General features: G+C 52.4%; 73 protein-coding genes and 1 tRNA gene (2 of these 74 running past the window's edge). 31 read left to right on the top strand and 43 right to left on the bottom strand.

Going from position 1 to position 51,558, the window contains the following annotated elements; translation table 11 throughout:
• From USG84_RS14700 to USG84_RS14580, 25 genes are all read right to left on the bottom strand, one after another.
• Positions 1–2,034: the 5' portion of a portal protein gene (locus tag USG84_RS14700; RefSeq protein ID WP_320738347.1), read on the bottom strand. It extends 138 nt beyond the left edge of the window; the window shows 2,034 of its 2,172 coding nt (coding positions 1–2,034); its start codon is at positions 2,032–2,034; the stop codon falls past the left edge of the window.
• Positions 2,034–3,482 (bottom strand): terminase large subunit domain-containing protein, encoded by a 1,449-nt coding sequence (locus USG84_RS14695; RefSeq protein ID WP_320738346.1) that lies wholly within the window; start codon positions 3,480–3,482, stop codon positions 2,034–2,036. The genes USG84_RS14700 and USG84_RS14695 overlap by 1 nt, the downstream gene beginning before the upstream one ends.
• Positions 3,451–3,954 (bottom strand): DNA packaging protein, encoded by a 504-nt coding sequence (locus USG84_RS14690; protein ID WP_320738345.1) that lies wholly within the window; start codon positions 3,952–3,954, stop codon positions 3,451–3,453. Before USG84_RS14690 ends, USG84_RS14695 begins: the two co-directional genes overlap by 32 nt.
• A 55-nt stretch (positions 3,955–4,009) precedes the next feature.
• On the bottom strand, positions 4,010–4,621 hold the full coding sequence (locus USG84_RS14685; RefSeq protein WP_320738344.1) for a hypothetical protein: 612 nt from the start codon (positions 4,619–4,621) through the stop codon (positions 4,010–4,012).
• Positions 4,618–4,761: a hypothetical protein gene (locus USG84_RS14680; protein ID WP_320738343.1), complete on the bottom strand. Its 144-nt coding sequence runs from the start codon at positions 4,759–4,761 to the stop codon at positions 4,618–4,620. The genes USG84_RS14685 and USG84_RS14680 overlap by 4 nt, the downstream gene beginning before the upstream one ends.
• A gap of 1 nt (position 4,762) precedes the next feature.
• A complete protein-coding gene (locus USG84_RS14675; RefSeq protein WP_063855104.1) occupies positions 4,763–5,005 on the bottom strand; it encodes a DUF2560 family protein in 243 nt (80 codons plus the stop codon).
• Positions 5,006–5,016: 11 nt separating this feature from the next.
• A complete protein-coding gene (locus USG84_RS14670; protein ID WP_320738342.1) occupies positions 5,017–5,208 on the bottom strand; it encodes a hypothetical protein in 192 nt (63 codons plus the stop codon).
• Positions 5,209–5,555: 347 nt separating this feature from the next.
• Entirely contained in the window at positions 5,556–5,843 is a 288-nt protein-coding gene (locus USG84_RS14665) for a hypothetical protein (RefSeq protein ID WP_320738341.1), read from the bottom strand.
• Between the two features lie 223 nt (positions 5,844–6,066).
• Positions 6,067–6,534 (bottom strand): glycoside hydrolase family protein, encoded by a 468-nt coding sequence (locus USG84_RS14660; protein ID WP_320738340.1) that lies wholly within the window; start codon positions 6,532–6,534, stop codon positions 6,067–6,069.
• On the bottom strand, positions 6,509–6,745 hold the full coding sequence (locus USG84_RS14655) for a holin (RefSeq protein WP_047741100.1): 237 nt from the start codon (positions 6,743–6,745) through the stop codon (positions 6,509–6,511). Before USG84_RS14655 ends, USG84_RS14660 begins: the two co-directional genes overlap by 26 nt.
• Positions 6,746–7,531: 786 nt before the next feature.
• On the bottom strand, positions 7,532–8,296 hold the full coding sequence (locus tag USG84_RS14650; protein WP_320738368.1) for an antitermination protein: 765 nt from the start codon (positions 8,294–8,296) through the stop codon (positions 7,532–7,534).
• Positions 8,297–8,641: 345 nt separating this feature from the next.
• A complete protein-coding gene (locus USG84_RS14645) occupies positions 8,642–8,908 on the bottom strand; it encodes a hypothetical protein (RefSeq protein ID WP_320738339.1) in 267 nt (88 codons plus the stop codon).
• Complete coding sequence (locus USG84_RS14640) at positions 8,905–9,501, bottom strand: recombination protein NinG (protein ID WP_320738338.1); 597 nt, start codon at positions 9,499–9,501, stop codon at positions 8,905–8,907. Before USG84_RS14640 ends, USG84_RS14645 begins: the two co-directional genes overlap by 4 nt.
• Positions 9,494–9,796, bottom strand: coding sequence for a hypothetical protein (locus tag USG84_RS14635; protein WP_320738337.1), 303 nt, complete (start codon positions 9,794–9,796; stop codon positions 9,494–9,496). The genes USG84_RS14640 and USG84_RS14635 overlap by 8 nt, the downstream gene beginning before the upstream one ends.
• On the bottom strand, positions 9,786–9,962 hold the full coding sequence (locus USG84_RS14630) for a protein NinF (RefSeq protein WP_320738336.1): 177 nt from the start codon (positions 9,960–9,962) through the stop codon (positions 9,786–9,788). Before USG84_RS14630 ends, USG84_RS14635 begins: the two co-directional genes overlap by 11 nt.
• Positions 9,955–10,314, bottom strand: coding sequence for a DUF5448 family protein (locus tag USG84_RS14625; protein ID WP_320738335.1), 360 nt, complete (start codon positions 10,312–10,314; stop codon positions 9,955–9,957). Before USG84_RS14625 ends, USG84_RS14630 begins: the two co-directional genes overlap by 8 nt.
• A gap of 1 nt (position 10,315) precedes the next feature.
• Positions 10,316–10,534: a hypothetical protein gene (locus USG84_RS14620; RefSeq protein WP_151413769.1), complete on the bottom strand. Its 219-nt coding sequence runs from the start codon at positions 10,532–10,534 to the stop codon at positions 10,316–10,318.
• Between the two features lie 199 nt (positions 10,535–10,733).
• The gene (locus USG84_RS14615) at positions 10,734–11,144 is read right to left on the bottom strand and encodes a recombination protein NinB (RefSeq protein WP_320738334.1); all 411 of its coding nucleotides are present in this window, start codon (positions 11,142–11,144) and stop codon (positions 10,734–10,736) included.
• A 139-nt stretch (positions 11,145–11,283) separates the two neighbouring features.
• Complete coding sequence (locus USG84_RS14610) at positions 11,284–11,583, bottom strand: hypothetical protein (protein WP_320738333.1); 300 nt, start codon at positions 11,581–11,583, stop codon at positions 11,284–11,286.
• Between the two features lie 435 nt (positions 11,584–12,018).
• Entirely contained in the window at positions 12,019–12,471 is a 453-nt protein-coding gene (locus USG84_RS14605) for a transcriptional regulator (RefSeq protein ID WP_320738332.1), read from the bottom strand.
• A gap of 10 nt (positions 12,472–12,481) precedes the next feature.
• On the bottom strand, positions 12,482–13,849 hold the full coding sequence (locus USG84_RS14600; protein WP_320738331.1) for a replicative DNA helicase: 1,368 nt from the start codon (positions 13,847–13,849) through the stop codon (positions 12,482–12,484).
• Positions 13,846–14,949, bottom strand: a complete 1,104-nt coding sequence (locus USG84_RS14595; protein ID WP_320738330.1) for a replication protein — start codon at positions 14,947–14,949, stop codon at positions 13,846–13,848. Before USG84_RS14595 ends, USG84_RS14600 begins: the two co-directional genes overlap by 4 nt.
• Complete coding sequence (locus USG84_RS14590) at positions 14,936–15,094, bottom strand: hypothetical protein (RefSeq protein WP_320738329.1); 159 nt, start codon at positions 15,092–15,094, stop codon at positions 14,936–14,938. The genes USG84_RS14595 and USG84_RS14590 overlap by 14 nt, the downstream gene beginning before the upstream one ends.
• A 44-nt stretch (positions 15,095–15,138) precedes the next feature.
• Positions 15,139–15,429, bottom strand: a complete 291-nt coding sequence (locus tag USG84_RS14585; RefSeq protein ID WP_023972039.1) for a CII family transcriptional regulator — start codon at positions 15,427–15,429, stop codon at positions 15,139–15,141.
• 137 nt (positions 15,430–15,566) lie between these two features.
• Positions 15,567–15,788, bottom strand: coding sequence for a Cro/Cl family transcriptional regulator (locus USG84_RS14580; RefSeq protein WP_221716920.1), 222 nt, complete (start codon positions 15,786–15,788; stop codon positions 15,567–15,569).
• A 78-nt stretch (positions 15,789–15,866) separates the two neighbouring features.
• Here USG84_RS14580 and USG84_RS14575 point away from each other — a divergent pair, with 78 nt between their 5' ends.
• The 25 genes from USG84_RS14575 (at position 15,867) to USG84_RS14460 (ending at position 26,907) form a co-directional block, all read left to right on the top strand.
• Complete coding sequence (locus tag USG84_RS14575) at positions 15,867–16,574, top strand: helix-turn-helix transcriptional regulator (RefSeq protein ID WP_221716949.1); 708 nt, start codon at positions 15,867–15,869, stop codon at positions 16,572–16,574.
• Positions 16,575–16,797: 223 nt separating this feature from the next.
• Positions 16,798–17,313, top strand: a complete 516-nt coding sequence (locus USG84_RS14570; protein WP_320738328.1) for an HNH endonuclease — start codon at positions 16,798–16,800, stop codon at positions 17,311–17,313.
• A complete protein-coding gene (locus USG84_RS14565) occupies positions 17,313–17,504 on the top strand; it encodes a hypothetical protein (RefSeq protein ID WP_320738370.1) in 192 nt (63 codons plus the stop codon). Before USG84_RS14570 ends, USG84_RS14565 begins: the two co-directional genes overlap by 1 nt.
• Positions 17,505–17,507: 3 nt before the next feature.
• Complete coding sequence (locus tag USG84_RS14560) at positions 17,508–17,819, top strand: hypothetical protein (protein WP_320738327.1); 312 nt, start codon at positions 17,508–17,510, stop codon at positions 17,817–17,819.
• 36 nt (positions 17,820–17,855) lie between these two features.
• On the top strand, positions 17,856–18,155 hold the full coding sequence (locus USG84_RS14555; RefSeq protein WP_320738326.1) for a hypothetical protein: 300 nt from the start codon (positions 17,856–17,858) through the stop codon (positions 18,153–18,155).
• A gap of 342 nt (positions 18,156–18,497) precedes the next feature.
• Entirely contained in the window at positions 18,498–18,770 is a 273-nt protein-coding gene (locus USG84_RS14550) for a hypothetical protein (RefSeq protein ID WP_320738325.1), read from the top strand.
• Positions 18,771–18,856: 86 nt separating this feature from the next.
• Complete coding sequence (locus tag USG84_RS24065; protein WP_062676590.1) at positions 18,857–18,988, top strand: hypothetical protein; 132 nt, start codon at positions 18,857–18,859, stop codon at positions 18,986–18,988.
• Positions 18,973–19,119 carry a host cell division inhibitory peptide Kil gene (locus USG84_RS14545; RefSeq protein WP_013098077.1) on the top strand — a complete coding sequence of 49 codons (147 nt, stop codon included), beginning with the start codon at positions 18,973–18,975 and terminating at the stop codon, positions 19,117–19,119. The genes USG84_RS24065 and USG84_RS14545 overlap by 16 nt, the downstream gene beginning before the upstream one ends.
• 96 nt (positions 19,120–19,215) lie before the next feature.
• Positions 19,216–19,524, top strand: coding sequence for a hypothetical protein (locus USG84_RS14540; protein ID WP_151413621.1), 309 nt, complete (start codon positions 19,216–19,218; stop codon positions 19,522–19,524).
• On the top strand, positions 19,521–20,423 hold the full coding sequence (locus USG84_RS14535) for a RecT family recombinase (protein WP_320738324.1): 903 nt from the start codon (positions 19,521–19,523) through the stop codon (positions 20,421–20,423). The genes USG84_RS14540 and USG84_RS14535 overlap by 4 nt, the downstream gene beginning before the upstream one ends.
• On the top strand, positions 20,407–20,889 hold the full coding sequence (locus tag USG84_RS14530) for a siphovirus Gp157 family protein (RefSeq protein WP_320738323.1): 483 nt from the start codon (positions 20,407–20,409) through the stop codon (positions 20,887–20,889). The genes USG84_RS14535 and USG84_RS14530 overlap by 17 nt, the downstream gene beginning before the upstream one ends.
• Positions 20,890–21,198: 309 nt before the next feature.
• Complete coding sequence (locus tag USG84_RS14525) at positions 21,199–21,489, top strand: DUF5405 family protein (RefSeq protein WP_151413619.1); 291 nt, start codon at positions 21,199–21,201, stop codon at positions 21,487–21,489.
• Positions 21,486–21,659 carry a DUF2737 family protein gene (locus USG84_RS14520; RefSeq protein ID WP_320738322.1) on the top strand — a complete coding sequence of 58 codons (174 nt, stop codon included), beginning with the start codon at positions 21,486–21,488 and terminating at the stop codon, positions 21,657–21,659. Before USG84_RS14525 ends, USG84_RS14520 begins: the two co-directional genes overlap by 4 nt.
• Positions 21,656–22,102 carry a hypothetical protein gene (locus tag USG84_RS14515; RefSeq protein ID WP_151413617.1) on the top strand — a complete coding sequence of 149 codons (447 nt, stop codon included), beginning with the start codon at positions 21,656–21,658 and terminating at the stop codon, positions 22,100–22,102. Before USG84_RS14520 ends, USG84_RS14515 begins: the two co-directional genes overlap by 4 nt.
• Positions 22,099–22,290 carry a hypothetical protein gene (locus USG84_RS14510; protein WP_151413616.1) on the top strand — a complete coding sequence of 64 codons (192 nt, stop codon included), beginning with the start codon at positions 22,099–22,101 and terminating at the stop codon, positions 22,288–22,290. The genes USG84_RS14515 and USG84_RS14510 overlap by 4 nt, the downstream gene beginning before the upstream one ends.
• Positions 22,287–22,685 carry a hypothetical protein gene (locus USG84_RS14505; protein WP_151413615.1) on the top strand — a complete coding sequence of 133 codons (399 nt, stop codon included), beginning with the start codon at positions 22,287–22,289 and terminating at the stop codon, positions 22,683–22,685. Before USG84_RS14510 ends, USG84_RS14505 begins: the two co-directional genes overlap by 4 nt.
• 2 nt (positions 22,686–22,687) lie before the next feature.
• Positions 22,688–22,960 (top strand): hypothetical protein, encoded by a 273-nt coding sequence (locus tag USG84_RS14500; RefSeq protein ID WP_151413614.1) that lies wholly within the window; start codon positions 22,688–22,690, stop codon positions 22,958–22,960.
• Positions 22,957–23,550 (top strand): hypothetical protein, encoded by a 594-nt coding sequence (locus USG84_RS14495; RefSeq protein WP_320738321.1) that lies wholly within the window; start codon positions 22,957–22,959, stop codon positions 23,548–23,550. The genes USG84_RS14500 and USG84_RS14495 overlap by 4 nt, the downstream gene beginning before the upstream one ends.
• Entirely contained in the window at positions 23,547–23,717 is a 171-nt protein-coding gene (locus USG84_RS14490) for a hypothetical protein (protein WP_320738320.1), read from the top strand. The genes USG84_RS14495 and USG84_RS14490 overlap by 4 nt, the downstream gene beginning before the upstream one ends.
• Positions 23,717–24,232: a hypothetical protein gene (locus USG84_RS14485; RefSeq protein WP_320738319.1), complete on the top strand. Its 516-nt coding sequence runs from the start codon at positions 23,717–23,719 to the stop codon at positions 24,230–24,232. The genes USG84_RS14490 and USG84_RS14485 overlap by 1 nt, the downstream gene beginning before the upstream one ends.
• A gap of 146 nt (positions 24,233–24,378) precedes the next feature.
• Positions 24,379–24,579, top strand: a complete 201-nt coding sequence (locus tag USG84_RS14480; RefSeq protein WP_151413611.1) for a hypothetical protein — start codon at positions 24,379–24,381, stop codon at positions 24,577–24,579.
• 8 nt (positions 24,580–24,587) lie between these two features.
• Positions 24,588–25,127 carry a hypothetical protein gene (locus USG84_RS14475; RefSeq protein ID WP_151413610.1) on the top strand — a complete coding sequence of 180 codons (540 nt, stop codon included), beginning with the start codon at positions 24,588–24,590 and terminating at the stop codon, positions 25,125–25,127.
• A 36-nt stretch (positions 25,128–25,163) separates the two neighbouring features.
• Positions 25,164–25,517, top strand: coding sequence for a hypothetical protein (locus USG84_RS14470; RefSeq protein ID WP_151413609.1), 354 nt, complete (start codon positions 25,164–25,166; stop codon positions 25,515–25,517).
• Positions 25,517–25,867, top strand: a complete 351-nt coding sequence (locus tag USG84_RS14465; protein WP_320738367.1) for a helix-turn-helix domain-containing protein — start codon at positions 25,517–25,519, stop codon at positions 25,865–25,867. The genes USG84_RS14470 and USG84_RS14465 overlap by 1 nt, the downstream gene beginning before the upstream one ends.
• The gene (locus tag USG84_RS14460; protein ID WP_320738366.1) at positions 25,789–26,907 is read left to right on the top strand and encodes a site-specific integrase; all 1,119 of its coding nucleotides are present in this window, start codon (positions 25,789–25,791) and stop codon (positions 26,905–26,907) included. The genes USG84_RS14465 and USG84_RS14460 overlap by 79 nt, the downstream gene beginning before the upstream one ends.
• A gap of 14 nt (positions 26,908–26,921) precedes the next feature.
• Here the strand turns inward: USG84_RS14460 and USG84_RS14455 are convergent.
• The 3 genes from USG84_RS14455 to proB form a co-directional block, all read right to left on the bottom strand.
• Positions 26,922–26,997, bottom strand: a tRNA-Thr gene (locus USG84_RS14455).
• A gap of 111 nt (positions 26,998–27,108) precedes the next feature.
• Positions 27,109–28,362: a glutamate-5-semialdehyde dehydrogenase gene (proA, locus tag USG84_RS14450; RefSeq protein WP_151413065.1), complete on the bottom strand. Its 1,254-nt coding sequence runs from the start codon at positions 28,360–28,362 to the stop codon at positions 27,109–27,111.
• A gap of 11 nt (positions 28,363–28,373) precedes the next feature.
• Positions 28,374–29,477, bottom strand: coding sequence for a glutamate 5-kinase (gene proB, locus USG84_RS14445; RefSeq protein ID WP_320738318.1), 1,104 nt, complete (start codon positions 29,475–29,477; stop codon positions 28,374–28,376).
• A 305-nt stretch (positions 29,478–29,782) separates the two neighbouring features.
• On the opposite strand from proB, the gene phoE reads away from it, so the two are divergent.
• A complete protein-coding gene (gene phoE / locus USG84_RS14440) occupies positions 29,783–30,835 on the top strand; it encodes a phosphoporin PhoE (RefSeq protein WP_151413064.1) in 1,053 nt (350 codons plus the stop codon).
• A gap of 112 nt (positions 30,836–30,947) precedes the next feature.
• Here phoE and crl read toward each other — a convergent pair whose 3' ends face one another.
• The 3 genes from crl to gpt all read right to left on the bottom strand — a co-directional run bounded on the left by crl (position 30,948) and on the right by gpt (position 33,214).
• The gene (gene crl / locus USG84_RS14435) at positions 30,948–31,349 is read right to left on the bottom strand and encodes a sigma factor-binding protein Crl (protein WP_008500249.1); all 402 of its coding nucleotides are present in this window, start codon (positions 31,347–31,349) and stop codon (positions 30,948–30,950) included.
• Positions 31,350–31,406: 57 nt separating this feature from the next.
• Entirely contained in the window at positions 31,407–32,651 is a 1,245-nt protein-coding gene (gene frsA, locus USG84_RS14430) for an esterase FrsA (RefSeq protein ID WP_028012084.1), read from the bottom strand.
• Between the two features lie 104 nt (positions 32,652–32,755).
• Positions 32,756–33,214 (bottom strand): xanthine phosphoribosyltransferase, encoded by a 459-nt coding sequence (gene gpt / locus USG84_RS14425; protein ID WP_003863205.1) that lies wholly within the window; start codon positions 33,212–33,214, stop codon positions 32,756–32,758.
• Positions 33,215–33,474: 260 nt separating this feature from the next.
• Between gpt and pepD the strand changes: the two genes are divergently transcribed.
• Positions 33,475–34,932: a cytosol nonspecific dipeptidase gene (gene pepD / locus USG84_RS14420; protein ID WP_045630671.1), complete on the top strand. Its 1,458-nt coding sequence runs from the start codon at positions 33,475–33,477 to the stop codon at positions 34,930–34,932.
• A gap of 61 nt (positions 34,933–34,993) precedes the next feature.
• On the opposite strand, the gene dinB is transcribed toward pepD, so the two are convergent.
• Entirely contained in the window at positions 34,994–36,052 is a 1,059-nt protein-coding gene (gene dinB / locus USG84_RS14415) for a DNA polymerase IV (RefSeq protein WP_061099099.1), read from the bottom strand.
• A gap of 158 nt (positions 36,053–36,210) precedes the next feature.
• Here dinB and USG84_RS14410 point away from each other — a divergent pair, with 158 nt between their 5' ends.
• Entirely contained in the window at positions 36,211–37,071 is an 861-nt protein-coding gene (locus USG84_RS14410) for a glycerophosphodiester phosphodiesterase family protein (RefSeq protein ID WP_151413063.1), read from the top strand.
• Positions 37,072–37,101: 30 nt separating this feature from the next.
• Here the strand turns inward: USG84_RS14410 and nqrM are convergent, their stop codons facing one another.
• From nqrM to USG84_RS14375, 7 genes are read right to left on the bottom strand one after another with little or no spacing between them, the layout of a single operon-like run.
• The gene (gene nqrM, locus USG84_RS14405; protein WP_192845943.1) at positions 37,102–37,251 is read right to left on the bottom strand and encodes a (Na+)-NQR maturation NqrM; all 150 of its coding nucleotides are present in this window, start codon (positions 37,249–37,251) and stop codon (positions 37,102–37,104) included.
• A gap of 53 nt (positions 37,252–37,304) precedes the next feature.
• On the bottom strand, positions 37,305–38,528 hold the full coding sequence (gene nqrF / locus USG84_RS14400) for an NADH:ubiquinone reductase (Na(+)-transporting) subunit F (protein WP_045630674.1): 1,224 nt from the start codon (positions 38,526–38,528) through the stop codon (positions 37,305–37,307).
• A 10-nt stretch (positions 38,529–38,538) separates the two neighbouring features.
• Positions 38,539–39,135 (bottom strand): NADH:ubiquinone reductase (Na(+)-transporting) subunit E, encoded by a 597-nt coding sequence (gene nqrE / locus USG84_RS14395; RefSeq protein ID WP_061099102.1) that lies wholly within the window; start codon positions 39,133–39,135, stop codon positions 38,539–38,541.
• A 6-nt stretch (positions 39,136–39,141) separates the two neighbouring features.
• A complete protein-coding gene (locus USG84_RS14390) occupies positions 39,142–39,780 on the bottom strand; it encodes an NADH:ubiquinone reductase (Na(+)-transporting) subunit D (RefSeq protein ID WP_061099103.1) in 639 nt (212 codons plus the stop codon).
• The gene (locus USG84_RS14385; RefSeq protein WP_151413061.1) at positions 39,773–40,567 is read right to left on the bottom strand and encodes a Na(+)-translocating NADH-quinone reductase subunit C; all 795 of its coding nucleotides are present in this window, start codon (positions 40,565–40,567) and stop codon (positions 39,773–39,775) included. Before USG84_RS14385 ends, USG84_RS14390 begins: the two co-directional genes overlap by 8 nt.
• The gene (locus USG84_RS14380; protein WP_151413060.1) at positions 40,560–41,795 is read right to left on the bottom strand and encodes an NADH:ubiquinone reductase (Na(+)-transporting) subunit B; all 1,236 of its coding nucleotides are present in this window, start codon (positions 41,793–41,795) and stop codon (positions 40,560–40,562) included. The genes USG84_RS14385 and USG84_RS14380 overlap by 8 nt, the downstream gene beginning before the upstream one ends.
• A gap of 2 nt (positions 41,796–41,797) precedes the next feature.
• On the bottom strand, positions 41,798–43,141 hold the full coding sequence (locus tag USG84_RS14375) for a Na(+)-translocating NADH-quinone reductase subunit A (protein ID WP_320738317.1): 1,344 nt from the start codon (positions 43,139–43,141) through the stop codon (positions 41,798–41,800).
• A 299-nt stretch (positions 43,142–43,440) separates the two neighbouring features.
• On the opposite strand from USG84_RS14375, the gene dpaA reads away from it, so the two are divergent.
• The gene (gene dpaA / locus USG84_RS14370; RefSeq protein WP_061099107.1) at positions 43,441–44,181 is read left to right on the top strand and encodes a peptidoglycan meso-diaminopimelic acid protein amidase; all 741 of its coding nucleotides are present in this window, start codon (positions 43,441–43,443) and stop codon (positions 44,179–44,181) included.
• On the opposite strand, the gene USG84_RS14365 is transcribed toward dpaA, so the two are convergent.
• Entirely contained in the window at positions 44,152–44,919 is a 768-nt protein-coding gene (locus USG84_RS14365) for a class II glutamine amidotransferase (RefSeq protein WP_061099108.1), read from the bottom strand. The two genes, dpaA and USG84_RS14365, sit on opposite strands and share 30 nt — an antisense overlap.
• Before the next feature lie 48 nt (positions 44,920–44,967).
• Positions 44,968–45,546: a D-sedoheptulose 7-phosphate isomerase gene (gene lpcA, locus USG84_RS14360; RefSeq protein WP_003863232.1), complete on the bottom strand. Its 579-nt coding sequence runs from the start codon at positions 45,544–45,546 to the stop codon at positions 44,968–44,970.
• 239 nt (positions 45,547–45,785) lie between these two features.
• On the opposite strand from lpcA, the gene fadE reads away from it, so the two are divergent.
• Both fadE and USG84_RS14350 read left to right on the top strand, forming a co-directional pair.
• Positions 45,786–48,230 (top strand): acyl-CoA dehydrogenase FadE, encoded by a 2,445-nt coding sequence (fadE, locus tag USG84_RS14355; protein ID WP_048957586.1) that lies wholly within the window; start codon positions 45,786–45,788, stop codon positions 48,228–48,230.
• A 108-nt stretch (positions 48,231–48,338) separates the two neighbouring features.
• Positions 48,339–49,109 (top strand): amidohydrolase, encoded by a 771-nt coding sequence (locus USG84_RS14350; RefSeq protein ID WP_041911141.1) that lies wholly within the window; start codon positions 48,339–48,341, stop codon positions 49,107–49,109.
• 76 nt (positions 49,110–49,185) lie between these two features.
• Here the strand turns inward: USG84_RS14350 and USG84_RS14345 are convergent, their stop codons facing one another.
• Together USG84_RS14345 and USG84_RS14340 are read right to left on the bottom strand one after the other, a co-directional pair.
• Positions 49,186–50,787 (bottom strand): gamma-glutamyltransferase family protein, encoded by a 1,602-nt coding sequence (locus USG84_RS14345; RefSeq protein ID WP_320727894.1) that lies wholly within the window; start codon positions 50,785–50,787, stop codon positions 49,186–49,188.
• 9 nt (positions 50,788–50,796) lie between these two features.
• Positions 50,797–51,558, bottom strand: partial view of an ABC transporter permease gene (locus USG84_RS14340; RefSeq protein WP_048957588.1) — the 3' portion only. The gene runs 114 nt beyond the window's last position; only the last 762 of its 876 coding nucleotides appear in the window; the start codon falls outside the window, past its right edge; the stop codon is at positions 50,797–50,799.

Below are 51,558 nucleotides of genomic sequence, written 5' to 3'. Positions count from 1 at the left end.
ACTGTTTTGCTGCTGGTAACTTTGCATGAGTTTGAGGAATTCCCGGAAAGCAGACTGCTTATCCAGGTCCATATTGTTGAATATCTCCGCGACCTTAGCCGCATAGAGCTGGTTCTGTCCTTCCGCTTTTGCTGCATCAACCTGAATCTGCATTTGCTGGTTCTGAGCTTTGAGAAGCTCCGCCTGACCCTGCAACAGAACACCCTGAGCCTGAGTTTGTTCAGGTGAAGGTTCTTTAGGCTGCTGCTGAGCCTGTGCAACCATCTGCATCTCTTCAGGTGTCTCAGGTTTCTTCAGGCCCATCATGACAAGCTGCTTATTCGCGTACTCACGCATCATCTCAACGCCTTTGCCGTCGAGTAATGTGAAATACTGGAGCAACAACATCTGCCACTCAGGAGTGCCAGGAGGAACCTTAGCGAGCAATTCCTGAATCTCCGCCCGGTTCTGCTCCTTCATGCTCTGGAATGATGGCCCAGTGTCCGTGTAACACTCGTAGCGACCGCGGATGTCGTTAAGTGTCACCACCGTGCCGGTCTGGTAGTCGACAGCCTGAGTAAGCAACTGGACCTGCTTCTCAGTACCATCCTCAAGAGTCATCATCACCTGACGAGGAACGTCATAGATGTCATTCACCATTGACTGGTAAATCTCTCCATCACGACGCATAGCGGTAGCGAGGTTGTCCTGAAACACGTATGTCTCAAGGTCTGCCCGCATGTTCAGTTGATTGACGGTATCGAAAGCCACCTGCCCATTTGCAGCTTCTGCATCAACGCCCATTGTTGCGACCTGGCTAACTGAGTTAGTCGCCGCTTCGAGCATGTATGCGTTGGCCTGAGGAACTTCTGGGTTTTCCATGTACGAAATAGGCTGTACAGGAAGGTCTCCATTGTTCTCATCGGTACGGTTGAGCAGATAGTACGGATAGTCATCATTGCCACCGTACATGTACTCGTAGCCTTCAATCTGCTCAGGCCAGAAGATAGGTTTCTTCTTCGGTGTGCGAGCAACGATATCGGCATTGAAAGACATGATCATGTTGCGCAGACGCTGACCGTCTTTCGTCAGGCGAACGACACCCTCATAAACCTCTTTGTCGCCAGCAAACGACCACTCACCGTACACAGGTACGATTGGGATATGCTCTCCGGCGATAGGCTCACGGTTTTTCAGGATGGTTGTGCAGGTGATGATTGATTTGTATACGCGACGGCGCTTAACTTTTTTCTCGGCTACCTTGACCATGCCTTTATCGGCAAGCTCATCAATAACGTCTTTAATGTCGCGCTGGAAGTAGCTTACCGGCTCACCTGTCAGAGGGTCCTGATAGATGAATACGGTCTCTTTCTTCTCTTCTACCTCGTAATATTCACCAACATAAACAACGTCGCTGGTCAGCCACGGGAACAACCAGTTCATGTCCGGATTCTGAAATGACGGAATTTCGTCTTCATCGAATCCATTCTTCTCTGCAAACGCTTTCCACCCGTCACGGCTCATAGCATTGATGACCGTGCAATGCATCGCATCGCTCTTGTCCATTTGCTTGCTATTGCTATCCCAGACTACGTGGGTGCATGCCTCATGAATCGGAACTCGGCGGATAACCTGATTATTGCTGGTAGGGTCCTGGTCTTCGTACTCGGTGATTAAACGCCACGCCCCCACGCCTGCTTCAATCTGTTCACGAACAGCAATGTTCACAGATATCTTCGCGGTGTTGTGACGCATGTCTGTCCGGTACATCCCCATCAGTACATCAGCACTGTTAGGGTCTGCACCATCCTTTGGCCTGAATAGTACGTCGATAGGGTTGCGGCGCATCTCTGCGACGAGCTTACGCACAACTGGGCGAACTACATCGAACTGGCCACGGTATTGCAGGGTTGTGTAATCTGATAACCAGTCATCCCACTGCGACACCCGGCTAAAGTACAGGTCGTTTGTCGCTTCGGTTCTGGCTTCGTCGCTCGCCATCCAGTCTGCGTCGAACTTACACAGGATGGAATTGAGTCGTTCATTGTCGGCCATTATCTTCTCCGTGCGACTGGTTTAATTGGGGCCGGTACTTTTTTCTCTTTATGCACGCCAATGTCGCCATAGCGTTTTGCAAATCGGCGCATCATGTAGGCGTATCGTGTTGCATCAAGAAGGTCGTCACGTGTCTTTACGATTCGACCGCGATCGTCTCGGTGATAGAAGTTAAACTCTTCGAACCAATCTCTCAGTCCGGCAAAGACCTTGAACCTTCCGGTGCTCATGAGGTCGTGTAGTTCGAATAGTCCGGGCTCAACTGAGCGTGAACCATCAGGCCACTGAGCAGGCTCAGGAAGCATCAGAAAGCCAGCGTCTTTGTAATATTCACGCTGCTGTAGACCGCTTCCCTTCTCTGTTTGCAGCCCGTCCTGAGGCCATGCAGTAGGAACTTTGTTTGCCCATGCTTTAGTTGCACCCCAAGCTTCTGCCGGAGATGTTTTGCTGGCCTTCCACGCCTTAGTTACGTAGAAGGTTTCGCTGTCCATATCGATTGCCAGTTGCACCCGGCTTTGCGGGTGGTCCCATCCGAAGTCCATTCCATCGATGACCATGTAATGCTTAGGTATCGGGAATGGTTCGCAGGTGATCATGTCTTCGCTGAAATCGAAGATGCGACCGTGACCAAGCATAGGTATACCTTTTGTACGCATATCTCTCTGGTGCGGAGGGAATGACTCAAGCAGGCTTTTCTTTGTTTCTTCTGTAAGATGAGGCGCATCATCCCAGCCGACATTCATGCAGAACTGAGAATCAGCAGGCGTATCAAGCAACTGGATTACCAGCTCCGTGCGTCCGTTTTCTGGAGTGAAAGTAAGAATTCCACGACCACCATTTCCTCGGTCACCTGTGGCTGTACGTGTTAATACCTGCGGGTAGATAGTCGGGTCTTCTGGCTCTTCATCGATATGGAACCAGTCGATGTCATCACCCATCAATGCATGTTGCCCCTGAGTGTATGACCAGAACTGTATTTTGCTCAGGTCACCGCTACTGTGGCGGATATATGCCGAGCGGACGGCATTTGGCGTGCCAGTCATTGGCTCAGTTGAGACAATCCTGTCCGGAGGAATTAGCCCGCCAGTAAACTCTCCGTTTACCTTCTTGCCAATGATTGCAGCCTGAAGCAGATCTCGGCACTTCTCACCCGAATAACCAAGACACCACATTAACGGCGCATGGTCGAATCGGTGCCCTGTCCAACCTTCTGGATATTCACCGAGAAGGTGGACCGCATCGATGTATGTCGCAGTGTCGGTCTTGCCAACTCGGTTAGCAGCGATGAGAGCGCACTGACGATATTCTGCTGTTGCCGCAATGAACTTGCGCTGCCATTCGTATCGGGTGTCATAGTAACCACGGTAGCGATAAACGAACTCTCTGCGCTTCTTTTCTTCCAGTAGCTTTACCAACTCAATCTTCTGCTCCCGACTGAGATTGTGCATTGGTGAGCTCCATTAACTTGCGGTCTAACTCTTCATCTGACAGGTCGGTGATAGTGATTTTCTGCTCGTGCTGAATGCGATCGCCGTATTTCTTTGGCATGATTTTCGACAGGTACCACTTACGCGTATCAATGCGCAGTTTAGAACGCTGAACATGCTCGCCGTTGAGTTGGTAACCTACTGCTTCGCCATCTTTATCGAGCTTCTCCATCCAGTCGTTACTGCCATCATCAGCAATATCGAATAGCTCTTCTGCAATTGCCTCTGCACCTTCTTCCTTCGCTCGCACGTATTGGGCACGAAATGCTTCATTGCGCGCCAGCCAGCGCAGTACAGCTTGTTTTGATGGCATGTCTTCATCACGACACACGGAGCGCAGAGACTCACCCTCCGCCAATCTGAGACAGATGATTTCTGCTAATTCTTCCGTGTAATCTGATGGTCGACCGCACTTCACTTCTTCAGTCGCCATATCTGTTTCCTCGTTAATCATTATCAAGCCCACCCGCAGATGAGCTTTGTAATGGTTACGCCGTATTACCTGCGGCTTTGATTGCAGCGTTAATTGCATTCAGTTTTGCTGCGAGAGTTGCCACGTCATTTTTCAGTGCGGTGATGGCCGCATTGGTAGACTTCAGTGATGCAGCAGAGGTGTCAGTGGTTGCTGCAGTGGCTGCAGGAACAACCGGAACGGTGTTACCGCCTGAAGTACCGCCGGATGAATCAGTGAGTGCAGTAATTGCCGCCTGCTGAAGCACGCCACCACGTTCTGTTGAGGTCGGCACTTTGTTACCTGCCATAGCAGTAGTTGCTGTTGTACCGATAGTTGGTGCGAATGTTGATGGCTTGCCTGTTACTGAGCCCCAGGCAATAGGAGTGCTGGTTGCGGTGTATTGAGCTTCGAAAGCTGTTTTACTCATGTACAGTAGTTCACCGTACTGACTCTGGAATACGTAGCCTGTAACTACCGGCTTGAAGGTGGACATGAATAGCGCAGACAAATACTGGTCTGGATATGGTCCGTCAAAGGTTGCTACTGCTGAGCCATCCACAGCCTGTGTCAGGGTTTCGATTGGTAAGCCGCGAACAAATGCGCCACTGGCATCTGAGTATGTAGGCCATGGTTGGGTGATCATCATTTAGCTCCTTTCTTAGGTTTCTTTTTGCCAGCCTTGTTCATGGCAATTGCGATAGCCTGGTCTTTGGGTTTGCCGGCTTTCATCTCGGTAGCGATGCTCTGCCCGATAACCTTCTTCGACTTACCTTTCTTCAGTGGCATGTCAGACTCCAGTGGTGAACAGGTCGAGTACTTCTTTGGCTTCACGAATCGCCTTTTCAGTTTTAGCTAGCGCAGTCGGCTCATTGGCTGTCTTGGCATATGCATCTTTGAACAGCTCAAAGTTCAGCTCGTTGCCGGCGATAAACTCAATGGCCTTTTCGGTAGCAGCTGAGTCATTCATCACCAGGCGGTAGACTTCGAGCTTCAGTTTCTGTGCATCTGTCATTTGGGTAATGTCTGCCATTGTTGGCTCCGTTATAGGTATTGATAAATCCACACGATAAATGCGAACCAGGCTGGCGGCGCTAATAATGGAAACCACCAATCGGCAATTAATTTTTCAATCTTAAGTGCAACAGGTACCGTCACCTCAACCATCTCCATAGAAATGGAATGTTCAGGCCGCATGATTGCGTAGCCTGGAAGGTTATTTATTTTGATTTCCACTGAAACACCTTTTGTTTTTATCCCGTAGTGGGGATGAACGAGATAATCAGGATGATTGATGAGGCTGCCAGTGTGATGACAGATGCGAATGCAAACGTGTAATGCACGAAGGTGATTAATCTGTCTTTGGCTGAATGCTTTGGTAGCGGATGGTTGAGAACGTCATCACGTATGAGTGACATTCCATAGAGCAGCGTTATTTCACGCTCTCGTTTTCGCATAATGAATCCCACTTGTCGTTGTGGGCGTTGATCGCCTTCACTGTCCTTGCATCCATCAATTCAGGGTCTTTGCCGTGCGTGATAATCGGTCCGAATGCTGTGCAGGCTGAATCAACGTTGATGTACTTAATCGTCGGAGTGGTACTTTGATCTGCGCATGCGGTCACGAGCAGCGTCATCAGAAAGAGACTGATTCGTTTGGTCTGCATCTTTTGCAACCTTAATGATTGAGGCCTGCTTATCAGTGGCAGCTTGCGACTGCTTCACGGTTTGGTTAGCAGCTTCAACATCAGCCTTTGCTTTCGCTTCTGTTGTGCCTTTGCTCTTTCCGCTGAACCATGCAGCCAGTACAGCAACGATAATCCCGATAATGCCTAAGATATATTGCCAGCCTGATGCGATAAGGTTGGTCATTTCCCATCTCCCTTATCCTTTGGAGGCTTCTGTAAAGTCATCCTCGACAGAACCCCAACAACCATCAGGACTATCGCACCAACTCGCATCCAGCTTGATGGGATTTCGGCTTTCCATTCCGGGGGAAGCTCAAACCAGATAGTTGGCAGAGCACCAAGAGCCAGAATCACCTTTGTTGAATTCCATCTCCACCAGTGCCGCCAGTCATCAACGAGTCGAAGTTTCATAGCAGCCCCGCATATGCAGTCATCTCACCAGTGCGCATCACCTCGGCATGACGTTTGGCGCGATTAGGAGTTTGCTTAGCCCACAGGCTTGATAGCATTCCGTTGGCTGCGCCTGCATAGTTACCTGCCGCTACCATTGCGAGCGTGTTCTTGAATCCTGCCAGGCCGTTAACACCCATCTGGTAAGCCATGCTTATCAGGATGTCTCGACGAGCCTGGTTACAGGATTTCATTGCAGCAACAATGGAAGGATTAGCGTTCATCTTGCTGATTGTGGTTTTGACGAATGACTCAAGCCAAACATCACCAACATCTCGCGGAACGGTGAAAGTGTAATTGCTTGACGAAGCGCCCTTAGGGCCAATCTTGATACCGCAAGCCACTGTCGGATAGCCTTCGGTATCAATGTAAGGTTTCTCACGATAACCCTCTTCGTAATTAAGCAGGGGGATTATTTGACTCATTGCGCCGGTCTCCGTACTGCATCCGTAGAGCGTTTTCTTCTCGGCGATCTCGTTTTCGTTGGTAATGCAGATTTATGGCGAACGTAAAGACTGCCAGAACGAAACCGCCGAGAGCCAGCCATTCATTTAATGACATACTCCCCGCCAGAAAGGTTGCCCCAGATGTGGTGTAAGCAGCGGCAGTGGTTACTTTGTCTGCCATATTTTTCATTCCAACCTCCAGAACATCAGGAGGATTTGTTCAAATTAGGATTAGGGATGATGGTGATCAGAACAAATCCAGGATACATTTTCGGTGTCGTGGTTTGTTCGTGAGTAAACGCACGGGCAAATCAGGCAAGAGGCTGTTGACGCAGTCTCTTGCCACCCATCTTCACGAAGCCCGCCATTGAGCGGGTTTTCTTTTTTGGGAGCGCATACACCACCGTAACCACAGCGGATAAGGTGAGGGTATTGTCTGTCTGGCATTTGGTGGGATGCGCTTTCAGAAAGGTCGTGCTGAATGCGTATTTCGACGCAATCGTACTCAGCATGTACGCATGGTACATCCGCATTAAAGCATGCCGGTTACGTTTATCCGGCGTCTTTCGACCGATTGCCTGAGGTAGCAGGTTAGGTGTGGTGCTAGCGTGCTTATGTCGCCGTACAACGCATTTGCTTTGTGATGCCAGCATTGGGTATCTCACCACAGGAAAGAGCACTCTGACGGCGCTAGCAGATTAGGTCATGAACCTGTTACTAACAAATGCTCTTACCTGTTGCGGGCTCCGTTTCGTGGAGCTGACGGGAAGGAGCGCCACTCTTCCACCTCATGCAAGATACCACCGCCACGATGACGATGTGTTTTGCTATCGGTATGAACGCAAAAAGCCCCGAGCTATTAACTCAGGGCTATTGAATGACTGCACTACTCCATCATTGGTTTCAGATTAAACAAATATCGCCACTTTGTAAAGTGTGATTTTCTAGATAATTCCTATTTAGTAGAAAATATTTACTAACGAGTGACTTTGCTCAACATCTGGTTTGCATATTCCTCCTGCTTAATGCACTCACCTACCAGGCTTTCGAAGAAGTCCTTATATGACCTTCTCCATGTGGTTTCTGGCACATCAATCAAGGTGGCGCAGATATACTGCCGAACGCTATCAGGCAGCAGCCGAGCATAACCTCGTCCATTGCAGCGTCCGCATGTTTTATATGCAGGAACGCCGCCATGTAGAATAGTTTTCTCTTTATCGACCACAACGCCTTTGCCGTTGCACTGGCATGCATTGGTCAGTACGCCCTTCCCTTTGCACTTATGGCACAGCACCTTCACAGTTTCCTTACGCTCAGTCAGGTACGGCTGCCCGATGCTTTTCATCGTCATTACTTCAGCATCGATAAACTTTTTGCCTTCACAACAGTCACAGGTTCTGGTGCTGGCAGCGCTGCGGGAATAGTCAGCAAATGCGAATGTTGCGAGCACTTGCATTACCTTTGGCTTAATATCATTTTCGAGCTTACGTAAGGCGGCAACCTTATCGCAGTGCTCAAGTGCATATTGGGTCAGCAGTTCAATAGCTTTCTCACGGTCATTGCTGCTGATTTCCATTTTCCCTAAAAACGCGCTGTAACCCAACGAGGCGCGACTTTGTGTCATACCCATGGCTGCCATCACGTCAGTGCCAGTTAACGTCTCTGAGGAGGTTGCACGCGGTGTATCGTTTATCTGCGTAGACTTCGCGAAGTGAAACTTGACTGCGTTTTCCAGGTTCATTTCTTTCCCCTCTTTTGTCGCAGGAATATCTTCATTTCGATTTTCACAATCTGGTAGGCGACCTTGGCGTTGGCGTACTTCCTGAGTAGGTAGTATGTATCTCTCATATCCCACATGCGCCATGATCGCCATTTCCATGAGTCAGGAATGACAGTTGAAAGAAGACTTAGCATCAGGCCGCCTCCGGGTCATGGTCTGGCTTATTCGTACCAAGCCGATTACGCACTTCCCGCAATTGCTCCCGGACAAAATCAAGACTGCGCTCAAGTTCTGATTCTTTCTCAATAAGAGCCATTTCTGTTTGCTGATCATGTTTACGCTGGAACTTTGCTTTCTCGATGCTTGTCACTGAGCACATACGGGTTCTCCTACTAAGCTGTCTAACTGGCGACGCATCATCTTCAGTGCTCCATCAGGAAAAGGCAGACGGGCTAAACCTGCGAAGATGGCGCGAATTTTTTTGTCGCGGATGCGCTTGAGTAACTCGGTTACTGTTGCGCGGATGGTTGCGTTAATCTTTCGGTCTTCGAGCTGGGCGAATCGGACGGATAACTCCACTGTCACCAGAGCGTCCAGATACTCTTCACAGACCTCTCTGCTTATGTCTGTCATGCTGCCTCCTTTCTCGCCCTGACCAGTTCGCGCAGCAAAGCCCTGTAACGCTTTCTGATGGCGTCCAGTTCTTCTCTGGTGTATCGGTGAGGGATGTTGTTGCTTTCTAGCGCCTCAACGCGTTCAGCGCCGATTTTGGCTATGAGATTTATGCGGTACTGCTGTTGGTTTCCTGACAGATGCACATTGCAGTGATGACATTGCGCATGGATATTGTCTTCGTGATACCTCAGGTGTGATGCCTTGCCTCTTGACCTAAAATGCCCCGCTTCCCACTGTACCGTTGTCCACGTTCCGCAGCTGATGCATGGCAAATACCTGTCTCTCTCGCGAATGTAGTCATTCACTACTCGCTGCGTCAGGTCTTCCCAGTGCTTTAGCGGCTTAACTTCTGCCTTACGCTCTCGCCACTTTGCACGAGCTTCCTTGTCACGCTTGCGTTGTTCACGCGCAGCAACTTCCGCATCGCGTTGCTTATTGAACGCAATGGCGCATTTGTAGTTGTGGCAGACTTTCTGGAGTGAACTTCGAGGGATGTATTCGGTAGAGCAGATTGGGCAGGTCTTAGGCTTCGGCGTTTTGCCTTTAGCCATTGGTCAACTCCTTCTGCCGCTCATCTTCGTGATAGAAGTCTTCTCCATCGATTGGCATCAACCAGTCAGATGGAACTGAGCAAGTCATGGTATTTACTATTTGCTTTCCTGGGAGGATACCTTTCAACATCTCTTCCGTTGCTGATTCAACAACCCAGGATGGCCTTTCGGCATTCTGTACAAATCCTCTAATCAACCCTAGATACTCTTTGAGGATTACTGTTCTCCCTATGTTTTCCTTAAGCAGACTATTAACAATAATCGCCATACCACCTACGCGTAAATCACTCATCATCTTCCTCCGTCATAAATCCGTTAGGGTCGCGATACGCTATTGCCAGTGATGCGCATTTTTCACAGCAATGAACCTCGCCATCTGATAGCTCCTTCGTGCAGCCTGCGCACAACGTTCGGCGTATGCTATGCTGCTCGTAGGATTGGGCTTCTGATTGGCTAATCATTTAAGCTACTCACTCTTTCAGCAAAGCAAATGTCGTCGTAACGCTTTTCCTCTTCCCACGCATCGAAATCAGACTGAGAAACTTCCTCTACGCGAAACACGACGCCAACTATTCCAGTGCATTTGTTAACGTACTCTCCCCCATCCTCCAGAGAGCTTTCGATTACCAGATCAACCGTTTCTTTCAGGCATACCAGCGCACACTTAAGGTCTTTGAAGTATCGATGGTCTGTCATGCAGGATGTAACGCGATATGTGATTACTTTCGGCTCACCCTCTCTGCGCTTTTGCTCTCTCTCAATAGCATTTCGCAAGTCTGCTAATTCATGTTTAGTTAGTTTCGAATAATCCATATCAATGCAACCTCGCTGTTTGTTCTGCTGGCTCAATGGAAATGACCAGGTCTTTGTCGCCTAACTGCCAGATAATTCCCTGCTCTTCTTCGTCCTCTGTCATAGCCTCCACATAAGCCATCAGGTAATTCATCATGATGTTTATGCCGTCGACTCCTTCGCTTTCTGCATCTTCCATGAGGTCAGAGAAACGCTCGATGTAGTCTTCTTCTGCGCTCATAGCTAACTCCAGATTCGTTGCTGATATTGACTCCTACCCTTTGGCTCGCTGGCGTACTCTGGCAATAAGGCTCCGACTATCCACAGGCGTGGGTCCGCGCTAAGGTGCTTGGTTGTTTGTACGTTTCGGGAGTGGTAGAGAGTGATTAGTTGGTTGGCTTCGTCGGTAGTCATTGGCGGGTGGTAGAAATACGTTCGCTTCAATCGTACCTCCTGTCAGTAAACTTGACGCTCTGACCTGTTGCCCATGCCATCGTATACTCAATGAGGCTCGCCATTCGTCCTACACTCATCTCTGCGCTGCTCTCGCGGATATTGACGTACTCACCCTCTAACCCGGGTACGACTTCAGCCTCCTGCTTCGTAGCGACCGCGTGACCGCTAATCAGCAATACCTTCCACTGCTCTGGCTTGAGTTGCTTTCCGCACCATGTGACCTGACGAGCGATATCTCCCAACATCGCGTGAAAACGTGCATTCTGGTCGAGGTTGCGCTTGTATTCAGAGATTCGAATGGTGATGGGTCGTTCGTTGTCGAGAGGTGATGCGAGGATGGCGTTTATAGCTGACTGCTGTTGCTGCTTACTTCGAAGGAAGATTGTTTGTTTCATCGCCACCACCACTCTATTGCGATGTGGCCTATCCAGAATGCTCTCATGGGGCCATCATGCCAGAACGAGAAATAGCCCCACTTGGCTTTCGGCTGCCACGATATCGAGATGTTCCAGCCAGGTAGCTTTAGCCTCATACTCACTCCTTCACTTTGATTCCAGCGGCGCGGACAAGTGGCGTCCATCCTTCTTGATGTGCTGTCTCGTGCATTTCATGCTCTCCGCCATCGAAGTCTCCTGCGCTAACCGCGTTACCGTATGCGTCCTGATATGCTGCAATTGGCTGTTGTTGTAGTATGTGCAAACCCACCTGGTATCCAGCCCACGCACCCTGAACAAATTCATCAACAAACTGTTCATCGCCATCATCATCAATGAACGTGTCTCGGCTCCAAAACGGTGGGAGCCATTCCAGAAAATGCTTTCTTGATTCGTCCATATTCCTCTCCATTACCTTTGTTTTCGCGGGAAGCAATTAATCCCTTCCAGAAACACGTAATACATAACCGAATGAAAGAGCGCGGAAATCGCTCCAACCATCCATAAACGCTCTGCCCTGTAGTGCCAGCTATAGTCGAATGCATACGACTCGTACTGGTAAAAAGCCAGAAGCATTCCGTACATAGCCAGTTGCCAGAGAGCATTCAGAAACCAATACTTTTTCGTACTCATCATTCCTCTCCATCAGCGTGCTGTGGTGTTAGGTTTTGGTTGGTAGTTGTTACCAACAACTCTAAAGCGGTCATATTCAACAAACATTGTTGGTAACGGCCATCGTTTTTTCGTTAGCGGCTTGGCCTTCGCATAGTTTGGTCCTGCGCTAATAACCAAGTAATGGTCTCCATACTTAATCGACTGTACTAACTGACCTGGCTTAAACACTTCGCACCTCTCTCAATCTCTGGTTGATAAATGCAGTCAGTGGGTTAGCTGCTCCGAAGTTAAACACCGGCTTCTTGCTGTATACCCATGCGTTCTTATGGCACCAGTCACGATGAAGCTCGCCGTTTTCATGAAGGTGTTTGAGCATCTTCGTTACGAGGCGCTTGTCGATTCCTGTTGCCGTGGATATCTCAACTGCCATTCCGGTTTCGTGCTCGTCCAGATAGCGCATGACAGCTTCTGTGCGCTCATGATGAAGCGATGCTAACCGGTAGTACTTAACGCTCTTACTGATGCGCTCAATCTCAATCTGACCGTCTGCGATAAGGTCACGCAGTAGCAGGTTGATGTGTGATTTCTGGCATCCCAGGAGTTTTGCGAATTGCGGTGCTGAGGTGGGAATGTTTGTTTCAAGGTGGTTGAGTATTTTGTCTCTTGTGTTCATGGATTATCTCCTAACACTCGTATTCATCCTGATAACTGCGTAATTCGTTTTGCACGAATGCGTATGGGTCAAGACCTGAGTGTTTGTTGCTGAAGTAATAGGTTTTCTCTGCGCCCGGGGCGTGGCGTGATTTAGTGCAGATGATTTCAGTGACGCCTTTAAGCTCTGTTTGCGGGTTGTATTTCTCATCGCGGTAGACCATGAAAATAACGTCTGCTTCCTGCTCAATAACGCCAGACTCACGCAGGTCAGAGTTAAGAGGCCGCTTATTCGCGCGCTCCTCGCACTTACGGCTCAGCTGAGACAATGCGATAACCGGGCAGCGCAATTCCTTTGCAAGGTTCTTCAGACCGGTAGCAATCTCACCAACTGACTGGTTCATGTTTTCCGGATTGGTCATCTTCATCTTCTGAAGATAGTCGACGACGATAACGCCAAGACCTCCGAGCTTCTTGTGCATCCTGCGAGCTTCAGCACGTAACTGGTGAATGCTTAGGGATGTTTTGTCGTTGATGTGGATAGGAGCTGTACCGAATTCTTCCATGCACTTTCCAACCTTTGCCCATTCGGCATCCTGATTCTTCCCATTCGTGCCAAGCAATCCCTCTTTGCTGACCCCGGCGCGGTGAAACGCGATGCGCTGAGAAATCTGCTCGATAGGCATTTCAAGGCTGAAGAACATCACAGGCTTCTTGCTTTTCAGTGCCACCGTCTCAGTAACCGTGGTGCTGAACATTGTTTTGCCAGTGCCAGGTCGACCGCCTACAACGATGAAATCTGTATTGTTGAATCCTCCAAACGCCTTGTCGATGTCTGTCAGTCCAAGCTCTGTCCGATGCTTCCAGATGTCTCCATTGATTATTGACTCAACCTCGTCAATTGCGATCTCAATTCCGTCGAGTATGTGTCGCGTGCCAGTATCGCTTGATGTTTCAATGCTGCTGAATGACGATTGTATCTCGCCAATGATGTCGGCCAATCCCTGTGTGGTAGGCTCTGTGAGCTTCTGTAGGCCATCGTTAAGCATCTGCATCATCACACGACCTGTAGTGAACTCCTTGAGCTTCTGGACGTATGCAGGGAGGTTACGGACCGATGGAACATCCTTCGTGCTTTCTGCCAGGTATGCAAATCCACCAACCTTATCGAGATCTCCTCTCGCCTCGATATCAGATGTCACTGTGAGTAAATCCACGGGAGAACCAATTGAGTTAAGGTTCTTAAGGGTTCTAAGCACAACCTTATGAGCAAACACCGTAAAATCATCTTCACTCAGGCACTCAATGGCATCGACAGCTGCGTCTGCAAACTCCTCCCGGGAAATCATGATTGAGCCGAGAACTGTTTTCTCAACGTATAAATCTACAAAGCGACTCATGCAGTGACTCCTTTACGCTGCTTGTGCTCGTTGATGGCCTGTTCGTACACAGAGCCCCAATTCTTCGGGTTAAGTATCCAGTCCAGAGTTAACCATGGCTGATCTCCTTTAGTCGTGAACAGCGATGATTTGCCTATCAGGTCGAATGCCATTCCCATGTGCTTAAGCTCACGCCAGTTTCCTTGTGAAGTTTTGCCGTTCCATACTGCTTCCAGATCGCGATGAGCAGGACGGCGACGATTCCATTCGTGAGGTGATACTGCTTTAACCGGGAATTTCTCGTTCCACAGAGCAATGATTTCTGCGTGAGGGCAAGCTGCAGGATTGCTTCCCTGTCCATCAGCCCAACCAAGAGCGTCTGAAAGGTATCCATCGAATCGAGTCATTCGGCAGATGTTATTCGGCTTCGGCGGGGTCTTTCTCGCATCCCAACAGGTAACAGCCCATTTGATTACCAGCTTAAGCTCATCAACGGAGTAACAAACACCTTTGGCTTTCACAGTGCTAAGGGCTTTCACAAACGCCTCAGGTGATGAGCATCTTGCCCCTGCAAGACCGTTGTAATAATCAAGACAATCCAGAGCGAGCGCTTCAATCCCCTCAGGGGGATTAAGGGGGGTTTTATTGTCTTTGGTAAGACTGTCTTTGGTGTCGGGTGATTTCGCCCAACTTGAAACCTTTTTTCGCCCAACTTTTTGGGTGATTTCGCCCAACTTTTTGGGTGGTTTTTTCGGGGTCTTTTTGAGAACCCATTTATCAATGCTGACATTCACACTGACCAGCTTGAATCCACCCACTTTCCTGAGGTTTATAATCTTGCGTTCTGCCAGAACATTCAGGGCTGCCGCTACATCTGAATCATCCAGATCTGTCACTTCAGCCAGGTATGTATTCGTTACCTTGTCCTCCGACTTATTCCAGCCAAAGGTGCAGTAGATAACGGCGTCCAGAACCTGATGTTCACGACCTGCAAGTTTCAGTTTTGGCTTAAGCTTCCCGATGTTGGTAGCTACACGCATGTAACCATCATCAAGACTCGCCACTTTGCGCTCCACTACCTCGCGTTGAGGTTGGTAGTCTGAAAACTTAACGACGCCCATTCTTCACTCCTGCTTTGGCTAGTCTGTAAACGCCAATAAGACGCTCTGCGAACGCCCGGTTATTGGCTGCTGTATTCACTAATCCTTCAGGTGAATCAGGGTGTCGAATCTCTTCTTTTTCCTGGTACTTTTTACGATTTCGCATTAAAATATCTCCTGTAGTTAGTGTTGTTGACGTAACACAGTGACTCAAAAATCCAATGTGATTTGCTCTAAACGCTCAGTTACCGCTGGGCGTTTTTTGCTTTCTGGCATCACAGCTGCAATAGCCTGTCTTGCCACTTCACGAATCAGGCTTGTCTCCCAGACTTTCTCCAGAAGAACGAACGTCACAGCCATATCGTGGATGTTTAATCGACTTACCTTTGAATCAGCCCATCCCGCCATCTTTGCGAAATTTGTCTGACCCATTGAAACGAGTCGGGCACGAAGCTCTGTCTCCACTTCGCGTACCTTTTTGCTGTGATTTGCTAGTTCCATTGATTAAGATTTCCTTAGTTAGATAATTGATATTTAGTACTTTTTATCGTGCACCATTGACAGTCATCCTTGACCACGCCGGGCACCCGACCATATACCGGGCCGTTCGGAACTAAAAGTACATTTTAAAAACGTGCTTATGCTGCTTTTCCGACTCGCTTAATCAGTGCGGTTGAGAATTTGCCGCCAGATGCACGAGAGATTTTTTTCGCGTAGTCAGTTTCATCAGTGAATTCTGTACGCGGCAATCCCCCTTTCTCCAGCCACTTGTAAACGGCTTTTGGAGTCAGGCCACAAACCTCAGCCACAACTGAAACACGAACGGTTTTGATAACGTCACCAAACGTAATGTCGCTCATGTTGTCTCCTGTGGTGAACTTGTAGTTCATATTATGACGGAACTGAAAGTACAGTCAATAAATAATATAGTTGAACTTATGGTTCAACAAAAAGAGCGTGATACTTTCTCGCAGAGGCTTGCGCTGGCCTGTGACAAAGCGGGATTGCCAGTACATGGGCGGCAGGCTGATTTAGCTGTCAGACTTAAAGTGACTCCAAAAGCAATCAGCAAATGGTTTAATGGTGAGTCAGTTCCCAGAAAGGAGAAAATGGAAGCCCTCGCAAGCGTGCTGGGGACCACAGCTGCATACCTACATGGTTATACTTCGGATGATGGAATCACGATTAACCATATGTCCAGGCTGTCAGATACCTACAGGGTGGATGTGCTGGACGTACAAGCCAGCGCGGGGCCTGGAACAATGGTGTCTAATGAATTCGTAGAGAAAATCAGAGCCATAGAGTACACGTCAGAGCAAGCCAGAAATCTTTTCAATGGACGACCTCAGGATTCCGTAAAGGTGATCACCGTTAGAGGTGACAGCATGGAGGGGACAATAAATCCTGGCGATGAAATTTTTGTTGATGTCTCCATTACGTTCTTCGATGGCGATGGTGTGTATGTGTTCGTGTTTGGAAAAACAATGCATGTTAAGCGCCTACAGATGCAGAAAAACAGGCTTGCCGTAATCTCCGATAATCCCGCATACGATCGTTGGCACATTGATGAAGGCGAAGAAGACCAGCTTCACATAATGGCTAAGGTCCTGATACGCCAGTCAATTGATTACAGACGCTTCGGATAAAAATAAATTCCTTTAAAGTTCATAAACTTGTGCGTTTGTGAACTTTTTTTACATTCAAATTGTACTTTTGGTACTTTACATGAGTGAACTTTGGGTACATTATTAGGCCATGTCGAACGGCGCGACATTAAACCATGCGTCGGGAGCGCGGCGGGTTCAGGAAGAACGGCAATGCTGCTCAACACAAACATTCTAAATATCCCTTACTTGAGAGGTATTCAGAATGTACTACAGCGATAAGTATCACAAAGATAAGCTTCACAACCTGATCACTTACAACCAAGAAACTGGTGAGTTTTTCACTCCTAGCGGAAAGCTGAAATCCATATATTTTGACTCGAAGGGATACGCATTCGTAAGCGTTCAAGGAAAAAAGCTACTTGCTCACAGATTGGCTTGGGCTCTGACACATGGAGAGTGCCCAAAGATGCATATCGATCATATTGATGGAAATAAAGCAAATAATCGCATCTCCAATCTTCGTATCTGCACGCATAACCAAAATCAACACAACCAAGGGATAAGGAAAACAAATAAAAGCGGATTCAAAGGAGTTTCATGGATGAAATCTGTCAATAAATGGCAGGCTCAAATCTGCTCTAACAGCAAAGTAAAACATCTTGGATTCTATAGCTCACCTGAAGATGCAGCCAAAGCTTACGATCTAGCTGCCATTGAGATACACGGTGAGTTTGCATGGACGAACTTTCCTAAAGAAAGCTATCAGGATGCAGCGTAATGAAAGCCTACTGTAAAAAGATTGACCGTGCATTTTCACGGCTGTCGGAAGGCTGTAGTGAGCGCGTCACCAAAGCCATTTCGCTTGCCGGAACGCGTCAGAAGGAAGTTGAAGGTGGCGCGGTGTGTCTGCCAGAAGTTGCGCTTTTCGCAGCTGGTCATCGTAAGTCTAATAACGTTACAGCGAGGTGATGTATGGCTTTGGACCACGGAGTGTTGAATTTACCTCTATCAAAGAGAGGTAATTTTCACAAGGAGTTAGATGAGCGCCTCGCTTCACAGAAGAAAGAAAGGAAATCTGCTTTTGATGCTGCTAAAGCCTCTAACGAAGAGGCCAGAAAAGAGGCGTTGAGACAATATAAGCTAATAGATGAAGTTCTGTTGTCGGCAGAGGCTCTGCGAAGAGGGATGAAAGTGCGTGAATTACGTGAAGTAGTCCGTTCCCTTTGCAATGACAGGCCTCGGGCAGCGCTAAAGGTTTTGGAGCTATTTTTACCGGCCGCATAATCGGCCTTATTTTGGCAGCAAGCCACAGAGGTGAATATGAAAGAGTTTAAGGGTACGCCGGGTGAGTGGTTCGTAAACAAGGTGAGTGACAAATTTATAGACGCAAGGCTGGAAAACGGGAAGCTGCAATCTGTCGCATGGTGCGGAGATGTGGACGTTGGGGACAGGATGGCAAACGTAAACCTGATAGCGGCAGCCCCTAATTTGCTGAAGGAACTGCAAAAGCTTCGGGAATACGTCATTAACATCTGCGACGTTGATGAGGAAGATTGCCATATCGAGCATCCGTTGATGTCGTCACGGGCAGCTATCAGCAAGGCTCTGGGGGAGGAGTGATGAAGGTAAAAATAACGAAGTCGAATACAAGTTTTGTCCGTCCGGGAGAGATAACAGATATCGAGACTCGCCCACATGGAAGTCAGTTTATGTGGTCTGAATTTTTTCAGCGGTACGAAAAGCTTTCCTGGGTAACAAACATGTGGGGTGTTGAGTACGAAGAGATACCTGAACCACCAAGCGAATAGCAGCTGATAGCTAATTCTCTGAGTTAGCTATTGGGTGTAATACCGCACCGTACTATCGGAGACGATTCGGTAGTGCTCTGTTAGATGGAATAATCCCTTGTTGTCTGATTTGCCGCCAGCAGTCAGGGCGGCATTCTTTTGCCTGGAGGAAAGTATGGGTGATATGGGTGAGTTCTGGCGTGACTGGAAACCAGAACTTAAAGAGCGCCGCAGGGTTGCGCGGAACTCAGCGCATGAAGGAATGAAGGCATTCTTTCAGCGTAATGGTGTTGAGTTTGAGGAAGGCGAAAACACTCTCATATTTCGCACACCGCAAGGGACAGTTGCTTATTACCCGCCAAGCAAGCGTATGCAGCATAAAAACACATGGCGAACGTGCAGCCCTACAGCATGCATGAATTACGTCAACAAACTAAGGGCCGCGTAACCAGCGGCTTTTTCATATCTGCATATCAACAGAGATTCACGAGTCTCTATCGCTATGCAATCACACACAACATAAGGAATCCCACGATGACATTTGCTATCGCGGGCGGTGCCGTCGTGTCCGCCTATTACCCAACCGAATCCGAATTATCCAAACGTGTTCGCCGTCTTATTCGTGCTGCAAGAAAGCACCTGGAGGGTTTATGTCACCAGTTATAAATCACAGCCTGCTCAAAGCAGCGCAGAGCAAAGCGGTTATCGCTCGATATCTAGGTGATGGTCGCATGTGGCAAGAGGCTCATGAAGCCATGAAGACTGCAATCAATCACCCGTGGTACCGCAAATCATGAGTGCACTGGCTTTCAGAGACATGACAGATGAGCAGTTCGCAAATCTATTTAGAGACATTGTGAACGCACCAGTTAACGACGAGCAGGAGACGCCAAATGCGCCTGACGATGACAGACAAAACAGAGATTAAGCAAATCATCGCGAGCTTTAGCGATGTTGACCACGCGAAGATTGATAAGCAGGTTGAGATGCTGTGCGCGAACATGCGACCGGTGCTCAACATGCTCGAATCACACAGACCTGATGACTACACGAAAGCAGCTGTGGAATGGCTTGGCGAAGACGACTGCAACTATCAGGAATTCGCTGGTGAGGTTATGTGGGACATATTCAGACCGCGCGTAGAAGTTGAGTATGCGATTGGCATATTCCTTCGTCGGCATATGTTTGAGGATGCAGCATGAGTAATATCGTTGAGTTTGTTAAGCAGCAGGAGCCGCTATTCTGCGGCGCGTTAACTGAGCAGACAGTAACATGGGCTAAGGAAAGCCAGTTCGCAATTCAGTACTTCCAGAAGAATGACTTCCTCGCCAAAGTCGCCCTTTCCAACCCTACCAGTGCGCAGAACGCGATTATCAACGTAGCAGCCATTGGTATCACGCTGAACCCGGCGAGCAAGCTGGCTTATCTGGTGCCCCGCGACGGAATGGTGTGCCTTGATATCAGCTATATGGGATTGCTGCACCTTGCGCAGTCTACAGGCTCCATTAAGTGGGGTCAGTGCAAACTGGTGTACTCAGCTGACACCTATGAGTCAAACGGCCTTGATAGCGCTCCTACGCACAAATACAACGCGTTTGGTGAGCGTGGCGAGGTTGTCGGTGGTTACTGCACTGTTAAGACCGCTGACGGTGACTACCTGACGGAGGAAATGAGCCTGGCAGAAATCAAGACGGTGGAAGGTACCAGCAAGGCAAAGATTGGGCCATGGAAGACGTTCTGGGAAGAAATGGCGCGTAAGACCATCGTCAAGCGAGCTTCGAAATACTGGCCTAAAGCACAGCGTCTCGATAACGCCATTCATCTGCTCAATGAAGATGAAGGGATGCATCAGGAGCCTGTAATGCCGCATAAGACAGAGGAAGATATTCGCGAAGATGAGCGCAAGCGCCAGCAGGAAATCATCGAGCACGTACAGGTGCTTTGTGACGATATGGCGAAGGCTGAAACTATGGATGACCTTAAGCGCATCTTCGCAGATGCATACAAGCGCACAGCCGGCATGAAGCTACAGCAGAATGTTCAGGCGATTTACTCAGAGTGCAAGTCAAAGCTGGAGGCGGCCAGTGAGCAAACTGTATGAGATTGCCAACGGTTACGCCAGGCTGATGGATTCAGACTTTGACGCAGACGAGATAGCCGACACGCTGGAAGGAATGGAGGGTGAGCTTACAGATAAGATAGAGCAGTTATTGGCTATCTGTAAGAACGAAACCGGATATGCAGAGCGCCTCAAGGAAGAGGCTAAGGCACTCAATGAACGCGCCGCAGTTATCAATAATAAAGTCGATAACATCATGGCCTACATCGCCAATTCTCTTGAGATGATAGGAAAGAAAAAGATTCGTGCTGGCATTCATCAGGTAACGGTCCGCGCTCCTGTAGAGTCTGTTGAAATCACAGATGAAGGCTCATTACCTCCTGAGTATGTTGAATACGTAACAACAGTTAAGGCCGACAAGCTAGCTATCAAGCATCAACTCAAAGCCGGAAATTCTATCCCGGGTGCGACACTCAAAATCGGTAAGCCATCCCTTCTCATCAAGTAACACAATGCAAAAACTAAACATCACTCCTGAAGAAATGAAGGCGGTGTGCGGCCATATGGTAGCTCCCCGCGCAGCTGACCATCTCGGACTTACGCTAGCCCAATTCTATTACCTAGCTCAGAAGTATTCGTTATCTACAGCCTGCACTCAAAGCCCGTGGAGCCCGCAAGACGAAGAGACGCTAGCTCGACTCTACCGTGATGGCTACCTGCAAAAGGACATCGCCGAAATGATGGGCAGAGGTTACACAGCTGTCAGGTCAAGAGTTACAAGGCTTCGCAAGCGAGACATGAACATGAGGAAAGCAGCATGAAACTTAATATCGAAGTTGGCAGTAAATACGTAATTACCGGAACTAAGTTTGACCTTGTTCTAAGCGAGAAGAAAACAGTAACAGACGAGAAGAGCAAGAACTTTGGCAACGAAATAGTCTCCCGCCTCGGATACTTCAGCACATTCGACAAACTGGTTAAAGAACTTTGCCACAAAGAGATTCTGGAATCAGAAGCGCAGTCACTGGAAGAACTGAAAACTCATATCGATGACCTGTCTATCGAGCTGGCAGAAGGCGTTAACGACTTTCTGGAGCGTGCACAATGATCGGAAATTACTACGACCCATTCATCACGCCCAATGAATTAATAGCCGGACACCGCTTCAAGCCCATCAACGATATCCCACGCGAAGAAATGCTGAAGCGGAATAGTTTTCCGCCAGTGAACGAGAACAAATTCCTGACAGCGTGGTTAAACCAGAGGGCGAAGAAATGAGCGTTACACGTTACGAATTGAAAACTAAATATCGCGGCAACGAATCATGGGATGATTTGGAAGAAAGTCCTGATGGAATGTACGTAAGCTATCAGGACTACGAGAAGCTGGCTGCGGAGAATGCGGGGATGAAGTCAGCTATCTCAAATACACAAGGAGCAATTGAATTAGCATGTGCAGGGATTAACGATGATCGTCGAGGGTGCGTATTCAAAGACATCCTAAACGCTGTCTACATGAAGACGCACAGCGAAACCCAGAATACAGACGCTTTCCTGGCTGAAGTGCGGGCGCAGGGCGTGGAGATGTTTGCACAGTGGTGTAGAGGTGAGCGCGATTTTACTCTCATTGATGAGGATATGTCTGATGCAGCGGCTTATGAAGAATGCGTAAAAAGAGCCGAATATTTTGCCGCCCAAATTCGCAAAGGAGTGCAGTCATGAGCGCTAAAAAAGCAGGATGGGCCAGACCTATCAACGCCAATAAGCATCACTACTTCTCTGAAGATGAAGTCACAAGCATCTGTGGTCGCTGGATGTACTTCGGCCATGACAGAGAGCCCGATACGTTCGAAAGCCCTGATGATTGTGCAGCATGCCGCCGCAAGCTTAAGAAGGAGGCCGCCCAATGAGCAACATCGACAAACGCGCATACGAAAAGCTGAAGGCGGCAGCAGCGAAAGCGGTCGATAACTTCGACCCGAATATGTTCGTGGAAACTCGCGACGTGCTGGCGCTGCTGGATGAGCTGGAAGCCAAAGACAAGCGCATCACCAAATTATCCACTGAGCGTGCAAAAGGCGTCGAAACATTACAGAGCGAACTGATACAGGCAAGAATCCGCGCTGAAGCCGCAGAGAAGCGGATTGCTGAGCTGTCAGCCAGCCACGGAAAACTACGTGAGGCAATGGCTGGCATTCACAACACAATCACGGCCGGAGGTGCTTACACGCCGCTGGCGGCAATTCTGAATGCATCCAAGCGCGCCTACGAAGAATCGGCCGCCGCAGCCGGTAAAGGAGAGTGAACGTGAAAAATTATCTCAGTAATTTAGCGAGCATGCTTCAGGGCATTGCAGGTGTCATTTCTGACGGCGAGAAGGTGCAGAGAGAGTGCCCTGCGCACTTAAAGTCAGCGTTGCTTGAAGCTTCTCACGCGCTGGATGGTCAATCAGTCAGGGTTAATTATCCGCCGAATGGAAAGCCTGAAATTGTTAATGCGCGCGGACACCATCGACCGCTTACCTTCCGGGAACGAGTGGCAATCCGCTTACTTGGTGGCAGGACGGAGATTCGCCCATGAGCACTATTACCAAAGAACGAGTAGCTGGCATCGCAAGCGGAGAAAAATGCTATACGCACGATGATGTAGTTGAGCTGGCGCGTCTCGCGCTGGCATCGCTCGAAGCGGAGCCGGTGGCGTGGAAAATCACCAGTGCTCAGGGCAAATTTATCGGAATTAGCAGCGAACCGCTTGATTACGATGCAGTTAAATACTACGAGCAGAAAGTAGAACCGTTGTACTCCGCCCCGCCAGTGCCGGTTTCGGTGCCTGATGAAGTTAGTTGGGAAGATGTGCCAGAGGAAATCACCGAAGACGATATGGCTCTTGCATCAGCATGGGCACATGGATTCAATCAGTGCCGTGCCGCCATGCTTCAGGGTGCCGAAAACGCCGAGACGCCCACCACCATGCAGACCGCGCCAGCTCTGGATTCTTCGCCAAAAATTGCCGGGTCGCCCAGCGGTAACTATCCGGTGATTCCGGATGGTTACGTTCTGATGCCAGTTGAGCCTACAGATGAGATGTGGCGCGCGGCTCTTGATGCTACTGGCATAATTGATTCGTATAAGGCAATGATCGCAGCAGCACCGCAGCAGGAGGCTGAATGAACGAACTCCAGAAGATGTGGGCTGTTGCATATCAGCAGTTCATCGATGGGTGTAAGGACCCTGAAAACCCAGGACAAAATCCCCCTCCATTGGTTCTTAGGCAAGCTAGAGAGCATGCAGATAAAGTTTTGGAATCATTGATTAAGCTTGGCAAAGAGGTGAAGTGATGGCCTTAACTCACAGCGAACTCTGCGTGCTGGCATGTAAGTTCCTTCAGAACAACGGCTTCAAAGTTGCGTTTCATGATCGATTTGTTGCCGCCGTGTCTACTGGTGAGCAGCCTGATGCGCTGGGGTTCAGAAATCTGGCCTCATGCCTGATCGAAGTGAAGTGTTCGCGCGCTGACTTCCTAGCTGACCGTAAGAAACCATTTCGCAGAATGCCAAGCGAAGGTATGGGAGACTGGCGATTTTTTATGGCCGAGCCTGGTTTTATTGAGGTGCATGAGCTTCCTCCAGGATGGGGCTTGCTTCATGTAAAAAATGGCCGTGTCTATAAAATTCACGGATGGCCAGGCAATGCCATGTGGTGCAATAAATCATCAAAGCCATTCGTCGCCAATAAGCAGGCAGAATGCGATTACATGTACAGTGCTCTTCGCCGCATGCAGGTGCGTGGCCATCTTGATCAGGTATATGACGGAATTCCAAGCTTCCCTCCTCCGGAGGTGGCCAATGCCTAACCCATTCGACGCATAACAAACCCGCACCCAGCGGGCTTTTCTTTATCCGGAGTCACCATGCACGCCAATCCAATTATCTGGCTCATAGTCGGAATCATGGCTATGAGCGCTATATCTTCACTCATTCACATGTCAGAGGGTCAACTATGGCTAAATTTGCTGTGGGCGCGTTAGTGCAGCTTAAGTCTGGAGGCGTCAGAGGGATGGTTGAGAGCCAGATTGAGCCGGATAGCGACCATCCGAAAGTGTGGGTGCGTTGGGATGACGGCAACTACTCGGTGCATCACGAACACGAACTTCGCTCGGCTACTGTTGATGAGCCTCGCGTGTATAAGAAATTAGCGTAAGGAGATGGATGATGGGTTCGAAGGAATATATCCACATAATCGCAGAAAAATTAGGCACAGCTATTTTGAAGTTCGAAGGCCCAATTTATGACGATCATTGCAGATTGGTTCATGAAGGACGCACATACAGAATTACATCCAGCTTGAGTGTTGAAAAAGCTTGTAATGGGCTTCTCTATTCAGATGAAGACTCTATGAGGCTTGAAATGAAGCTCAAGTCTAACGGATGGGATGGGAGAGGATTGCCGCCAGCCGGTGTAGAATTCGAGTACCTAAGAGGTGGCTTTGGCGCAGATGAAGGAAGATGGGTTAAGTGCACAATGAAATACGCTGGAGAGAAATTCTGCATAGTTCATCTTGATGGTGAAGGGGAAAGCTGGCTTAAGCATGAAGGAACGCAAATCCGCCCTATCCGCTCAGAAGCAGTTAAGAAGAAAGAGGCAGCCGTTTTTGCGATTGCTGAACTATGCCGACAGTCAGCCAGTAACGGACACTCAGCAGAGCTTATCTACGACGCTATCAAGTCAGGGAAAATCGTAATCGACTAGACCGCCGCAATGGCGGTTTTTTATTGGAGATAGATAATGAGCTATTGCCGATTCAGTTGCGACAACTGGCGCAGTGATGTTTATTGCTATGAATCTGAGCAGGGTTATGTCACTCACGTCGCTTGCTCTCGCGTTGTAGGCGATGTCCCGCCAATCCCCTTCTTCTTTGATGTGCCACAGAAAGAATTCTTTGATGCGGTCAGAGCACAAAATGAATTTATCAACTCAGCAGAACGAGAGCCAATTGGTCTGAAGCATGATGGCGCAATGTTCATAGACCGCACTCCAGACGAAATGATAGACCGGTTGCTGTCTTTATCCAGGGAAGGATATTTCGTACCGGTGAGCGCCATTGAGGCATTATCAGAAGAGATAAGAGAAAACGCATGATGGAATCACACAGCCTCACACTCGATGAGGCCTGTGCATTTCTCAAGATATCCAGACCTACCGCTACCAACTGGATTCGCACAGGCCGCCTTCAGGCAACACGCAAAGACCCTTCCAAACCTAAATCACCATACCTCACTACACGACAAGCCTGCATTGCGGCGCTTCAGTCTCCGCTGCATACTGTCGACGTGAGCGCGGGTGATGGCATAGCAGAGGAACTGAAATGTCACTATTCCGCAGAGGTGAAACCTGGTACGCCAGTTTCACATTGCCGGACGGCAAAAGATTTAAGCAGTCTCTTGGGACAAAGGACAAAAGGCAGGCCACGGAGCTTCATGACAAACTAAAGGCCGAAGCATGGAGGGTGAGTAAATTAGGTGAGACCCCTGACATGACCTTTGAGGAGGCTTGTGTCAGGTGGCTGGAGGAGAAGTCGCACAAGAAGTCACTGGACGACGACAAAAGCAGGATCGGATTCTGGCTACAGCATTTTGCAGGGATGCAGTTGAAGGACATTACAGAAACGAAGATTTACTCTGCCATTCAGAAGATGACAAATCGTCGGCATGAGGAAAACTGGAAGCTTATGGATGAGGCTTGCAGAAAAAAAGGGAAACCTTCTCCGGAATACAAACCAAAGCCTGCAGCGGTTGCCACAAAAGCAACTCACCTCTCATTCATTAAGGCGCTTCTCAGGGCGGCAGAGCGTGAATGGAAGATGTTGGATAAGGCCCCGATCGTCAAAGTTCCTCAGCCGAAGAACAAACGGATCAGATGGCTTGAGCCTCACGAGGCGAGAAGGTTGATTGATGAATGCCCGGAGCCGCTTAAGTCAGTCGTAGAGTTTGCGCTTTCTACTGGCTTAAGACGTTCGAACATCATCAATCTGGAGTGGCAGCAGATAGACATGCAGAGAAAGGTTGCATGGATTCACCCTGAGCAGAGCAAGTCGAATCAGGCCATTGGCGTGGCGCTGAATGATACTGCTTGCCGAGTACTGAAAAAGCAAATCGGCAATCACCACAAGTGGGTGTTCGTTTATAAGGAGAGCAGCACTAAACCTGATGGAACTAAATCACCAGTAGTCAGGAAGATGCGCTACGACGCTAACACTGCATGGAGGGCTGCATTAAAACGAGCGGGGATTGAGGAATTCCGTTTTCATGACCTGAGGCATACATGGGCGAGCTGGCTTGTTCAGGCTGGAGTTCCTATTTCTGTCTTGCAGGAAATGGGTGGATGGGAGTCAATAGAAATGGTACGTCGATATGCTCACCTTGCACCTAATCACCTGACCGAACATGCCCGGCAAATAGACTCTATTTTTGGATGTTCTGTCTCAAATCTGTCCCAAAGTGAAAATAAGGAAGGTACAAATGATGTGTAACTACTTGATATGACTGGTGCCGATAATAGGAGTCGAACCTACGACCTTCGCATTACGAATGCGCTGCTCTACCAACTGAGCTATATCGGCCCTGAGAGGCCGGTTACGAATGTAACCACGGGGCAAAAGGTTAGATCTATCCGGGTGATGCGTCAATGCCCTTTTGAATCAAACGGCTATTTTTGCATCACCCGTGATTATTTACGCACGAATCGTATCGTCACCGAAGCCGATCCACTTGTAGGTGGTCAGCGCTTCAAGGCCCATCGGACCGCGCGCGTGCAGTTTCTGCGTGCTGACCGCCACTTCTGCACCAAGTCCGAACTGGGCGCCGTCGGTGAAGCGGGTAGAGGCGTTCACATATACCGCCGAGGAATCCACTTCGTTCACGAAGCGATCGGCATTGCGCAGCGTGCGCGTCAGGATGGCGTCAGAATGCTGCGTGCCGTGTTCACGAATGTGCGCAATGGCGTCGTCAAGATCCGCAACAATCTTCACGTTCAGATCCAGCGACAGGAACTCGTCGTCATACTGCTCCGCTTTTACGGGAACCACGTTAGCCGGGCCACCCTGGAGCAGCGCGAGGGCGCTGGCATCAGCGTGCAGCGTCACCCCGCTCTCCGCCATCTGCTTGCTCAGAGCAGGCAGGAAGGCGCTCGCAATCCCCTGGTGCACCAGCAGCGTTTCTACGGTGTTACAGGTGCTTGGACGCTGGGTTTTCGCGTTAACGATAATCTTCAGCGCTGGCTCAATTTCGGCGCTGTCGTCGACCACGATATGGCATACGCCGATGCCTCCCGTGATGACCGGAATGGTCGACTGCTCGCGGCACAGCTTGTGCAGGCCCGCGCCACCGCGTGGGATCAGCATATCGATGTATCTGTCCATGCGCAGCATCTCGTTGACCAGCGCACGGTCAGGACTCTCAATCGCCTGCACGGCACCCGCCGGCAAGCCGCACTCTTCCAGCGCCTGCTGGATGACTTTCACCGTCGCGGCGTTGGTGCGCCAGGTCTCTTTCCCGCCGCGCAGAATGGCGGCGTTACCGGTTTTCAGGCACAGGGAAGCGACGTCAACCGTCACGTTTGGTCGGGCTTCGTAAATCACGCCGATGACGCCGAGCGGCACGCGGCGACGCTCCAGACGCAAACCGCTGTCGAGCAGCCCACCGTCGATCACCTGCCCTACCGGGTCGGCCAGATTACAAACCTGACGGACATCGTCGGCGATGCCCTTCAGGCGTGCCGGGGTCAGGGCCAGGCGGTCTAGCATCGCTTCGCTCAGGCCGTTTCGACGCGCCTCCAGCAGATCCTGCTCGTTGGCAAGCAAAATCTCCTGGGACTGTGCTTCCAGATAATCAGCGATTTTTTCCAGCACGCGGTTTTTCTCGCGGCTGGAAAGGAGCGCCAGTTTGTAAGAGGCGGCCTTCGCGGCTGCGCCCATTTGTTCCAGCATGTTCTGGCTCCTTAACGAATAATCATGTCATCGCGATGCACGGCAACCGGGCCGTATTCATAGCCCAGAATGGCGTCGATCTGCTGCGAGTGGTGGCCCGCAATGCGGCGCAGGGCATCGCTGTTATAGCGGCTTACGCCGTGGGCGATGTCGCGACCTTGAAGGTTACGGATGCGGATCACTTCACCACGGGAGAAGTTGCCTGTCACGCTTTTAATTCCTTTAGGAAGCAATGAACTCCCGCGTTCCAGAATCGCCGCCGTCGCGCCTTCATCAACGGTGAGTTCACCGGCAGGCGGTGCACCAAAGATCCAGCGCTTGCGGTTTTCCAGCGGGGATTCCTGGGCGTGGAAGCGGGTGCCGACGGAGACGCCTTCCATCACGTCGCCAATCACGCCAGGGCGGCTGCCCGCCGCGATAATGGTGTCGATCCCGGCACGGCAGGCCACGTCAGCGGCCTGAAGCTTAGTGCCCATGCCACCCGTCCCCAGGCCTGAAACGCTGTCACCGGCGATGGCGCGCAGGGCATCGTCGATGCCGTGAACATCGGCAATCAGTTCGGCTTCCGGGTTGGAGCGCGGGTCGGCGGTAAAGAGTCCCTGCTGATCGGTCAGCAGCAGCAATTTATCGGCACCGGCCAGAATCGCGGCCAGCGCAGAAAGGTTATCGTTATCGCCCACTTTGATTTCAGCGGTGGCAACGGCATCGTTTTCGTTAATAACGGGAACAATATTGTTGTCCAGCAGCGCGCGAAGGGTATCGCGCGCGTTCAGGAAGCGCTCCCGGTCTTCAATATCCGCACGCGTCAGCAGCATCTGCCCAACGTGAATACCGTAGATGGAGAACAGCTGTTCCCAGAGTTGAATGAGTCGGCTTTGTCCCACGGCGGCCAGCAGCTGTTTAGAGGCGATCGTCGCGGGGAGTTCGGGGTAGCCCAGGTGTTCACGCCCGGCGGCAATTGCCCCGGAGGTCACAATCACAATACGGTGCCCTGCGGCATGCAGCTGAGCGCACTGACGTACAAGCTCAACAATGTGGGCGCGATTTAGGCGGCGCGATCCGCCTGTTAACACACTGGTACCGAGTTTTACCACCAGCGTCTGGCTGTCACTCATGATTCTCTGCCGTTCAACGATAAGGGAAAGTAATGTCGAACGAACGTTTTAACAGGAGTCAGCCCGGTTGCCAACTGCCTTAGTGCATCACCAGGCACTTTGTTGCGCGGGATCAGGAAGCGTAGCGGCAGAATTTGACAAATTTATTACCGTAATAATAAATCACAGTTTTTTAAAATTATTCTTAGTTTGTCATAAAAGTTTCATTCCAGAACGATAAAACCCTTCCTGTTTTTTCACGGGACTTAAGCATCAGCTTATCGTCCAGCGAATTTTTAAAGCGCGTTTATAAGACAGGATCGAAAATGAAAAAGAGCACTCTGGCATTAGTGGTTATGGGCGTGGTGGCTTCCGCATCTGTTCACGCAGCAGAAGTTTATAATAAAAACGGTAATAAACTGGACGTGTACGGCAAAGTGAAAGCTATGCACTATATCAGTGATGATGACACCAAAGATGGTGACCAGACTTACGTTCGTTTCGGTTTTAAAGGCGAAACCCAGATTAACGATCAGCTGACGGGCTACGGCCGTTGGGAAGCAGAATTTGCGGGTAACAAAGCGGAGAGCGACTCCTCGCAGAAAACACGTCTGGCATTTGCTGGTCTGAAGCTGAAAGACTTTGGCTCTCTGGATTACGGTCGTAACCTGGGTGCGCTTTATGACGTCGCGGCATACACCGATATGTTCCCTGAGTTCGGCGGTGACGGCCTGGCACAGACCGACAACTTCATGACGAAACGTGCCTCCGGACTGGCCACCTACCGCAATACCGACTTCTTCGGCATGGTAGACGGTCTTGATATGACCCTGCAATATCAGGGCAAAAACGAAAACCGCGACGTGAAAAAGCAGAACGGTGACGGCTTTGGTACGTCTCTGGCCTATGACTTTGGCGGCAGCGATTTCTCCGTCATTGGTGCTTATGCTAGCTCCGATCGCACCAACGAGCAGAACCTACTGGCGCGCGGTGAAGGTAAAAAAGCCGAGGGCTGGGCAACCGGTCTGAAATATGACGGCAACGATATTTACCTGGCCACTATTTATTCTGAAACCCGCAATATGGCCCCTATCTCCGGTGGTTTTGCAAATAAAGCGCAAAACTTCGAAGTGGTTGCACAATATCAGTTTGACTTTGGTCTGCGCCCATCCGTGGGTTATGTACAGTCCAAAGGTAAAGATATCGAAGGCATTGGCGACGAAGATATCGTGAAATACATTGATGTGGGCGCCACGTATTACTTCAACAAAAACATGTCCGCGTTTGTTGATTATAAAATCAACCAGATTAACGACGATAATAAACTGGGCGTGAGCAGCGATGATATCGTTGCGCTGGGTGTGACGTATCAGTTCTAAGATTATCCAAATAAGAAAATCCCGGCAGATAAGCCGGGATTTTTTTTGCCCAGGATAAATGCAGTCTGCTGCCCTCACCCCGGCCCTCTCCCACAGGAGAGGGAGAAGACCATTACGCGGTCAGCTTCACCGCTTCACTGGAAAAGTCATCCGCTGGCTCGAACTTAAGGTCCAGAGTGGCCAGCAGCGCGCTCGCTTTGTCGTGGAACTCTTTCAGGGTATATTCCAGGCGATCGATCACTTCCTGATCTTTGATGGTAGTGGCCTGCCAGTTGCCGTCTTTGTTAAACAGGCCAAACTGGTAGCTATACGTAAAACGTTTCTCCTCTGCTTCCATTTCCATCCACCAGCCCCAGAATTCACGTTTTTCGGGTGCAGGCTTCACGTTGACGCAAACAGCCAGGCAGTCGAAAAAAAAGCGATTCTCTTCACACTGCTCTTCTCGAATATACGGGCCAAGAGCCATAAATTTCTTAATCAGCCTACTTTTCGGGTGTCCACTCGGTAACGTCATTGCGATCTCCTTTTGTGAAGCCACTGTTTTACCAAACCAGCGAAATTTAGCAATCTATTAACACACTCTCTGGGCGATCCAGCGCGTGATCTCTTTCAAGGCTTTGTCAAAATTCTGATACACCGGGCTGAACGGCACCTCAAGCAATTTGCCATCCGCAGATGACGAAGTGATTAAGCGCGACTCTTCCTCCGGGCTGAACGGATCGTTTTTCCAGAAACCGGACAGCATCGGCGTCGGGCAGCGGCGTCCAAGCAACCCTTGCGTTTTTAACGAGTAACGATTGAGTTCGACGCGCAGCGCTTCGTCTGAGGCATCATGCATGCCAAGGCGGCTGGCAAGGACGTCCAGATACATCTCCGGCACGCTCCCCTGACGGGCAGGATCGCTGAGCAGGGCATGAACCACCGGCCCCAGACAGGCGACAGCTTTCAGACGTGAAGATTCAAGGTAAGCCAGACGCACCGCGACGTTCGCCCCAAAACGGAAGCCAAACGCGGCGACGCGGGTGTGGTCAACCCACGGAACATTTTCCAGCGCTTTAAGCGCATGCTGGTGCAGCAGGCTCGAATCCTGCGTTAACTTCCACTTCGACGAGAACCCAATAGAAGGCATATCGAGCGTCAGCATCGCGATCCCTTTTGGTGCGAAGTAGCGCTCATAAAGGCTGTAATAGTCAATTTGCAGGGAATCCAGCCCGCCGCACATGAGCACGGTCGGGAACGGGCCGTCGCCTTCAGGCATGTGCAGGAACCCGGTGACGGGCGCACCGCCCGGAACGGCGAACTCAAGCTCGCGCATCTGACCCGGCAGGCGTTGAGCCGCCTCCTCATAGGCACGATTCGCCAGCGCCTGAGCCTGCTCGGCCAGCTCATCCCCTTTCAAATGCGGATAGGCGGCGATGGCGTAGAGGTTGGCCGCATGCAGCCAGTGCTTGCCGCTTCGCGTAGCGTCCTCCTCCTGGCTGGCTTTTTGCTGCCAGAGCATCGCCTGTTTAGACCATTCGTAGATCCAGTTCCCGCCCCGGTAGCCCACCACCGTGTCGTAGAGCTCGCTGTCGGTACGTTCCGACTCGCTCATCACGATACGCGCCTGCACGTCGAGGATCTCACGGGGGTCAATACCGCGCCAGATCCACATCAGGCGGTTAATCATGCGATACCAGTGGGGCACGTTTTTACCGTCTAACGCAGACTGGACGGCAGGCATGGTACCCGGATTAAACCGACGGACCAGCGTCGACGTTTCAGGGTGTTTGAAACGGGGTTTGAAGAGAGTCTCGGTGAGATTCGCCTGCGTCATTGCGTTGCCTCCATGGATACGTCATATAGTGCCCATTGTAACGCGTGGCGGGATAAAAAGAACAACGCCCGGCATAGCCGGGCGTGTAAAGTTACGTACTGAAATTAACGGCCTGAAATAGGCGGTACGAAGACCACGCCCATATCCCACGGCTGTTCAATCCAGGTATCCTGCGGGATATCAATGACGTAATCGTCAACCAGTGGGCGACCCGCTGGCTTAGCGAAGATCGTCACGAAGTGCGCTTTTGGATACATTTCGCGAATAGCGACCGCAGTACCGCCGGTGTCCACCAGATCGTCGATAACGATGAAGCCTTCACCGTCGCCTTCAGCGCGTTTCAGCACTTTCAGCTCACGCTGGTTGTCATGGTCATAGCTGGAGATGCAGACGGTATCGACATGACGAATACCCAGCTCACGTGCCAGCAGCGCCCCCGGTACCAGACCGCCACGGCTGACGGCAATAATGCCTTTCCACTGTTCGGAAGGCATCAGACGCGCAGCCAGTTTGCGTGCGTGAATCTGCAACATGTCCCAGGTGACGACGTATTTTTCGCTCATGTGAAGTGTCCCAGCCTGTTTTTATACGGCTTAAAAAGTGTTCGAGGGGGAAATAGGTTGCGCGAGATTATAGAGATCTGGCGCACTAAAAACCAGTGTTTAGCGCTCCCTGCCTGAGTTTTTACATGCTTTATGCTACCAGCCAGCAGAGAAAGTGGTATTCTCAGTTGCATCTCGCAAGCCTGTCTTGTGGTAACTATTAACCTGCTAACCCTGTGGCCTGCAACCCTGTTTGCAGCGCCTCGACAAGGAGACTTATCGTGTCTGAACTGTCTCAATTATCTCCGCAGCCGCTGTGGGATATTTTTGCCAAAATTTGCTCCATTCCACACCCTTCCTACCATGAAGAACAGCTTGCCGAACATATTATGGGTTGGGCGAAGGAAAAAGGTCTGCACGCTGAGCGCGACCAGGTTGGCAACATTCTGATCCGCAAACCGGCTACCGCAGGCATGGAAAACCGTAAACCGGTTGTGCTGCAGGCGCACCTGGACATGGTGCCACAGAAAAACAACGACACCGTTCATGACTTCACTAAAGACCCAATCCAGCCTTACATCGACGGCGACTGGGTAAAAGCGCGCGGCACCACCCTGGGCGCGGACAACGGCATCGGTATGGCCTCTGCGCTGGCCGTGCTGGCAGACGACAGCGTTGAGCATGGCCCGCTGGAAGTGCTGCTGACCATGACCGAAGAAGCGGGCATGGACGGCGCGTTCGGTCTGCAGGCGAACTGGCTGCAGGCAGATATCCTGATTAACACCGATTCCGAAGAAGAAGGTGAGATCTACATGGGCTGCGCGGGCGGGATTGATTTTATCTCCACCCTGCCGCTGTCCCGCGAAGCGATTCCTGCGGGCTTCCAGACCTTCAAGCTGACGCTGAAAGGGCTGAAAGGCGGTCACTCCGGCGGTGATATTCATCTGGGCCTGGGTAACGCCAACAAACTACTGGCGCGCTTCCTGGCGGGCCACGCGGCCGAGCTGGACCTGCGTCTGGTGGACTTCAACGGCGGCACCCTGCGCAACGCGATCCCACGCGAAGCCTTTGCCACCGTGGCGGTGCCAGCGGCGAAAGCGGACGAGCTGAAAAAACTCTCCAGCGTCTACCTGGATATCCTGAAAAACGAACTGTCGGCGAAAGAGAAAAACCTGACCGTGGTGCTGGAATCTGTGTCTACGGATAAAGCCGCGCTGACCGCGCAGTCTCGCGACAGCTTCGTTCAACTGCTGAACGCGACGCCAAACGGCGTTATTCGTAACTCTGACGTGGCGAAAGGCGTGGTGGAAACCTCTCTGAACGTGGGCGTGGTGACCATGAGCGACGACAGCGCGGAAATTATCTGCCTGATCCGCTCCCTGATCGACAGCGGTAAAGAGTATGTAGTAAGCATGCTGGAATCTCTGGGTGCGCTGGCGGGCGCGAAAACGTCTGCAAAAGGCAGCTACCCGGGCTGGCAGCCGGATGCAAGTTCTCCGGTAATGGCGCTGGTGCGTGAAACCTATCAGCGTCTGTTCAACAGCACCCCGAACATCCAGGTGATCCACGCGGGTCTGGAATGTGGCTTGTTCAAGAAGCCGTATCCGGACATGGACATGGTTTCCATCGGGCCAACCATTACCGGTCCACACTCGCCGGATGAGCAGGTTCATATCGAAAGCGTCGGCCATTACTGGACGCTGCTGACGGAACTGCTGAAGGCGATTCCTGCGAAGTAATACCCTCACCCCAGCCCTCTCCCTCAAGGGAGAGGGTGAACAACCTGGTGCCACCGGGCTATTACAATCCCAAAACCAACTGACGTTCTAACTGCGGGTCCAGTAATGTGACGTGCAGTCCCACAAGCCGAACTCCCCTTCCGCCCCGCCTCTCTTCCCACGCCTTTTTCGCCGTCGCGATAAGATCGTCTTTATTCAGGCGCGGCCAGACGTGCTCCTGCGTTGTCTGTTGAAAGTCGTTAAATTTCAGTTTTATGCCCTGTCGGGCAATCAGTAAATCAGGCTTTACTTTGATCAGGCGTCGTTCCAGCTCCGGATAGAGCTGTTCCGTAATAATGGTTTCACATTCCGACCAGTCATGGATGTCTTCGCTCAGCGTGCGCTCAACCCCGACCGATTTACGTAACCGTTCGCTGCTTACGCTGCGCTCATCGATGCCCTGGCTGCGCTCCCACAGCACGCGGCCAAACTTCCCAAAGCGCTTGAGCAGCATCGCCAGGTCGCTTCGCTGCACGTCTTCGCAGGTACGTAACCCCATACTTTCCAGCTTCGCGGCGGAGACTTTGCCTACGCCGGGAATTTTGCCAAGCGGCAGCGTTTTTAAAAACGCCGGGACCTCTTCAGGGGTGATGACGTACTGGCCGTTGGGTTTATTTAAATCGGAAGCGATTTTGGCGAGAAATTTTACCGGCGCGACGCCTGCCGACGCGGTGAGATTCAGCTCGTTGAAAATGGTCTGGCGGATCTCCTGCGCCATCAGGGTAGCGGAGCCATGACAGTGCAGGCTATCAGTGACGTCCAGATAGGCTTCGTCCAGCGAAAGCGGTTCAATCAGTGAGGTGTAGCGGGAGAAAATTTCCCGAATATGGTTTGAGGCTTCTTTATAGGCGTCAAAGCGCCCGGGCAAAAGAGTGAGGTGCGGACACAGTTTCAGCGCCATCGCCGTCGGCATGGCGCTACGCACGCCAAATTTGCGTGCAGGATAATTGGCGGTGCTGATCACACCGCGCTGAACGCGGCTGCCGCCAATGGCGATGGGAATATCCCGCAGCGCCGGGTTGTCACGCATCTCCACTGCGGCAAAAAAGCAGTCCATATCGACATGGATTATTTTGCGCATCGGTCATACCACACATGTATTTATATACAGTATAACAAAAGGCAAAAAATGCGTCAGCTATTTTCCTTACTCACGGCTGTCATATAAATGTGTTACAAACATTCGTAATAAAGCCTTTATATACATATATTTAGGGAATTAATGGAGGGTAATCATTCATGAAGAAAATTCTATCGGTTTCGCTACTGTTTTTGGCGAGTGCTGCATCAGCAAATCCAGAAATCATCGCTCATCGGGGTGGCACTGCGGATGCACCTGAAAACACTCTGCCAGCCATTAAGCTCGCGCTTGAAAACAAAGCAGATATCGTCTGGATAACCGTGCAGCTAAGTCGGGATGGCGTACCGGTTCTCTATCGACCAGCCGATCTGAAAGCGTTAACCAATCTGCAGGGAAAGGTGTCACAGTATACCGCTGAAGAACTGGCAAAGGCGGATGCCAGCGTGAAGTGGAAAGATAAGGGCCTGCCGGAAAACCTGCTTAATTCCCCGATACCGACGCTGAAGTCGGTACTGAGCGCCTGGCCAGACACGCGATTTTTCATTGACATCAAATCGCCGGATGCCAATCCGGCGACCATGAGCAACGCGCTGCTTAGCGTATTGAAAGAGACCAACAGCCTGAATCGGGTTCGCATCTATTCAACCGAAGATCGCTATATGGAAGCATTGCCTGCCGAAATCCCCCGCTTTGTCACACGCAGCGAGACTCGCACGCGTCTGGCCACGATTTCGCTGAGCCACGAATGTCTGCCTCCTTCACAAAAAATGGACGATTACTGGTATGGGCTTGAGTTAAATCGAAAAGTAGAGGTGGTTGAGAAATTCACCTTAGGCGAAGGTGTCTCTCCTGCAACATTAACGTGGGACAAAGAGGCCGTTGACTGCTTCCGTTCTCAGGGCAATGCCCATCTGATTTTTATCGGCGTGAACTCTGAAGGGGATTATCAGAAGGCGAAAACACTGGGTGCCGAAGGGGTTCTTGTAGACTCACCAGCCAAAGCCAAAAGCTGGAAATAAATGAAAAAGGCCGCACGAAGCGGCCTTTTTCTAGATGATCCTCTGCTGGTCCCGAGCCATCCGCTTTTTACGCGCATCGCACGGTTCCGGGCAGTCGCACACCTTTTCCATTCCGATGGAAGAGATACCTCCACAGCTGCCCTGAATGCTTTTACGCTTGATGATCCAGCCTAATGACATGCCGAAGATCACCAGCAAAAATACCGCAAAGGTTGCCAGAAAGGTCAGCACGATCAGCCTCCGAAATCATCAAGAAGGATGTTCTCATCTTCCACGCCAAGATCTTTCAGCATCTTGATCACGGCGGCGTTCATCATTGGCGGACCACACATATAGAACTCGCAGTCTTCCGGTGCCGGGTGCTGTTTGAGGTAGTTTTCATACAGCACGTTGTGAATGAACCCCGTATAGCCCGTCCAGTTATCTTCCGGTTGCGGATCGGAGAGCGCCACGTGGAAAGTGAAGTTAGGGTTCTCACGCGCCAGCTGTTCAAACTCATCGTCGTAGAACATTTCGCGCAGCGAGCGCGCACCGTACCAGAAGCTGATTTTACGCTTGCTGCCGAGCCGCTTGAGCTGGTCAAAGATGTGTGAGCGCATAGGGGCCATACCCGCACCGCCGCCGATAAAGACCATTTCCGCGTCGGTATCTTTAGCAAAGAACTCACCGAACGGACCGGAGATCGTCACCTTGTCCCCTGGCTTAAGGGACCAGATATACGACGACATCACGCCCGGCGGCGCGTCAGGCACGTTTGGCGGCGGCGTGGCGATACGCACGTTGAGCATGATAATGCCCTTCTCTTCCGGGTAGTTAGCCATGGAATAGGCGCGAAGCGCGGGCTCTTTTACCTCGGAAACAAAGCGGAAGAGATTAAATTTATCCCAGTCGGCCCGGTACTCATCGGGCACGTCGAAGTCCGCATACGCCACGGTGTGCGCCGGACAATCAATCTGGATATACCCGCCTGCACGGAACGGGACGCTCTCCCCTTCAGGGACACGCAGCTTAAGCTCTTTAATGAACGTAGCTTTGTTATCGTTCGAGATAACCTCGCACTCCCATTTTTTCACGCCGAAAATCTCTTCCGGCAGCTCAATCTTCATGTTCTGACGCACCGCGACCTGGCACGCCAGGCGGCAACCCTCTTTCGCTTCACGCTTCGTGATATGCGACAGTTCAGTTGGCAGAATATCTCCGCCCCCCTCTTTCACCGTCACACGGCACTGCCCGCATGAGCCGCCTCCACCGCAGGCTGACGAGACAAAAATCCCGTTGCCCGAGAGCGTATTAAGCAGCTTGTCCCCTGCCGGGGTGCGGATCTGGTTCTGCGGATCGTCATTGATATCAATGATCACATCCCCGGAATTAACCAGCTTTGCGCGCGCCGCCAGGATCAGCCCTGACAGCACCAGTACTATCAGCGTGAACATCACCACGCCAAGAATAATTTCCATCTGTTAGCCCTTATAGCTGCACACCGGAGAAGGACATAAAGCCCAACGCCATCAGGCCGGTGGTGATAAAGGTGATCCCTAAGCCACGCAGCCCAGCGGGCACGTTGGCATATTTCATTTTTTCACGGATCCCCGCCATGGTGACAATCGCCAGCATCCAGCCGATACCGGAACCGAAGCCGTACACCACCGATTCACTGAAGTTGTAATCACGCTGCACCATAAACGAGACGCCACCAAAGATGGCGCAGTTCACCGCAATCAGCGGCAGGAAAATCCCCAGCGCGTTGTACAGCGACGGGAAATACTTATCGAGGATCATCTCCAGGATTTGTACCAGCGCCGCAATCACCCCGATGAAGGTGATGAAGTTAAGGAAGCTGAGATCAACGCCCTCCACCAGCGCGCTGTCCCGCAGCACAAAGTTGAACACCAGGTTGTTAATCGGAACCGAAAGCCCCAGCACAACGGTAACCGCTACGCCCAGGCCAAATGCCGTCGAGACCTTTTTAGAAACGGCAAGGAACGTACACATGCCCAGGAAGAAGGCGAGCGCCATGTTTTCAACAAACACCGCGCGCACAAATAAACTCAGGTAATGAGCCATTGTCGGTTACTCCTTTTCCTGCTGTTCAGGCTTCAACGTACGAATCAGCCAGATCAGCAAACCGATAATGAAAAACGCGCTTGGGGCCAGCAGGAACAGGCCGTTCGGCAGATACCAGCCGCCGTTCTGCACCGTATCCAGCACCTGAACACCAAACAGCTTGCCGCTGCCAATCAGCTCGCGCAGGAAACCGACCGTCAGCAGGATCACGCCGTAGCCCAGGCCGTTGCCGATACCGTCCATGAAGCTCGCCAGCGGCGGCATTTTCATGGCGTAGGCTTCAGCGCGCCCCATCACGATGCAGTTGGTGATAATCAGGCCGACAAACACCGAAAGCTGCTTCGAGGTTTCGTAGGCGAAAGCGCGCAGCAGCTGATCGACCACGATCACCAGCGAGGCGATGATCGCCATCTGCACGATGATCCTCACGCTGTTAGGGATGTGGTGGCGGATCATGGAGATAAACATGCTGGAAAACGCCGTCACCAGCGTTACCGCCATCGTCATCACCACCGCCGTTTCCAGCTTGGTGGTCACCGCCAGGGCTGAACAAACGCCCAGCACCTGCAGGGTTATCGGGTTATTGGCTAAAAGTGGGCCAATCAGCACTTTTTTAACTTCTTTCAGTTCACCCGTATCAGCCATTGTTCAGCGCTCCTTCACGTACATTTTTCAGGAAGGGACCAAAGCCCAGTTCACCCATCCAGAAATCAAAACTGTGCTGTACCCCGTTAGAGGTGAGCGTGGCGCCGGAAAGGCCGTCAACGGCAAATTCATCTCCGGGACGCGCGCCTCCTTTCACCACCTTCAGCGCGGGCTGGCCGTTTTCGTCGAGCACTTTTTTACCGACAAACTGCGCACGCCAGTTAGGGTTTTCCACTTCACCACCCAGCCCCGGCGTTTCGCCCTGGTCGTAATAAGTAATGCCTTTGACCGTGCGGCCATCGGTATCCAGTGCCACAAAGGCGTACATCATTGACCACAGCCCGTTACCGTAGATCGGCAAAACCACTTCCTGCACGCGCTTTTGCTCGTCACGCACCAGGTAAATCTCCGCGATGTTGCTGCGGCGCTTAATGCCTGCCGGATCCTGCGAGGCGTCAAGCACGGTGCTCATCTGTGGATCTTTCAGCGCCAGCGCCTGGTTGTATTTCGCCGGGTCTTTATCCATCAGCTCGCCGGTTTTTAAATCCACCAGCCGCGCGGTAATGCGCTCAGCAAACACGGCCGCGACGTCGTCCTTCGTCATGCCTTCCTGCATCAGCCCGGCTACGGCCAGGATGTTGCGCTGTTTATCCAGCGCGCGTTGCTCCTGCTGGAGCGGTTTTAACCCTACGGCAGAGCCGGCAACCACGATGGAGCAGACCAGACACAGCACCAAAACCACCAGCAGCGTTTTGCTGATGCTGTCGTTATTTTTAATCTCAGCCACGCGCCTTCCTCCGCTTAATGTTGGCGCGCACGACCAGGTAGTCGAACAGCGGCGCAAACAGGTTGGCAAACAGAATGGCCAACATCATCCCTTCCGGATAGGCCGGGTTGACCACGCGAATCAGTACACACATCACGCCAATGAGCGCGCCGTAACACCATTTCCCCCTGTCGGTAAAGGAGGCCGAGACGGGATCGGTGGCCATGAACATCATGCCAAACGCAAAGCCTCCCAGCACCAGGTGCCAGTACCACGGCATGGAGAACATCGGGTTCGTGTTTGAACCAATAAGATTGAACAGCGTGGCGGTAAGCACCATGCCGAGCATAACGCCCGCAACGATGCGCCAGGACGCCACGCGGCCAAAGAGGATGATGGCCCCACCGATCAAAATCATCAGGGTAGACACTTCACCAATGGAGCCCGGGATGTTGCCAAGAAACGCGTCGAACCAGGTCACCGGCTGGCCGGTAGCATTGTTGACCAGCGTTTCGCCGCCGCCTGCCGCCCACTGAGAAAGCGGCGTCGCGCCGGAGAAACCGTCCGCTGCCGTCCACACCAGGTCGCCCGAAATCTGCGCCGGGTAAGCAAAGAACAGGAACGCACGCCCCGCCAGCGCCGGGTTGAGGAAGTTACGTCCGGTTCCGCCGAAGATCTCTTTAGCAATCACCACGCCAAAGCTGATCCCCATCGCCGCCTGCCAGAGCGGCAGCGTAGGCGGAACAATCAGCGCAAACAGAATGGAGGTGACGAAGAAGCCTTCGTTGATCTCGTGTTTGCGGATGATGGCGAACAGCACTTCCCAGAAGCCGCCCACGATAAAGACGGTCATGTAGATCGGCAGGAAGAAGACGGCCCCCAGCGTCATCATGCTGACCCAGCCTGCATCAGCCGCAAAGCTGACGCCCAGCGACTGCGCCAGACGATAGTGCCAGTCAGACTGAATCACCTGCGCCAGCTGCTGAGCGTCGTACATATGATGCAGCGCCGGAATGGTTTGCAGACCGACGTTGTACATGCCCCAGAACATGGCAGGGAAGACCGCAAACCACACCAGGATCATCATGCGTTTCAGATCGATGGCATCGCGAACGTGCGCTGCCCCTTTCGTCACCAGACCCGGAGTGTAGAAAATAGTCGTCGTCGCTTCATACAGCGGGTAGTACTTTTTGAGCTTCCCTTCGGTAAAGTGCGGCTCAATTTTTTCAAAGAGGTGTTTTAATCCCATGGTTATCCTTCCTGCTCAATGCGGGTTAACACCTCGCGCAATACGGGTCCATATTCGTATTTACCTGGACACACATAGGTACAGAGCGCCAGATCTTCTTCATCCAGCTCAAGACAACCGAGCGCCTGCGCGCCGTCGGTGTCGCCGGCCAGAAGATCGCGCAGCAGCACGGTCGGCAGAATATCCAGCGGCATTACACGTTCGTAGTTGCCAATCGGAACCATCGCGCGCTCGCCGCCGTTCGTGCTGGTGGAGAAGTTAAAGAGCTTATGACGCAGGAAATGGCCAAGCGTGGTGCGGGTGACGGAGTATTTTTCTGCGCCTGGCAGAACCCAGCCGAACAGCTCTTTCTCACGCCCTTCCAGAACGACGCTCACCTGAAGATGGAAACGTCCCAGGTACGCGTGCGCATTGACAGCGCGGCGGCCGCTGAGTACCGAACCGGAAATCAGGCGGTTTTCACCCTCTTTCGTTTCCCCTGCCAGCAGTTCATTAATGTCTGCTCCCAGAAGCGTTTTAACCAGACGCGGGTTTACGGCCTGTGGCCCGCCGATAGCAATGATCCGTTCAGCGCAGAGTTCACCCGTAGTAAAGAGCTTACCGATGGCAATGACATCCTGATAATTAAGGTGCCAGACCTGTTTTTTTAGGCTCACCGGCTCAAGGAAGTGGATATGGGTCCCGACCAGACCCGCCGGATGCGGGCCGGAAAATTCATTAAACGTGACCTGTCCCAGCGGATGGCCGCCAAGCTTGCCGCCGCCGGCCTGGCAAACGTGCACTTTTCCGGGCGTCAGGCGAGTCAGAACGGTCAGCCCGGCATCAAAGGCTTTACGCTGCGCCAGGATAATGGGCTGCGGATCTGCGCTGAGCGGGTTGGTGTCGATGGCCGTAACGAAAATGGCAGCCGGGGCGGTATCAGGAACAGGTGATTTGCTGAATGGGCGCGTACGAAGCGCCGTCCACAACCCGGATGCCAGCAGCTGAGCCTGCACATCTTCGCGGCTAAGCGTCGCGAGGTCTCCCGCATCATAACGAGCAAACTCACGCTGTTCATCGCCTTCGATGCGGATAACTACCGACTGCAGCACGCGACGCTCGCCGCGGTTGATCGCCACAACGGTACCGCTGGCGGGGGCCGTGAACAAGACGCCGGGATTTTTTTTGTCTTCAAAGAGCGCCTGCCCTTTGATCACGCGATCGCCCTCCTGCACGAGCATTGAAGGACGCATTCCCAGATAATCGTCACCCAAAATTGCGACATGACGGACGCTTGCGCCAGACGAGACGTGCTGCTCAGGCACGCCTGCAATCGGCAGATTAAGTCCTTTTTTTATTTTAAACATGTGGTTAGCAGGTTTCCATAAACAACAATCCAGTGGGCGCGAAGTGTACCATTTTCTCCTCTCTCTCGGGCAGGGAATCCGCCTTTGAGCGCGCCAAATTGCGAGCTATTACGCAAAGTTCCTGGAGCCAGCGCGTTTTTGATGGTTTATAAAGTAAAACTAATTTGTAAACTCACCGCCCGGCTCTTGCGAAAATCTATAGCGGTGCTAATGTGAGCGCACCTAACAGAATAATCTGATTTCGGGTCTCTTTTGCCGTCCTGGCAAGTTAGTCCAGGTTTTATCAAGGAATTTGTAGTATGCGTAAAATCGCATTGTTCATTGCGATGCTTCTGATTCCGTGCGTATCGTTTGCCGGGCTGCTCAGCAGCAACAGCTCCACCACGCCGATCAGCAAAGAATATAAACAGCAGTTAATGGGATCCCCGGTTTATATTCAGATCTTCAAGGAAGAGCGCACGCTCGATCTGTATGTCAAAATGGGCGAGACGTATCAGCTGCTTGATAGCTACAAAATTTGTAACTATTCCGGCGGACTGGGTCCAAAACAGCGCCAGGGCGATTTCAAGAGTCCGGAAGGATTTTACAACGTTCAGCGTAACCAGTTAAAGCCGGATAGCCGCTTCTATAAAGCAATCAACATCGGTTTCCCGAACGCCTATGACCGTGCTCACGGTTATGAAGGGAAGTACCTGATGATCCACGGTGCCTGCGTGTCTGTCGGCTGCTACGCGATGACCGACTCCGGCATTGATGAGATTTTCCAGTTCGTGACCGGCGCGCTGGTCTTTGGGCAGCCTAACGTTCAGGTCAGCATCTATCCGTTCCGCATGACGGATGCCAACATGGCGCGCCATAAGTACTCTTACTACGCCGATTTCTGGAAACAGCTGAAGCCGGGTTATGACTACTTTGAGCAGACCCACAAACCACCAGTGGTCTCTATCGTCGATGGCCGTTACGTGGTCAGCAAACCGCTGAGCCACGAAGTCGTCCACCCGCAGCTGGCGTCAAATTACACGGTCCCCGAGACAAAATAGCACCCACTCGCCTGGCATAATCTTTTGCCAGGTTTCGTTGCCCGTCAGCGGCTGCGTTGCAATGACTGTGACCACATCGTTCGGTGTGGTCTCTTTCTGAAAATCTATCTCCACATCCTGATCGAGCAGCGTAGCGACGCCAAACGGCGCGCGGCGCGTGATCCAAAAGAGATTCGTCGAGCAGAACGCCATCACGTAGCGCCCGTCAGACAACAGCATGTTAAACACGCCTTTTTCACGCAATTCCGTTGCCAGCGTCGCGATGTATTTGAATACGGCGGCCATGTTGCCGGGCGTGCGCGGATAACGTTGCGTCAGCTTATGCAGCAGCCAGCAGAAGGCCTTCTCGCTGTCCGTTTCGCCAACCGGACGGAAGTTGCCCGTTTCCAGCGATTTATAGCCCGTAAGCTGCCCGTTATGCGCGTAGGTCCAGTTACGGCCCCACAGCTCGCGGGTAAAGGGATGGGTATTTTCCAACGCCACTTCGCCGCGATTTGCCTGACGAATATGCGCGATCACTGAACAGGATTTAATGGGGTAATCCTGCACCAGTTTGGCAATTGGTGAGTTAAAGCTGGGCTGTGGATCTTTGAACGTGCGACACCCTTTGCCCTCGTAGAAGGTGATGCCCCAGCCGTCTTTATGCGGCCCGGTTCCTCCACCGCGCTGCACCAGCCCGGTGAAACTAAAGCAGATATCGGTTGGCACATTGGCGCTCATCCCGAGCAGTTCGCACATATATCACCTCCACAACAGCGGGGGACACAGGTGCCCCCCAGCGAAGTCTTACTTAACCATCTCTTTTTCGATCAGTTGAATCAGGATGTGGATCACTTTGATGTGAATTTCCTGAACCCGGTCTGCATAGCCGAAGTGCGGAACGCGAATTTCGATATCCGCCGTACCGTCCATCTTACCGCCATCTTTCCCGGTCAGGGTGATGACCTTCATCCCTTTTTCACGCGCGGCGGCGATCGCTTTGATCACGTTCGCGGAGTTACCGGAGGTAGAGATACCCAGCAGCACGTCGCCTTCACGGCCTACTGCCTCAACGTAGCGGGAAAAGATGTGGTCGTAACCGAAGTCGTTGCCTACGCAGGAGATGTGGCTCACGTCGGAAATCGCAATCGCCGGGTAGCCCGGACGGTTTTCACGATAGCGTCCGGTCAGCTCTTCAGCGAAGTGCATGGCGTCACAGTGGGAACCGCCGTTACCGCAGGAGAGCACTTTGCCACCGGCCTTAAAACTGTCGGCCAGCAGGACCGCCGCGCGCTGAATAGCGTGAATATTGGCATCATCTTTTAGAAAGTTCGCCAGCGTTTCCGCCGCTTCGTTCAGTTCGTTACGAATAAGATCCTGGTACATGAGGATAATCCTTCAGTATTGATGAAATAACACAGTGGAGTGTACCGGATAGCGGGAAAAGCGAGAAGCTAAAGCCATGCGAATCGTCCGGCGTTTTGATTTTTTGTGCCGGCGAAAACGCGAACAATGTGAACCAGGTTGTAATTATTTTGTAAACACATTGCTAAAGGAATTTACATCAACTACAACCATATCATCACAAGTGGTCAGACCTCCTACAAGCAAGGGAGCTTTTCTTTATGATGATTTTGAGCATTCTCGCAACCGTTGTACTGCTCGGTGTGTTGTTCTATCACCGCGTCAGTTTATTCCTGAGCAGCCTGATTCTTCTGGCCTGGACGGCTGCGCTTGGCGTCGCAGGTCTCTGGAATATCTGGATTTTGGTTCCTCTTGCCATCATTCTGCTGCCGTTTAACCTGGCTCCGATGCGTAAGTCGATGATCTCCGCACCGGTGTTTAAAGGCTTCCGCAAAGTGATGCCGCCGATGTCGCGCACCGAGAAAGAAGCGATTGATGCGGGCACCACCTGGTGGGAAGGCGACCTGTTCCAGGGCAACCCGGACTGGAAAAAGCTGCACAACTATCCGCAGCCGCGCCTGACCGCCGAAGAACAGGCCTTTATTGACGGCCCGGTGGAAGAAGCGTGCCGCATGGCGAACGACTTTGCTATCACCCACGAAATGGCCGACCTGCCGCCGGAGCTGTGGGCGTACCTGAAAGAGCATCGCTTCTTCGCGATGATCATTAAGAAAGAGTACGGCGGTCTTGAGTTCTCCGCTTACGCTCAGGCTCGCGTGCTGCAAAAGCTGGCGGGCGTCTCCGGGATCCTGGCGATTACCGTCGGCGTGCCGAACTCCTTAGGCCCGGGCGAACTGCTCCAACATTACGGTACGGAAGAGCAGAAAGATCACTATCTGCCGCGCCTGGCGCGCGGTCAGGAAATCCCGTGCTTCGCGCTGACCAGCCCGGAAGCGGGCTCCGATGCAGGCGCAATCCCGGATACCGGCGTGGTCTGCATGGGCGAGTGGCAGGGCCAGCAGGTGCTGGGCATGCGCCTGACCTGGAACAAACGCTATATCACCCTGGCGCCTATTGCCACCGTGCTGGGTCTGGCCTTTAAGCTCTCTGACCCGGAAAAACTGCTGGGCGGCGAAGAAGACCTCGGCATTACCTGCGCGCTGATCCCAACCTCTACCCCGGGCGTTGAAATTGGCCGTCGTCACTTCCCGCTGAACGTGCCGTTCCAGAACGGTCCGACCCGCGGTCAGGATATCTTTGTGCCGATTGACTACATCATCGGCGGCCCGAAAATGGCCGGTCAGGGCTGGCGCATGCTGGTGGAATGTCTGTCGGTAGGCCGCGGTATTACCCTGCCGTCGAACTCAACCGGCGGCCTGAAGTCCGTCGCGATGGGAATTGGCGCTTATGCCCACATTCGCCGTCAGTTCAAAATCTCCATCGGCAAGATGGAGGGTATCGAAGAGCCGCTGGCGCGCATCGCGGGCAACGCCTACGTGATGGACGCCGCTGCATCGCTGATTACCTACGGCATTATGCTGGGCGAAAAACCGGCCGTGCTGTCCGCGATTGTGAAGTACCACTGTACCCACCGCGCGCAGCAGTCGATCATTGACGCGATGGATATCGCGGGCGGTAAAGGCATTATGCTCGGCGAAGGCAACTTCCTGGCGCGCGGCTATCAGGGCGCACCGATTGCCATCACCGTGGAAGGGGCAAACATCCTGACCCGCAGCATGATGATCTTCGGCCAGGGGGCAATTCGCTGCCATCCTTACGTGTTGGAGGAGATGGCCGCCGCGCAGAATAACGACGTGGACGCCTTCGACAAGCTGCTGTTCAAGCATATCGGTCACGTGGGCAGCAACAAGGTGCGCAGCTTCTGGCTCGGCCTGACGCGCGGCCTGACCAGCGCAACGCCAACCGGCGATGCGACCAAACGTTACTACCAGCATCTGAACCGCCTGAGCGCCAACCTGGCTCTGCTGTCGGATGTTTCCATGGCGGTGCTGGGCGGTAGCCTGAAGCGTCGCGAGCGTATCTCCGCCCGTCTGGGCGACGTGCTGAGCCAGATCTTCCTGGCCTCTGCGGTGCTGAAACGCTACGACGACGAAGGCCGTCAGGAAGCGGATCTGCCGCTGGTACACTGGGGCGTGCAGGATGCGATGTATCAGGCTGAACAGGCGATTGACGACCTGCTGGCCAACTTCCCGAACCGCTTCGTGGCAGGCGCCCTGCGCGCGGTGATCTTCCCGACCGGTCGTCATCATCTGGCGCCGTCCGACAAGCTGGACCACAAGGTGGCGAAGATCCTGCAGGTTCCGAGCGCAACCCGCTCCCGCATTGGCCGCGGTCAGTATCTGGCGCCAACGCCGCATAACCCGGTGGGCCTGCTGGAAGAGGCGCTGCTGGACGTGATGGCCGCCGACCCGATTCACCAGAAGATCTGCAAACAGCTGGGCAAAAACCTGCCGTTTACCCGTCTGGACGAACTGGCGAAACAGGCGCTGGCCGGTGGCATTATCAATAACGACGAAGCTGCGCTGCTGGTGAAAGCCGAAGAGAGCCGTCTGCGCAGTATTAACGTGGATGATTTCGAACCGGAAGAGCTGGCGACGCAGCCGGTAAAGCTGCCGGAGAAGCACCGTAAACCTGAAGCGGCATAACGCGTTTCGCTTATACAAACCCCGCCCGGTGCGGGGTTTTTTATTGCCACATTTTCTCGTAATGACGTGCTACAGTGTCAAAAAGGGGTCGTTTGAGGAGTCTGTATCGTGCCTGGTTTGAAGATTTCGATTTTGCAGCAGCCTTTAGTGTGGATGGATGGCCCTGCCAACCTGCGCCACTTTGATCGTCAACTGGAAGAGATTACCGGGCGAGATGTGATTGTCCTGCCGGAGATGTTTACCACCGGCTTCGCGATGGAAGCGGCTAAACAGTCGATGCCCCAGGAAGAGGTGGTCGCCTGGATGCATGCCAAAGCGCAGCAAACCAACGCGCTGATCGCCGGCAGCGCCGCACTGCAAACGGAACGCGGCCCGGTGAACCGCTTCCTGCTGGTTGAGCCGGAAGGGAAAGTGCATTTTTACGATAAACGCCACCTGTTCCGCATGGCCGATGAACATCATCATTATGAAGCCGGCAACGAACGCGTGGTGTTCGAGTGGCGCGGCTGGCGCATCCTGCCGCTGGTCTGCTACGACCTGCGCTTCCCGGTGTGGTCGCGCAACCGCAACGATTACGACCTGGCGCTGTACGTCGCCAACTGGCCCGCGCCGCGCTCGCTGCACTGGCAGGCGCTGCTGGTGGCGCGTGCGATTGAGAACCAGGCGTACGTGGTGGGCTGTAACCGCGTGGGAACGGACGGCAACGGCCATCACTACCGCGGCGACAGCCGGGTGGTGAACCCGCAGGGCGAGATTATTGCCACCGCCGAGCCGCATCAGGCGACGCGCATTGATGCAGAGCTGTCATTGACGGCGCTGAAGGAGTATCGGGAGAAGTTTCCGGCCTGGCAGGATGCGGATCCGTTTAGCATTGGGTGAAATTTTCCCCTCACCCTAGCCCTCTCCCCAAAGGGGAGAGGGGATTGTTCGCTGCTCGCATTAGGGGGATAAAATATTAACTCACTAACGCCTGCCCGTCTTTGCGGCTCTCCGTCGCGGCCACGTAGTGTCCTTCCGGCATACGATAGATCACCTGCGCACCGCCGAAGTTGTAATCCTGGAGCGGATCTTCCACCACGATCTGATGCCCGCGCTCGCGCAGCGCGGCAATGGTATTGCGATCGAACGTCGATTCAACGATCACCTCCCTGCCCTGCACCACGCGCCAGCGCGGCGCGTCGATGGCCGCCTGCGGGTTTTGCCCGTGCAGCATAATGCGCAGCGCCATCTGCATGTGCCCCTGCGCCTGCATCGGGCCGCCCATTACGCCGAAGGACATCAGCGGCTTGCCGCTGCCGTCCATCGCAAAGCCCGGAATGATGGTGTGGAACGGACGCTTGCTGCCCGCCAGCGCGTTCGGATGATTGGGATCCAGCACAAATCCACAGCCCCGGTTTTGCAGGCTGATTCCGGTATCCGGCACCACAATGCCTGAACCGAAGCCCATAAAGTTGGACTGAATAAACGAAACCATCATTCCGCTGGCGTCCGCGGTGCTGATGTAGACCGTGCCGCTCTGCGTCGGTGAACCGTACACAAAGTCAGAGGCATTATCGCGATCGATAAGCGCCGCACGCGACTTCAGATAATGGTCGCTCAGCAGCTCTTTTGCTGCGAACTCCATGTGTTCTTCATCCGCCACGTAGCGGTCGAGATCCGCCAGCGCCAGCTTCATGGCTTCAATGGACAAGTGCAGAGACTGCACGGAGTCCGGATGATGTTTCTCAATGCCGCACTGCTCCAGAATACCGAGCGCAATCAGCGTGGCGATCCCCTGCCCGTTTGGCGGCAGCTCCTGTACCGAGCCGCCCGCGAAGTCGCGCGACAGCAGGTCAACCCAGTCCACGCGATGGTTTGCCAGATCTTCAGCCGTCAGGTGAGCGCCGTGCTCCCGGGCGAAGGCGGCAATTTTCCGCGCCAGCTCGCCGCGGTAAAAGGCTTCACCGTTGGTTTTGGCAATCAGCTCCAGCGAATGAGCCTGCGCCGGGTTACGGAAGATCTCCCCCACGCGCGGGGCGCGGCCCTCCGGCGCAAAGCAGGCGCTAAAGCCCGGCTGATCTTTCAGCTTGCTATAGCCGCGCTGCCAGAGATGGCCAATCAGCGGCGAGACCGGGAAGCCGTTACGCGCGTAGTCAATCGCGGGCTGCGCCAGCGTGGTCAGCGGCAGCGTGCCGAAGCGTTCCGCCAGGGCCACCCAGCCCGACACCGCACCCGGCACGGTCACCGCATCCCAGCCGATTTCCGGCACCGCGGTTTTACCGGCAAACAGATCCGCATGCCAGCTGGCCGGCGAGCGCCCGGACGCGTTCAGGCCGTGCAGCTTTTCACCGTCCCAGACGATGGCAAAGGCGTCGCTGCCGATCCCGTTGCCGGTCGGCTCAACCACCGTCAGCGCCATGGCGGTGGCAATGGCCGCATCGACGGCATTGCCACCCAGCTGCAGCATTTTCATTCCCGCCTGCGCCGCCAGCGGCTGCGACGTGGCAACGGCGTTATGGCCCATCATCGGCGGGCGGCGTGAATCGTAACCGGACGTAAAATCAAGCGCTTTGGTCATCATGACTCCTTAGTCGTGGCGCGGATCGAGCGCATCGCGCAGCCCATCGCCAAGTAAATTAAAGCCCTGCACGGCAAGGAAAATCGCCACGCCGGGGAAAACGGACATCCACGGCGCCTGCTCAAGAAAGCCTTTCGCGGTATTGAGCATGGACCCCCAGGACGGATTGGGCGGCTGCTGCCCCAGCCCTAAAAACGACAGGCTGGCTTCGGCAATAATCGCCGAGGCAATGGCCAGGGTGGCCTGAACCAGGATCGGCGACATCACGTTTGGCAGAACGTATTTAATGATGATCCAGCGATCCGGCAGGCCAATCGCCCGCGCGCCGTCGATGTACTCTTCGTTGCGAATGGCGATCACCTGCCCGCGCGTCAGGCGGGCGAAGATCGGCATCGCCGAAAGACCGATGGCGATCATCGCGTTGGTCAGACTCGGGCCTAAAAATGCCCCCAGCGCGATCGCCATGATCAGGAACGGACAGGCCAGCAGCGCCTCGATAAAGCGCGAGATCACGCCGTCCCACATCTTCTGGAAGTAGCCCGCCACCAGCCCCAGCGGCACGCCGATGACCACCGCGATAACCACCGACATACAGCCCGCCATCAGCGAGGTTCGCGCTCCCCAGATAATGCGGGACAAAATGTCGCGCCCCAGCTCGTCGGTGCCGAACCAGTACATCGCCGACGGCGCTTTGCGCACCGCGAGGAAGTTGGCTTTAACCGGATCAAACGGGGCAATCCACGGCGCCAGCAGCGCCACCAGTACAAAGAA

Source organism: Enterobacter sp. 168J2, from assembly GCF_034107265.1.
GTDB classification, from domain to species: Bacteria; Pseudomonadota; Gammaproteobacteria; order Enterobacterales; family Enterobacteriaceae; genus Enterobacter; species Enterobacter nematophilus.
This window is presented reverse-complemented; position numbering and strand designations above follow the sequence as displayed.

What these genes read in the sequence shown, in the direction of transcription:
- fadE (WP_048957586.1), top strand. Translation starts at nt 45,786, where the DNA reads ATGATGATTTTGAGCATTCTCGCAACCGTTGTACTGCTCGGTGTGTTG.
- phoE (WP_151413064.1), top strand. Translation starts at nt 29,783, where the DNA reads ATGAAAAAGAGCACTCTGGCATTAGTGGTTATGGGCGTGGTGGCTTCC.
- USG84_RS14695 (WP_320738346.1), bottom strand. Translation starts at nt 3,482, where the DNA reads ATGCACAATCTCAGTCGGGAGCAGAAGATTGAGTTGGTAAAGCTACTG.
- USG84_RS14495 (WP_320738321.1), top strand. Translation starts at nt 22,957, where the DNA reads ATGAGCACTATTACCAAAGAACGAGTAGCTGGCATCGCAAGCGGAGAA.
- USG84_RS14685 (WP_320738344.1), bottom strand. Translation starts at nt 4,621, where the DNA reads ATGATGATCACCCAACCATGGCCTACATACTCAGATGCCAGTGGCGCA.
- crl (WP_008500249.1), bottom strand. Translation starts at nt 31,349, where the DNA reads ATGACGTTACCGAGTGGACACCCGAAAAGTAGGCTGATTAAGAAATTT.
- USG84_RS14675 (WP_063855104.1), bottom strand. Translation starts at nt 5,005, where the DNA reads ATGGCAGACATTACCCAAATGACAGATGCACAGAAACTGAAGCTCGAA.
- USG84_RS14680 (WP_320738343.1), bottom strand. Translation starts at nt 4,761, where the DNA reads ATGCCACTGAAGAAAGGTAAGTCGAAGAAGGTTATCGGGCAGAGCATC.
- USG84_RS14610 (WP_320738333.1), bottom strand. Translation starts at nt 11,583, where the DNA reads ATGGACGAATCAAGAAAGCATTTTCTGGAATGGCTCCCACCGTTTTGG.
- USG84_RS14615 (WP_320738334.1), bottom strand. Translation starts at nt 11,144, where the DNA reads ATGAAACAAACAATCTTCCTTCGAAGTAAGCAGCAACAGCAGTCAGCT.
- USG84_RS14475 (WP_151413610.1), top strand. Translation starts at nt 24,588, where the DNA reads ATGATGGGTTCGAAGGAATATATCCACATAATCGCAGAAAAATTAGGC.
- USG84_RS14465 (WP_320738367.1), top strand. Translation starts at nt 25,517, where the DNA reads ATGGAATCACACAGCCTCACACTCGATGAGGCCTGTGCATTTCTCAAG.
- USG84_RS14630 (WP_320738336.1), bottom strand. Translation starts at nt 9,962, where the DNA reads ATGATTAGCCAATCAGAAGCCCAATCCTACGAGCAGCATAGCATACGC.
- USG84_RS14345 (WP_320727894.1), bottom strand. Translation starts at nt 50,787, where the DNA reads ATGACCAAAGCGCTTGATTTTACGTCCGGTTACGATTCACGCCGCCCG.
- USG84_RS14665 (WP_320738341.1), bottom strand. Translation starts at nt 5,843, where the DNA reads ATGACCAACCTTATCGCATCAGGCTGGCAATATATCTTAGGCATTATC.
- USG84_RS14595 (WP_320738330.1), bottom strand. Translation starts at nt 14,949, where the DNA reads ATGGGCGTCGTTAAGTTTTCAGACTACCAACCTCAACGCGAGGTAGTG.
- USG84_RS14550 (WP_320738325.1), top strand. Translation starts at nt 18,498, where the DNA reads ATGGGTGATATGGGTGAGTTCTGGCGTGACTGGAAACCAGAACTTAAA.
- USG84_RS14485 (WP_320738319.1), top strand. Translation starts at nt 23,717, where the DNA reads ATGGCCTTAACTCACAGCGAACTCTGCGTGCTGGCATGTAAGTTCCTT.
- USG84_RS14625 (WP_320738335.1), bottom strand. Translation starts at nt 10,314, where the DNA reads ATGGATTATTCGAAACTAACTAAACATGAATTAGCAGACTTGCGAAAT.
- USG84_RS14605 (WP_320738332.1), bottom strand. Translation starts at nt 12,471, where the DNA reads ATGAACACAAGAGACAAAATACTCAACCACCTTGAAACAAACATTCCC.
- USG84_RS14600 (WP_320738331.1), bottom strand. Translation starts at nt 13,849, where the DNA reads ATGAGTCGCTTTGTAGATTTATACGTTGAGAAAACAGTTCTCGGCTCA.
- USG84_RS14555 (WP_320738326.1), top strand. Translation starts at nt 17,856, where the DNA reads ATGAAAGAGTTTAAGGGTACGCCGGGTGAGTGGTTCGTAAACAAGGTG.
- nqrE (WP_061099102.1), bottom strand. Translation starts at nt 39,135, where the DNA reads ATGGCTCATTACCTGAGTTTATTTGTGCGCGCGGTGTTTGTTGAAAAC.
- USG84_RS14365 (WP_061099108.1), bottom strand. Translation starts at nt 44,919, where the DNA reads ATGTGCGAACTGCTCGGGATGAGCGCCAATGTGCCAACCGATATCTGC.
- USG84_RS14635 (WP_320738337.1), bottom strand. Translation starts at nt 9,796, where the DNA reads ATGATGAGTGATTTACGCGTAGGTGGTATGGCGATTATTGTTAATAGT.
- USG84_RS14380 (WP_151413060.1), bottom strand. Translation starts at nt 41,795, where the DNA reads ATGGGATTAAAACACCTCTTTGAAAAAATTGAGCCGCACTTTACCGAA.
- USG84_RS14490 (WP_320738320.1), top strand. Translation starts at nt 23,547, where the DNA reads ATGAACGAACTCCAGAAGATGTGGGCTGTTGCATATCAGCAGTTCATC.
- USG84_RS14650 (WP_320738368.1), bottom strand. Translation starts at nt 8,296, where the DNA reads ATGAACCTGGAAAACGCAGTCAAGTTTCACTTCGCGAAGTCTACGCAG.
- USG84_RS14410 (WP_151413063.1), top strand. Translation starts at nt 36,211, where the DNA reads ATGAAGAAAATTCTATCGGTTTCGCTACTGTTTTTGGCGAGTGCTGCA.
- USG84_RS14690 (WP_320738345.1), bottom strand. Translation starts at nt 3,954, where the DNA reads ATGGCGACTGAAGAAGTGAAGTGCGGTCGACCATCAGATTACACGGAA.
- USG84_RS14470 (WP_151413609.1), top strand. Translation starts at nt 25,164, where the DNA reads ATGAGCTATTGCCGATTCAGTTGCGACAACTGGCGCAGTGATGTTTAT.
- USG84_RS14580 (WP_221716920.1), bottom strand. Translation starts at nt 15,788, where the DNA reads ATGAGCGACATTACGTTTGGTGACGTTATCAAAACCGTTCGTGTTTCA.
- nqrM (WP_192845943.1), bottom strand. Translation starts at nt 37,251, where the DNA reads ATGTCATTAGGCTGGATCATCAAGCGTAAAAGCATTCAGGGCAGCTGT.
- USG84_RS14570 (WP_320738328.1), top strand. Translation starts at nt 16,798, where the DNA reads ATGTACTACAGCGATAAGTATCACAAAGATAAGCTTCACAACCTGATC.
- USG84_RS14505 (WP_151413615.1), top strand. Translation starts at nt 22,287, where the DNA reads ATGAGCAACATCGACAAACGCGCATACGAAAAGCTGAAGGCGGCAGCA.
- USG84_RS14510 (WP_151413616.1), top strand. Translation starts at nt 22,099, where the DNA reads ATGAGCGCTAAAAAAGCAGGATGGGCCAGACCTATCAACGCCAATAAG.
- USG84_RS14645 (WP_320738339.1), bottom strand. Translation starts at nt 8,908, where the DNA reads ATGACAGACATAAGCAGAGAGGTCTGTGAAGAGTATCTGGACGCTCTG.
- dinB (WP_061099099.1), bottom strand. Translation starts at nt 36,052, where the DNA reads ATGCGCAAAATAATCCATGTCGATATGGACTGCTTTTTTGCCGCAGTG.
- USG84_RS14525 (WP_151413619.1), top strand. Translation starts at nt 21,199, where the DNA reads ATGAAACTTAATATCGAAGTTGGCAGTAAATACGTAATTACCGGAACT.
- USG84_RS14620 (WP_151413769.1), bottom strand. Translation starts at nt 10,534, where the DNA reads ATGAGCGCAGAAGAAGACTACATCGAGCGTTTCTCTGACCTCATGGAA.
- USG84_RS14655 (WP_047741100.1), bottom strand. Translation starts at nt 6,745, where the DNA reads ATGAAAAATATGGCAGACAAAGTAACCACTGCCGCTGCTTACACCACA.
- USG84_RS14565 (WP_320738370.1), top strand. Translation starts at nt 17,313, where the DNA reads ATGAAAGCCTACTGTAAAAAGATTGACCGTGCATTTTCACGGCTGTCG.
- USG84_RS14585 (WP_023972039.1), bottom strand. Translation starts at nt 15,429, where the DNA reads ATGGAACTAGCAAATCACAGCAAAAAGGTACGCGAAGTGGAGACAGAG.
- USG84_RS14640 (WP_320738338.1), bottom strand. Translation starts at nt 9,501, where the DNA reads ATGGCTAAAGGCAAAACGCCGAAGCCTAAGACCTGCCCAATCTGCTCT.
- USG84_RS14660 (WP_320738340.1), bottom strand. Translation starts at nt 6,534, where the DNA reads ATGAGTCAAATAATCCCCCTGCTTAATTACGAAGAGGGTTATCGTGAG.
- USG84_RS14545 (WP_013098077.1), top strand. Translation starts at nt 18,973, where the DNA reads ATGTCACCAGTTATAAATCACAGCCTGCTCAAAGCAGCGCAGAGCAAA.
- proA (WP_151413065.1), bottom strand. Translation starts at nt 28,362, where the DNA reads ATGCTGGAACAAATGGGCGCAGCCGCGAAGGCCGCCTCTTACAAACTG.
- USG84_RS14560 (WP_320738327.1), top strand. Translation starts at nt 17,508, where the DNA reads ATGGCTTTGGACCACGGAGTGTTGAATTTACCTCTATCAAAGAGAGGT.
- USG84_RS14520 (WP_320738322.1), top strand. Translation starts at nt 21,486, where the DNA reads ATGATCGGAAATTACTACGACCCATTCATCACGCCCAATGAATTAATA.
- USG84_RS14535 (WP_320738324.1), top strand. Translation starts at nt 19,521, where the DNA reads ATGAGTAATATCGTTGAGTTTGTTAAGCAGCAGGAGCCGCTATTCTGC.
- proB (WP_320738318.1), bottom strand. Translation starts at nt 29,477, where the DNA reads ATGAGTGACAGCCAGACGCTGGTGGTAAAACTCGGTACCAGTGTGTTA.
- gpt (WP_003863205.1), bottom strand. Translation starts at nt 33,214, where the DNA reads ATGAGCGAAAAATACGTCGTCACCTGGGACATGTTGCAGATTCACGCA.
- dpaA (WP_061099107.1), top strand. Translation starts at nt 43,441, where the DNA reads ATGCGTAAAATCGCATTGTTCATTGCGATGCTTCTGATTCCGTGCGTA.
- USG84_RS24065 (WP_062676590.1), top strand. Translation starts at nt 18,857, where the DNA reads ATGACATTTGCTATCGCGGGCGGTGCCGTCGTGTCCGCCTATTACCCA.
- USG84_RS14515 (WP_151413617.1), top strand. Translation starts at nt 21,656, where the DNA reads ATGAGCGTTACACGTTACGAATTGAAAACTAAATATCGCGGCAACGAA.
- USG84_RS14375 (WP_320738317.1), bottom strand. Translation starts at nt 43,141, where the DNA reads ATGTTTAAAATAAAAAAAGGACTTAATCTGCCGATTGCAGGCGTGCCT.
- USG84_RS14575 (WP_221716949.1), top strand. Translation starts at nt 15,867, where the DNA reads ATGGTTCAACAAAAAGAGCGTGATACTTTCTCGCAGAGGCTTGCGCTG.
- frsA (WP_028012084.1), bottom strand. Translation starts at nt 32,651, where the DNA reads ATGACGCAGGCGAATCTCACCGAGACTCTCTTCAAACCCCGTTTCAAA.
- USG84_RS14480 (WP_151413611.1), top strand. Translation starts at nt 24,379, where the DNA reads ATGGCTAAATTTGCTGTGGGCGCGTTAGTGCAGCTTAAGTCTGGAGGC.
- USG84_RS14590 (WP_320738329.1), bottom strand. Translation starts at nt 15,094, where the DNA reads ATGCGAAATCGTAAAAAGTACCAGGAAAAAGAAGAGATTCGACACCCT.
- USG84_RS14390 (WP_061099103.1), bottom strand. Translation starts at nt 39,780, where the DNA reads ATGGCTGATACGGGTGAACTGAAAGAAGTTAAAAAAGTGCTGATTGGC.
- lpcA (WP_003863232.1), bottom strand. Translation starts at nt 45,546, where the DNA reads ATGTACCAGGATCTTATTCGTAACGAACTGAACGAAGCGGCGGAAACG.
- nqrF (WP_045630674.1), bottom strand. Translation starts at nt 38,528, where the DNA reads ATGGAAATTATTCTTGGCGTGGTGATGTTCACGCTGATAGTACTGGTG.
- USG84_RS14540 (WP_151413621.1), top strand. Translation starts at nt 19,216, where the DNA reads ATGCGCCTGACGATGACAGACAAAACAGAGATTAAGCAAATCATCGCG.